Annotated in this window: 58 protein-coding genes, 2 tRNA genes, 1 other RNA gene and 1 riboswitch (2 of these 62 running past the window's edge); of the genes, 40 read left to right on the plus strand and 21 right to left on the minus strand. The window is 65.4% G+C overall.

What is annotated here, in order from left to right; genetic code table 11:
* A protein-coding gene (gene ffh / locus QF038_RS07705) for a signal recognition particle protein (RefSeq protein WP_307609605.1) crosses the window boundary here: on the plus strand, positions 1-65 show its 3' portion. 1,519 nt of this gene lie to the left of the window's left edge; the window shows 65 of its 1,584 coding nt (coding positions 1,520-1,584); its start codon lies off the left edge, out of view; it ends in the stop codon at positions 63-65.
* A gap of 113 nt (positions 66-178) precedes the next feature.
* Complete coding sequence (locus QF038_RS07710; protein ID WP_307609606.1) at positions 179-913, plus strand: alpha/beta fold hydrolase; 735 nt, start codon at positions 179-181, stop codon at positions 911-913.
* Positions 914-917: 4 nt separating this feature from the next.
* On the opposite strand, the gene thiC is transcribed toward QF038_RS07710, so the two are convergent.
* Positions 918-2,744: a phosphomethylpyrimidine synthase ThiC gene (thiC, locus tag QF038_RS07715; protein WP_307609607.1), complete on the minus strand. Its 1,827-nt coding sequence runs from the start codon at positions 2,742-2,744 to the stop codon at positions 918-920.
* A riboswitch (TPP riboswitch) is annotated at positions 2,739-2,846 on the minus strand. (Overlaps the previous gene by 6 nt.)
* An 82-nt stretch (positions 2,847-2,928) precedes the next feature.
* Here thiC and QF038_RS07720 point away from each other — a divergent pair.
* From QF038_RS07720 to QF038_RS07800, 17 genes are all read left to right on the plus strand, one after another.
* Positions 2,929-4,011 (plus strand): amidohydrolase family protein, encoded by a 1,083-nt coding sequence (locus QF038_RS07720; RefSeq protein ID WP_307609608.1) that lies wholly within the window; start codon positions 2,929-2,931, stop codon positions 4,009-4,011.
* Positions 4,012-4,114: 103 nt separating this feature from the next.
* Positions 4,115-4,990: a VOC family protein gene (locus QF038_RS07725; RefSeq protein ID WP_307609609.1), complete on the plus strand. Its 876-nt coding sequence runs from the start codon at positions 4,115-4,117 to the stop codon at positions 4,988-4,990.
* 153 nt (positions 4,991-5,143) lie between these two features.
* Entirely contained in the window at positions 5,144-5,584 is a 441-nt protein-coding gene (locus tag QF038_RS07730) for a hypothetical protein (protein WP_307613429.1), read from the plus strand.
* A 196-nt stretch (positions 5,585-5,780) separates the two neighbouring features.
* The gene (rpsP, locus tag QF038_RS07735; protein ID WP_307609610.1) at positions 5,781-6,197 is read left to right on the plus strand and encodes a 30S ribosomal protein S16; all 417 of its coding nucleotides are present in this window, start codon (positions 5,781-5,783) and stop codon (positions 6,195-6,197) included.
* A 1-nt stretch (position 6,198) separates the two neighbouring features.
* Positions 6,199-6,441, plus strand: a complete 243-nt coding sequence (locus QF038_RS07740) for an RNA-binding protein (RefSeq protein ID WP_307609611.1) — start codon at positions 6,199-6,201, stop codon at positions 6,439-6,441.
* Between the two features lie 118 nt (positions 6,442-6,559).
* Entirely contained in the window at positions 6,560-7,105 is a 546-nt protein-coding gene (gene rimM, locus QF038_RS07745) for a ribosome maturation factor RimM (protein WP_307609612.1), read from the plus strand.
* Positions 7,106-7,918 (plus strand): tRNA (guanosine(37)-N1)-methyltransferase TrmD, encoded by an 813-nt coding sequence (gene trmD / locus QF038_RS07750; RefSeq protein ID WP_307609613.1) that lies wholly within the window; start codon positions 7,106-7,108, stop codon positions 7,916-7,918.
* Positions 7,919-8,179: 261 nt separating this feature from the next.
* Complete coding sequence (gene rplS, locus QF038_RS07755; RefSeq protein WP_050054723.1) at positions 8,180-8,539, plus strand: 50S ribosomal protein L19; 360 nt, start codon at positions 8,180-8,182, stop codon at positions 8,537-8,539.
* Positions 8,540-8,622: 83 nt separating this feature from the next.
* On the plus strand, positions 8,623-9,300 hold the full coding sequence (gene lepB / locus QF038_RS07760) for a signal peptidase I (RefSeq protein ID WP_307609614.1): 678 nt from the start codon (positions 8,623-8,625) through the stop codon (positions 9,298-9,300).
* The gene (gene lepB / locus QF038_RS07765; RefSeq protein ID WP_307609615.1) at positions 9,301-10,125 is read left to right on the plus strand and encodes a signal peptidase I; all 825 of its coding nucleotides are present in this window, start codon (positions 9,301-9,303) and stop codon (positions 10,123-10,125) included. It abuts the gene before it with no gap.
* A 2-nt stretch (positions 10,126-10,127) separates the two neighbouring features.
* A complete protein-coding gene (locus QF038_RS07770) occupies positions 10,128-10,979 on the plus strand; it encodes a ribonuclease HII (protein WP_307609616.1) in 852 nt (283 codons plus the stop codon).
* A 93-nt stretch (positions 10,980-11,072) separates the two neighbouring features.
* Entirely contained in the window at positions 11,073-11,399 is a 327-nt protein-coding gene (locus QF038_RS07775) for a DUF2469 domain-containing protein (RefSeq protein WP_307609617.1), read from the plus strand.
* 122 nt (positions 11,400-11,521) lie between these two features.
* Positions 11,522-11,878, plus strand: coding sequence for a YraN family protein (locus tag QF038_RS07780; RefSeq protein WP_307609618.1), 357 nt, complete (start codon positions 11,522-11,524; stop codon positions 11,876-11,878).
* The gene (locus QF038_RS07785) at positions 11,879-13,423 is read left to right on the plus strand and encodes a YifB family Mg chelatase-like AAA ATPase (protein ID WP_307609619.1); all 1,545 of its coding nucleotides are present in this window, start codon (positions 11,879-11,881) and stop codon (positions 13,421-13,423) included.
* Entirely contained in the window at positions 13,420-14,619 is a 1,200-nt protein-coding gene (gene dprA / locus QF038_RS07790) for a DNA-processing protein DprA (RefSeq protein ID WP_307609620.1), read from the plus strand. Before QF038_RS07785 ends, dprA begins: the two co-directional genes overlap by 4 nt.
* A 97-nt stretch (positions 14,620-14,716) precedes the next feature.
* Positions 14,717-15,643: a tyrosine recombinase XerC gene (locus tag QF038_RS07795; protein WP_307609621.1), complete on the plus strand. Its 927-nt coding sequence runs from the start codon at positions 14,717-14,719 to the stop codon at positions 15,641-15,643.
* A 259-nt stretch (positions 15,644-15,902) separates the two neighbouring features.
* Positions 15,903-16,406 carry a DUF3145 domain-containing protein gene (locus QF038_RS07800; protein WP_041652118.1) on the plus strand — a complete coding sequence of 168 codons (504 nt, stop codon included), beginning with the start codon at positions 15,903-15,905 and terminating at the stop codon, positions 16,404-16,406.
* A 149-nt stretch (positions 16,407-16,555) separates the two neighbouring features.
* Here QF038_RS07800 and QF038_RS07805 read toward each other — a convergent pair whose 3' ends face one another.
* From QF038_RS07805 to aceE, 6 genes are all read right to left on the minus strand, one after another.
* Entirely contained in the window at positions 16,556-17,791 is a 1,236-nt protein-coding gene (locus QF038_RS07805; RefSeq protein ID WP_307609622.1) for a beta-ketoacyl synthase, read from the minus strand.
* A gap of 161 nt (positions 17,792-17,952) precedes the next feature.
* On the minus strand, positions 17,953-18,198 hold the full coding sequence (locus QF038_RS07810; RefSeq protein WP_009359314.1) for an acyl carrier protein: 246 nt from the start codon (positions 18,196-18,198) through the stop codon (positions 17,953-17,955).
* An 81-nt stretch (positions 18,199-18,279) separates the two neighbouring features.
* The gene (locus QF038_RS07815; protein ID WP_307609623.1) at positions 18,280-19,341 is read right to left on the minus strand and encodes a beta-ketoacyl-ACP synthase III; all 1,062 of its coding nucleotides are present in this window, start codon (positions 19,339-19,341) and stop codon (positions 18,280-18,282) included.
* Positions 19,338-20,267, minus strand: coding sequence for an ACP S-malonyltransferase (locus QF038_RS07820; RefSeq protein ID WP_091415957.1), 930 nt, complete (start codon positions 20,265-20,267; stop codon positions 19,338-19,340). Before QF038_RS07820 ends, QF038_RS07815 begins: the two co-directional genes overlap by 4 nt.
* Before the next feature lie 88 nt (positions 20,268-20,355).
* Entirely contained in the window at positions 20,356-21,600 is a 1,245-nt protein-coding gene (locus QF038_RS07825) for a CdaR family transcriptional regulator (RefSeq protein WP_307609624.1), read from the minus strand.
* A gap of 160 nt (positions 21,601-21,760) precedes the next feature.
* Complete coding sequence (gene aceE, locus QF038_RS07830) at positions 21,761-24,502, minus strand: pyruvate dehydrogenase (acetyl-transferring), homodimeric type (RefSeq protein WP_307609625.1); 2,742 nt, start codon at positions 24,500-24,502, stop codon at positions 21,761-21,763.
* Between the two features lie 425 nt (positions 24,503-24,927).
* On the opposite strand from aceE, the gene QF038_RS07835 reads away from it, so the two are divergent.
* The 7 genes from QF038_RS07835 to QF038_RS07865 all read left to right on the plus strand — a co-directional run bounded on the left by QF038_RS07835 (position 24,928) and on the right by QF038_RS07865 (position 29,918).
* Positions 24,928-25,347: a DUF3052 domain-containing protein gene (locus tag QF038_RS07835; RefSeq protein ID WP_091424830.1), complete on the plus strand. Its 420-nt coding sequence runs from the start codon at positions 24,928-24,930 to the stop codon at positions 25,345-25,347.
* Positions 25,344-25,838, plus strand: coding sequence for a peroxiredoxin (locus QF038_RS07840; protein ID WP_307609626.1), 495 nt, complete (start codon positions 25,344-25,346; stop codon positions 25,836-25,838). The genes QF038_RS07835 and QF038_RS07840 overlap by 4 nt, the downstream gene beginning before the upstream one ends.
* 6 nt (positions 25,839-25,844) lie before the next feature.
* The gene (locus tag QF038_RS07845; protein ID WP_307609627.1) at positions 25,845-26,765 is read left to right on the plus strand and encodes an NAD-dependent protein deacetylase; all 921 of its coding nucleotides are present in this window, start codon (positions 25,845-25,847) and stop codon (positions 26,763-26,765) included.
* Positions 26,766-26,873: 108 nt separating this feature from the next.
* Positions 26,874-26,949, plus strand: a tRNA-Val gene (locus QF038_RS07850).
* A gap of 101 nt (positions 26,950-27,050) precedes the next feature.
* Positions 27,051-27,341, plus strand: a complete 291-nt coding sequence (locus tag QF038_RS07855; protein ID WP_307609628.1) for a hypothetical protein — start codon at positions 27,051-27,053, stop codon at positions 27,339-27,341.
* Positions 27,342-27,622: 281 nt separating this feature from the next.
* Entirely contained in the window at positions 27,623-28,420 is a 798-nt protein-coding gene (locus QF038_RS07860) for an IclR family transcriptional regulator (RefSeq protein WP_307609629.1), read from the plus strand.
* Between the two features lie 151 nt (positions 28,421-28,571).
* On the plus strand, positions 28,572-29,918 hold the full coding sequence (locus tag QF038_RS07865) for an MFS transporter (RefSeq protein ID WP_307609630.1): 1,347 nt from the start codon (positions 28,572-28,574) through the stop codon (positions 29,916-29,918).
* A 71-nt stretch (positions 29,919-29,989) separates the two neighbouring features.
* On the opposite strand, the gene QF038_RS07870 is transcribed toward QF038_RS07865, so the two are convergent.
* Together QF038_RS07870 and QF038_RS07875 are read right to left on the minus strand one after the other, a co-directional pair.
* On the minus strand, positions 29,990-31,054 hold the full coding sequence (locus QF038_RS07870) for a D-2-hydroxyacid dehydrogenase (RefSeq protein WP_307609631.1): 1,065 nt from the start codon (positions 31,052-31,054) through the stop codon (positions 29,990-29,992).
* A gap of 121 nt (positions 31,055-31,175) precedes the next feature.
* Complete coding sequence (locus QF038_RS07875) at positions 31,176-31,901, minus strand: FadR/GntR family transcriptional regulator (RefSeq protein ID WP_050054759.1); 726 nt, start codon at positions 31,899-31,901, stop codon at positions 31,176-31,178.
* 199 nt (positions 31,902-32,100) lie between these two features.
* Here QF038_RS07875 and gndA point away from each other — a divergent pair, with 199 nt between their 5' ends.
* Positions 32,101-33,537 (plus strand): NADP-dependent phosphogluconate dehydrogenase, encoded by a 1,437-nt coding sequence (gene gndA, locus QF038_RS07880; protein WP_307609632.1) that lies wholly within the window; start codon positions 32,101-32,103, stop codon positions 33,535-33,537.
* Between the two features lie 152 nt (positions 33,538-33,689).
* On the opposite strand, the gene epsC is transcribed toward gndA, so the two are convergent.
* The 3 genes from epsC to msrA all read right to left on the minus strand — a co-directional run bounded on the left by epsC (position 33,690) and on the right by msrA (position 35,840).
* Positions 33,690-34,274: a serine O-acetyltransferase EpsC gene (epsC, locus tag QF038_RS07885; RefSeq protein ID WP_307609633.1), complete on the minus strand. Its 585-nt coding sequence runs from the start codon at positions 34,272-34,274 to the stop codon at positions 33,690-33,692.
* Positions 34,275-34,314: 40 nt separating this feature from the next.
* Positions 34,315-35,250, minus strand: coding sequence for a cysteine synthase A (cysK, locus tag QF038_RS07890; RefSeq protein ID WP_307609635.1), 936 nt, complete (start codon positions 35,248-35,250; stop codon positions 34,315-34,317).
* Between the two features lie 65 nt (positions 35,251-35,315).
* Complete coding sequence (gene msrA, locus QF038_RS07895) at positions 35,316-35,840, minus strand: peptide-methionine (S)-S-oxide reductase MsrA (RefSeq protein WP_307609636.1); 525 nt, start codon at positions 35,838-35,840, stop codon at positions 35,316-35,318.
* Positions 35,841-35,950: 110 nt separating this feature from the next.
* Between msrA and QF038_RS07900 the strand changes: the two genes are divergently transcribed.
* The gene (locus QF038_RS07900) at positions 35,951-36,877 is read left to right on the plus strand and encodes a Nif3-like dinuclear metal center hexameric protein (protein WP_307613430.1); all 927 of its coding nucleotides are present in this window, start codon (positions 35,951-35,953) and stop codon (positions 36,875-36,877) included.
* A gap of 99 nt (positions 36,878-36,976) precedes the next feature.
* Positions 36,977-37,714, plus strand: coding sequence for a zinc ribbon domain-containing protein (locus QF038_RS07905; protein ID WP_307609637.1), 738 nt, complete (start codon positions 36,977-36,979; stop codon positions 37,712-37,714).
* Between the two features lie 81 nt (positions 37,715-37,795).
* On the opposite strand, the gene QF038_RS07910 is transcribed toward QF038_RS07905, so the two are convergent.
* Entirely contained in the window at positions 37,796-38,560 is a 765-nt protein-coding gene (locus QF038_RS07910; protein ID WP_307609638.1) for a YaaA family protein, read from the minus strand.
* A gap of 55 nt (positions 38,561-38,615) precedes the next feature.
* Here QF038_RS07910 and rnpB point away from each other — a divergent pair.
* From rnpB to QF038_RS07935, 5 genes are all read left to right on the plus strand, one after another.
* Positions 38,616-39,007: RNase P RNA component class A (gene rnpB, locus QF038_RS07915), an RNA gene on the plus strand.
* A gap of 45 nt (positions 39,008-39,052) precedes the next feature.
* A complete protein-coding gene (locus QF038_RS07920; protein ID WP_307609639.1) occupies positions 39,053-39,595 on the plus strand; it encodes a TspO/MBR family protein in 543 nt (180 codons plus the stop codon).
* Positions 39,596-39,846: 251 nt separating this feature from the next.
* Positions 39,847-41,325, plus strand: a complete 1,479-nt coding sequence (locus QF038_RS07925; RefSeq protein ID WP_307609640.1) for a glyceraldehyde-3-phosphate dehydrogenase — start codon at positions 39,847-39,849, stop codon at positions 41,323-41,325.
* Positions 41,326-41,401: 76 nt separating this feature from the next.
* Positions 41,402-41,611: a hypothetical protein gene (locus tag QF038_RS07930; protein WP_307609642.1), complete on the plus strand. Its 210-nt coding sequence runs from the start codon at positions 41,402-41,404 to the stop codon at positions 41,609-41,611.
* A 112-nt stretch (positions 41,612-41,723) separates the two neighbouring features.
* On the plus strand, positions 41,724-42,521 hold the full coding sequence (locus QF038_RS07935; RefSeq protein ID WP_307609643.1) for an HNH endonuclease family protein: 798 nt from the start codon (positions 41,724-41,726) through the stop codon (positions 42,519-42,521).
* 70 nt (positions 42,522-42,591) lie between these two features.
* Here the strand turns inward: QF038_RS07935 and def are convergent, their stop codons facing one another.
* The 3 genes from def to orn all read right to left on the minus strand — a co-directional run bounded on the left by def (position 42,592) and on the right by orn (position 44,110).
* On the minus strand, positions 42,592-43,164 hold the full coding sequence (gene def, locus QF038_RS07940; RefSeq protein ID WP_307609644.1) for a peptide deformylase: 573 nt from the start codon (positions 43,162-43,164) through the stop codon (positions 42,592-42,594).
* A gap of 114 nt (positions 43,165-43,278) precedes the next feature.
* Positions 43,279-43,351: transfer RNA gene (locus QF038_RS07945), tRNA-His, on the minus strand.
* 129 nt (positions 43,352-43,480) lie between these two features.
* Positions 43,481-44,110 (minus strand): oligoribonuclease, encoded by a 630-nt coding sequence (gene orn / locus QF038_RS07950; RefSeq protein WP_307609645.1) that lies wholly within the window; start codon positions 44,108-44,110, stop codon positions 43,481-43,483.
* Between the two features lie 154 nt (positions 44,111-44,264).
* On the opposite strand from orn, the gene mptB reads away from it, so the two are divergent.
* Positions 44,265-45,821: a polyprenol phosphomannose-dependent alpha 1,6 mannosyltransferase MptB gene (gene mptB / locus QF038_RS07955; protein ID WP_307609646.1), complete on the plus strand. Its 1,557-nt coding sequence runs from the start codon at positions 44,265-44,267 to the stop codon at positions 45,819-45,821.
* On the opposite strand, the gene QF038_RS07960 is transcribed toward mptB, so the two are convergent.
* Positions 45,814-46,497: a DNA alkylation repair protein gene (locus QF038_RS07960; protein WP_307609647.1), complete on the minus strand. Its 684-nt coding sequence runs from the start codon at positions 46,495-46,497 to the stop codon at positions 45,814-45,816. The two genes, mptB and QF038_RS07960, sit on opposite strands and share 8 nt — an antisense overlap.
* Positions 46,498-46,611: 114 nt before the next feature.
* On the opposite strand from QF038_RS07960, the gene QF038_RS07965 reads away from it, so the two are divergent.
* Positions 46,612-47,514: an aldose 1-epimerase family protein gene (locus QF038_RS07965; protein ID WP_307609648.1), complete on the plus strand. Its 903-nt coding sequence runs from the start codon at positions 46,612-46,614 to the stop codon at positions 47,512-47,514.
* Here QF038_RS07965 and QF038_RS07970 read toward each other — a convergent pair whose 3' ends face one another.
* Positions 47,515-48,252: an alpha/beta hydrolase gene (locus tag QF038_RS07970; RefSeq protein ID WP_307613431.1), complete on the minus strand. Its 738-nt coding sequence runs from the start codon at positions 48,250-48,252 to the stop codon at positions 47,515-47,517. It lies immediately after the preceding gene.
* Complete coding sequence (locus QF038_RS07975; RefSeq protein WP_307609649.1) at positions 48,249-49,376, minus strand: LacI family DNA-binding transcriptional regulator; 1,128 nt, start codon at positions 49,374-49,376, stop codon at positions 48,249-48,251. The genes QF038_RS07970 and QF038_RS07975 overlap by 4 nt, the downstream gene beginning before the upstream one ends.
* Positions 49,377-49,548: 172 nt before the next feature.
* On the opposite strand from QF038_RS07975, the gene QF038_RS07980 reads away from it, so the two are divergent.
* From QF038_RS07980 to QF038_RS07990, 3 genes are read left to right on the plus strand one after another with little or no spacing between them, the layout of a single operon-like run.
* On the plus strand, positions 49,549-50,718 hold the full coding sequence (locus tag QF038_RS07980) for a Gfo/Idh/MocA family protein (RefSeq protein ID WP_142064365.1): 1,170 nt from the start codon (positions 49,549-49,551) through the stop codon (positions 50,716-50,718).
* Positions 50,718-51,932 (plus strand): dihydrodipicolinate synthase family protein, encoded by a 1,215-nt coding sequence (locus tag QF038_RS07985; protein ID WP_307609650.1) that lies wholly within the window; start codon positions 50,718-50,720, stop codon positions 51,930-51,932. Before QF038_RS07980 ends, QF038_RS07985 begins: the two co-directional genes overlap by 1 nt.
* Entirely contained in the window at positions 51,929-52,768 is an 840-nt protein-coding gene (locus tag QF038_RS07990; RefSeq protein WP_307609651.1) for a sugar phosphate isomerase/epimerase, read from the plus strand. The genes QF038_RS07985 and QF038_RS07990 overlap by 4 nt, the downstream gene beginning before the upstream one ends.
* A gap of 116 nt (positions 52,769-52,884) precedes the next feature.
* On the opposite strand, the gene xylB is transcribed toward QF038_RS07990, so the two are convergent.
* Both xylB and xylA read right to left on the minus strand, forming a co-directional pair.
* Positions 52,885-54,303, minus strand: a complete 1,419-nt coding sequence (xylB, locus tag QF038_RS07995; RefSeq protein WP_307609652.1) for a xylulokinase — start codon at positions 54,301-54,303, stop codon at positions 52,885-52,887.
* Between the two features lie 2 nt (positions 54,304-54,305).
* Positions 54,306-55,493, minus strand: a complete 1,188-nt coding sequence (xylA, locus tag QF038_RS08000; RefSeq protein WP_307609653.1) for a xylose isomerase — start codon at positions 55,491-55,493, stop codon at positions 54,306-54,308.
* A gap of 129 nt (positions 55,494-55,622) precedes the next feature.
* On the opposite strand from xylA, the gene QF038_RS08005 reads away from it, so the two are divergent.
* Positions 55,623-56,435, plus strand: partial view of an ROK family protein gene (locus QF038_RS08005; RefSeq protein ID WP_307609654.1) — the 5' portion only. The gene runs 417 nt beyond the window's last position; only the first 813 of its 1,230 coding nucleotides appear in the window; the start codon lies at positions 55,623-55,625; its stop codon lies off the right edge, out of view.

A 56,435-nucleotide genomic window follows, 5' to 3' on the forward strand; every position in this document is an offset into this window, starting at 1 on the left:
CCGGCGACTTCGATCCCACGCAGCTGAACCTGCCCAAGGGCTTCGACAAGTTCCTCGGCAAGTAGCCCGCCCAACTGACTGGCAGTTGAAGCAATCAAATGCGCTTTTCAGTGCGTCAACTGCGAGTCACTTGGGATGGTTCCCCGGGGAAGTCAGTGCCGTGGAATAGGGTTGGGTCATGTTCAAGCAGAGGGTAGTGTTCGTGCACGGTGCCGGCAGCTTCGGCTCCGCGGCCTGGCCACGCCAGCACGGGATGGCACTGTCCTACGATGCCTTGTTCCTCCGCCGCCACGGCTATGATCCGGTGGCCGAGCCCGTTGAATCATCCTTCGAGGAGGACGCCAGGGTCGTCCTGCGGTCGCTGGCCGACGACGGCCGGGGCGCCGCCGGAGGGCATGTCGTGGCACATTCCCAGGGTGCTGTCGCAGCGATGATGGCCGCCGTCGAACGCCCTGATCTCGTCTTTTCCCTGACGCTGGTGGAACCGGCATGCCTGTCGCTCACCGCCGAACTTCCGGCCACTGCGGCCCACATCGGCCTCATGCAGCCGCTCTTCGATGCGCGGAACCAGATGAGCGACCAGGACTTCCAGCGCGAGTTCGTCCGTCGCGTCTACGCCACCGACCTGCAACAGCCCGCCACGGTCGAGGAAAAGCGTTCCGCCAGGCGGCTCCGGCTGCAGGCCCCGGCCTGGGAAGCGCCGCTGCACATTGTCCCCGGCGTGCCCACCCTGGTCCTCACCGGCGGATGGGAGCCGCTCTACGAGGAGATCGCCGGGTACCTGCGGGAGACCGGCGCCCTGCACCGCACAGCGGCGGGAGGGCACCGGCCCCACGACTCCGCGGAGGGGGACCGCATCATCCGGTCCTTCATCCGGGACGTGGGCAGGGTGCAGGCACCCTGGGCGTCCTGAGGCGTCAGCTGCCGGAGGGGACGCTCAGCTCCGGAAGGTAGACCTTGCCGCCGGCCGCCAGGAATTCCTCGCTTTTCCCGCGCATGCCCGCCGCAGCATCGGCCAGTGCCGCCTGCGCCGCCGCTGAACCGTACTCATCCCGGATGTCCTGGCTGATCCGCATGGAGCAGAACTTGGGGCCGCACATGGAGCAGAAGTGGGCCGTCTTGGCCGGCTCGGCAGGCAGCGTTTCGTCATGGAAGGCCTCGGCCGTCACCGGGTCCAGGGACAACGCGAACTGATCGCGCCAGCGGAACTCGAACCGCGCCTTGGACAGGGCGTCATCGCGTTCGTGCGCGCCGGGGTGGCCTTTGGCGAGGTCTGCGGCATGGGCTGCGATCTTGTAGGTGATCACCCCGGTTTTGACGTCATCTTTGTTGGGCAGGCCCAGGTGTTCCTTCGGCGTGACATAGCACAGCATGGCGGTGCCGTAGCGGGCGATCTCGGTGGCGCCGATGGCCGAGGTGATGTGGTCATAGCCGGGGGCCACATCGGTGACCAGCGGCCCCAGCGTGTAGAACGGAGCACCCTTGCACAGTTCCTGCTGGCGCTCCACGTTTTCGCGGACCAAATGGAACGGGATGTGGCCGGGGCCTTCCACCATCACCTGCACGTCGTATTCCCAGGCCCGCTGGGTGAGCTCAGCCAGCGTGTCCAGTTCGGCGAACTGCGCGGCATCGTTGGCGTCCGCCGTCGCCCCAGGCCGCAGGCCGTCACCCAGGGAAAAGGCGACGTCGTACTTGGCGAAGATTTCGCAGAGCTCGTCAAAGTGCGTGTAGAGGAAGTTTTCCTGGTGGTGCGCCAGGCACCAGCCGGCCATGATTGAACCACCGCGGGACACGATGCCCGTTACGCGGTTGGCCGTCAGGGGCACGTACCGGAGAAGGACGCCGGCGTGGATGGTCATGTAGTCCACACCCTGTTCGCACTGCTCAATGACGGTGTCTCGGAAAATCTCCCACGTCAGTGCGTTCGCCTCCCCGTTGACCTTCTCCAGTGCCTGGTAGATGGGGACGGTTCCGATCGGCACCGGGGAGTTGCGGATGATCCATTCCCTCGTGGTGTGGATGTCGTCGCCGGTGGACAGGTCCATCACGGTGTCCGCGCCCCACTGGGTGGCCCACTGCAGTTTGTCCACTTCCTCGGCGATCGAACTGGTGACGGCCGAGTTGCCGATGTTCGCGTTGATCTTCACCAGGAACGCCTTGCCGATGATCATCGGCTCGGACTCCGGGTGGTTGATGTTGTTCGGAATGATGGCCCTGCCGGCAGCCACTTCACTGCGGACCAGCTCCACATCGCAGTTCTCCCGCAGTGCCACGAACCGCATTTCCGGGGTAATCACGCCCTGCCGTGCGTAGCGCATCTGCGTGACGGTTTTGCCGTCGACGGCGCGGCGGGGCACCGGCCGCCCGCCCTTCCACTCGGCGCTCGCCGCCCCGCGGCGGACGGCAGAGCGGCCGTCGTCGAGCAGGTTCCGCCCGCGTCCGCTGTAGGTTTCCGTGTCACCACGGGCTTCGATCCACTCCGCGCGGAACGGGGTGAGGCCGCGGACCGGATCACTGCCCGGACCGCCGGTGCGGTAGACCCGGAACGGCCCGTTGGGCTGGCCGTTCGGTGAATCCGCCAGCTCGATTTCCGTGACCGGCACCCGGATCCCGGCTGCCGCATCTTCGACAAACGCCAGGGAATGGGACTTCAGCGACTGCGTGACGGGTGGCTGGTCCTGGCCTCCGGACGGGCCATCGGCCTGAATTTGGGCAGGGTTAAGCTGTGCATTTGGTGTACTCAAGGAATACTCACTTCCTTCGCCGGCATTACCCGGACAGGTTCAACGGTCGCAGGCTGCGTCAGCCCGATCTCAGCCCCTGCAAGGGCACCCGTGTGGTCACCAAGAAGCTACCACAGCTGTTTCGAAAGGGCCGTGTCACATCCGGTGGTGCTAGCCTGTCCGGGCGGGAAAGCGAGGCAAATCCATGGCAGAGATCATCCAGTTCAACGGCGCCGTCCTGACCGGGCCGGACACCGAGGCACACGGGCTGTGGTCCGTGGACGGCAGGCTTACCTTCCGGCGGCCGGCGGCAGGACCGGACAGGATCCTGGACGGCTGGGTGCTGCCGGGATTCGTTGACGCCCACTGCCACATCGGCCTGGGAACCGGTGGCGCCGTTGACGGGGCGACGGCGGAAGAGCAGGCAAGGACCGACCTGAATGCGGGCACGCTGCTGGTCAGGGACGCGGGTTCCCCCGCAGATACCCGCTTCCTCCAGGACAGTCGCAGCGCGCCGGTGCTGATCCGCGCCGGCAGGCATGTCGCCCGGACCGGCAGGTACCTGCGGGGCTTCGCCGAGGAAGTTGAGCCCAGCGGCCTGGTGGAAGCTGTCCGGAAGCAGGCGCGCGACGGCGACGGCTGGGTCAAGCTCGTGGGGGACTGGATCGACCGCGGCGCCGGTGACCTGGCGCCGTCGTTCCCAGCCGCCGTCGTCAAGGACGCCGTCAAGGCTGTGCATGACGAAGGTGCCAGGATCACCGCGCACTGCTTCGCCGAAGAAACACTGGACCAGATGCTGGACGCGGACATCGACTGCATCGAACACGCCACCGGACTGCTGCCGCGGCACCTTCCGCGGTTCGTGGAGCAGGGCGTTGCCATGGTGCCCACCCTCATCAACATCGCCACTTTCCCGGACATCGCCGCGCAGGCGGAGCCCAAGTTCCCCCGGTACGCGGCCCATATGCGCGCCCTGTGGGAACGGCGCGCGGAGCGGGTGCTGGAGGCCTTCAACGCCGGAGTGAAGATTTACGCCGGGACGGATGCCGGCAGCGTCATCCGCCACGGCCGGATCGGTGATGAAATCCTGGCCCTTCACCATGCAGGCCTGCCTGTGGCCGCTGCCCTTGACGCGGCCTGTTGGGGCGCCCGGAAGTGGCTGGGCGCTGAAGCACTCGAGGAAGGTGCCCGGGCCGACGTCGTACTGTGCCGGGAGGATCCTCGGCAGGTTCCAGAGGCGGTGCAGGAGTTGGCCCACGTGGTGCTGGGCGGGCGCGTCGTCCGCTGAGACTTGGATAACCTGAAAACTGCTTGGAATAAATTGAAGCTTCAAGTAATTTTAATAGTGACAGGCCCGCCAACCCGACGGGCCCCAGCACCGGGAGTTTTCAATGACTGCAGAAGCCGCCACCCAGGATCTTCTTCCTGCCGATCTCACCATGGGCACCGTGATGCTCAAGGTGGGCGACATGAAGGTCATGACCGACTACTACCAGCGTGCACTGGGGCTTGAAGTTGTGGCCGAGCAGGACGGCGGGCAGTACCTTGGCCGGCTCCAGAAACCGCTGGTCCACCTTGCGCCCGCTCCGGGGCTGAACCTTCCGGGCAGGGGGGAGGCCGGCCTTTTCCACACGGCCCTGCTGTTTGAGAACCAGGCGGACCTCGCGGCCACCATCGCCACTGCCGCCCGGTTTGAGCCGCGCTCCTTCACGGGCAGTGCCGACCATCTCGTCAGCGAGGCCTTCTACTTCACCGATCCCGAAGGCAACGGCATTGAGCTCTACTGGGACCGCCCCCGGCGCAACTGGTCATGGAACGGTACCGACGTGGTGATGGACAGCCTCGCCCTGCCGCCACAGCGCTACCTGGAGCAGCACCTCACCGAAGAATCCCTGGAGCGCCAGCGCGGAACAGTGGCGGGAGTAGGCCACGTCCACCTCCAGGTGGGCGACGTCCAGTCGGCCCGGGACTTCTACGTAGGCACCCTTGGGTTCGAAAAGACCGCCGGCTGGCACGGCCAGGCACTCTTTGTCTCCGCCGGCCGGTACCACCACCACATGGCCATGAACGTCTGGAACAGCCGCGGGGCGGGCCCGCGCAAGGACACTCTTGGCCTGGGTGAAGTGCTCATCGAGGTTCCCTCGGGGGACGACGTCGGCGCGCTCGCTGACCGGCTGAAGGTCGCCGGGGTGCCCGCGCACCACACCGGTGCGGAACTGCGGTTCGAGGATCCCTGGCGCAACAACATCCGGGTCGCAGTCCGCTGAGCCCGGCTGCCAACCCCCCGCGGGATGCGGCCTGCCGGGCACGCTTGCAGCCGGCGGGGGCCTGGCGTTGTACTAGGCTGATGCCGAACGGCCGGCGCGGCAGGTGCCGCTTGCTTGAGCGGCCGCACCGTCGAGGGAACGAGGGAACTTTCCATGGGCTTCACCGAGATCTTTGTTGCCGACCACGCAGGCGCGCTGAAGCGTGCCGGAGTGCTGGACCAGGGCAGCGGCCAGCCGGCCGCGCACGCTGTGCGCATCCCCGAAATCAGCGACTTCGAAATTGAGCAGCTTGGTGATCTCGCCGGCACCGCCGTGCATGCCGGCGGGGCGGACTACGAGCTGACCATGGTGGACGTAGCAAGCGACTCGCTCCTGGCGGTACCCCCGGCCATGGTACGTGCGCTCGCCGACCTTCTGACCTACGAGGTCGAAGGGGAGGGCAATGTCCTGGATGACGTGGCCGAACAATGGGCGGCCCAGGAGGACATGCCGTTCGATTCCGCCCAGGCCCGGACCTACGTCCGGCAACTGGCGGAACTCGCCGGCGGAATCGACGACTCCGAACGCAGCGGACTGTACGTCTGGACCTCCTGAGCTTCGTGCCTGCGGGCGCCGGTGGGGTGTCAAGTCGAAATCCGGGCGCTCATCTGGCACAATAAACAGGTACTCGATCTGCGTGGCCCCTCTCTCCGCGTCCGGATCCTGTCCTTCGAACCCGCAAGTACGGCCCGCCCCACGGGTGCAGAACGCCGGGTTCACCCCCTTTTCTGAAACAGGAGTGACCACAAAAGTGGCCGTAAAGATTCGCCTTAAGCGCTTTGGCAAAATGCGCGCACCGTACTACCGCATCGTCGTCGCAGACTCACGCACCAAGCGTGACGGCCGCGCCATCGAGGAAATCGGCAAGTACCACCCCACCGAAGAGCCCTCATACATCGAGGTCAACTCCGAGCGTGCCCAGTACTGGCTGTCCGTCGGCGCCCAGCCGTCCGAGCAGGTTGCCGCGATCCTGAAGATCACCGGTGACTGGCAGAAGTTCAAGGGCCTGCCGGGCCAGGAAGGCACCCTCAAGACCAAGTCTGAGAAGGCAGCCTTCGTTGCTCCCGAAAAGGGTTCTGTGATCATCCCGGAAGCCATCACCAAGAAGGCATCCAAGTCTGAGGCAGCCGAGGCACCGGCCGAGGCAGAGACCACCGAGGCTGAGTAAATTGCTGGCAGAAGCGCTGGAACACCTGGTCCGGGGAATCGTTGATGCCCCGGATGACGTCAAGGTCAGCTCCAAGAGCAACCGCCGCGGGGATACCCTCGAGGTGCGTGTTCACCAGGAGGACCTCGGAAGGGTGATCGGCCGCCAGGGCCGCACGGCACGCGCACTGCGCACCGTTGTGGCTGCCCTGGCCGGTGGCGAGCCGGTAAGGGTCGACGTCGTCGACACTGACCGCCGCCGCTGAGCGCTCGGCAACATCAGCTTTTGCTCCGGCCCCTCCACCCACGGTGGAGGGGCCGGAGTGCTTTCACCGGCACCCCCGCCGAACCACACGGAACAGACACTTCGGAACAGAGGAACACATGCAGCTTCAGGTGGCACGAATCGGCAAACCCCACGGCATCCGGGGGGAAGTAACGGTCCAGGTCCTGACCGACGCCCCTGAGGACCGGTTTGTTCCGGGAACAGAATTTGTGGTCGAACCGGCCTCCGCCGGTCCGCTGACCGTCAGCAGCGCCCGCTGGAACAAGGACATCCTGCTGCTGGGCTTCGAGGAAATTACAACCCGGAATGAAGCGGAAACCCTCCGAGGCGCCAAACTCTTCATTGACACCGAGGAACTGGACGAAGACGACGACGACGGCTGGTACGAACACGAGCTCGTGGGACTCGAAGCCCGGGTGGGATCCCAGGTGGTGGGCAAGGTTGCCGCGCTCAACACCATGCCGGTCCAGGACCTCCTGGTGGTCACCACTCCAGGCGGGGAAGAGATCCTCATACCTTTCGTTGAGCAGATCGTGCCGGAGGTCAACATTGAGGAAGGGTTTATCCTCCTCACGCCGCCGGACGGCCTGTTCGAACTGAACGTGGACCAGGACGCGGGAACCGATCCGGAAAGCAACGCCTAAATGCGGATCGACGTTGTCAGTATTTTTCCCGAGTACCTGGCGCCGCTGGAACTCTCCCTGATCGGCAAGGCCCGCCAGGACGGGATCCTGGACCTTCACGTCCACGATCTCAGGGCCTTCACCACCGACAGGCACCGGACCGTGGATGACACCCCTTACGGCGGTGGCGCGGGCATGGTGATGAAAGCTGAGCCGTGGGCCCAGGCACTGTTGTCAATTGCAGAGGGGCGCCCGGCGGGTTTGGGCAAGCCTGTCCTGATCGTCCCGTCGCCCGCGGGGGAGCGGTTCACCCAGGCCCTCGCTTATGAACTGGCCGACGAAGAGCACCTTGCGTTTGCCTGCGGACGCTATGAGGGCATCGACGAGCGGGTCATCGAGTGGTCGCATGAACACTTCACCGTGCGTCCCGTCAGCCTTGGCGATTACGTCCTGAATGGCGGTGAAGTGGCGGTCCTGGCCATGGTGGAGGCCATCGGCAGGCTCCTGCCCGGTGTGGTGGGCAACCCAGAGTCGCTGGTGGAGGAGTCGCACTCCGACGGGTTGCTGGAGTACCCCGTCTATACCAAGCCCTCTGTCTGGCGCGAGCGGGAAGTGCCCCCAGTCCTGCTCAGCGGCAACCATGGCAAGATCGCCCAGTGGCGCAGGCACGAACAGTTCCGTCGGACGGCGGAACGCCGCCCCGACCTGCTCGAAACGTTCGACGCCGGCAAGCTGCCCCGTGCCGACCGGGCCGCCCTGCAGGATCTGGGGTACGACGTCGTCGACGGCCGGCTGCAGCGCCGCCCCACCGCCCCGGACGGACAGCAGGACTGACCGGGCCTGAATTCTTCGGGCCTCCGGCTCCCGGGATTGGCTGTCCGTCGCGGACTGTGGCAAAATTAGTCCTTGTGTCTGCTGGGTCCGCACCTGCCACAGGGGGAGCGTAACCAACAGCTAAGACAACCGGCCACATCAATCAGTGAAGTGGCCGGGCTACTAAACTTTCGGCAGCAATCTCCGGTGCGCCACCAGCGTCCGGGCTTGGCTGCCGTGACCCAAAGTGAATGACCCGTGGCGTTCACCAGGAGTGCAATCATGCATATTCTCGATTCCGTAGATGCAGCCTCGCTGCGCACCGATGTTCCCGCGTTCCGCGCAGGTGACACCCTCAAGGTTCACGTGAACATCATCGAAGGCAAGAACACCCGTGTCCAGGTATTCCAGGGCTTCGTCCTGGGCCGCCAGGGCGAGGGCGTCCGCGAGACCTTCACTGTCCGCAAGGTGTCCTTCGGTGTCGGCGTGGAGCGTACCTTCCCGGTACACTCCCCGATCATCGAAAAGATCGAGGTCGTTACCAAGGGTGACGTCCGTCGCGCCAAGCTTTACTACATGCGTGCACTGCGCGGTAAGGCTGCGAAGATCAAGGAAAAGCGCGACTTCAGCACCGCCAAGTAGTCCTTTTCGGACCTACACAGGCAGGGCCGCAGCCGTACCCGGCCAGCGCCGGAGCCATGCACCAGCGCCCAGGATACGGACTTATGGACCAGACAAAACGCCAGCCCCCCAAAACGGGCTGGCGTTTTGTGTTCCTTGCCTTTGTGCTGGCCATTGCGGTCAGCGGGCTGGTCCGCTCACTCTGGCTGGATGTCTACTACATTCCGTCCGAGTCCATGGAACCGCTCCTCCAGGGCGGGGACCGGATCCTCGTCTCGCGCACTGATTTCACCGCTGAACCGGTCCGGCGCGGGGACATCGTGGTCTTTGACGGCCGGGGAACGTTTGCGCCGCTCAACAGCGGCAAGGGCCCGTTCGTGGACGCCATGGTGGCCATCACCCAATGGCTTGGCCTGACCGGCAGTGACACCACGTACGTCAAGCGCGTCATCGGCCTCCCGGGGGATACGGTGGTCTGCTGCGACGCCGGCGGGAAAATCACCGTCAACGGCCACCCATTGGCCGAGCCGTATATTTTTCCCGGCGATCACCCCAGTACCCAGAAGTTCACCGCAGAAGTGCCGGACGGGCGGCTGTGGCTGTTGGGCGACCACCGGTCAGTTTCGGCCGACTCCCGGAGCCTGCTGGGTGCACCGGGCGGGGGGATGGTACCCCTGGACAGGGTGATTGGCAGACCCGTCCAGATTGTCTGGCCGCTTGATAGATTTGCTGCAGTACCTCGGCCGCCAGCGGCAGGGCCCATAACAGAGAACGGACAGTAGATGCCCGAGAACCACCCGCGGATCCCCGAGCCGCGTCCGGACAGCGCTCCGGATTCCCCGGCCAGTGCTGCACCGGAAGCAGCGGCGGCTCCGGAAGCACCTTCCAGGGCTGCGGGCAGCCGTGCCGAAGCGAGGGCAGCCGACGAAAAGACGGGCGGAAGCCAGGTGCTCGCCTGGCTGAAGGAAATAGCCACGGTAGTGGTCATCGCGGTGGTGCTCTCCTTCCTGATCAAAACATTCCTGTTCCGGGCCTTCTTCATCCCGTCCGAATCCATGGTGAACACGCTGGATGTGGATGACCGGATTTTTGTTAACCTCCTGGTACCGGAACCGTTCTCGCTGAGCCGCGGGGACGTTGTGGTTTTCCGCGACACCAAGGGCTGGCTGCCGGCCGCGCCGGAAAAGACCGACGGGCCCTTCACGTGGGTGCAGGACGGCCTGACGTTTGTTGGCCTCCTGCCGGACAACTCCGAGCAACACCTGGTCAAGAGGGTCATCGGGCTGCCGGGGGACCATGTGGTCTGCTGTGACGCCGGCGGTAAACTGACCATTAACGGAACCGCCATTGACGAAAAGTACATCAATGCTGCCGAGGTTCCGCAGGTCCGCAACTTCGATGTGACTGTCCCCGAAGGCAAGGTGTGGGTGATGGGTGATAACCGGAACCATTCCGCCGATTCGCGCGCGCACTTGGATGCCGGCGGCGGTTTCATCGATATGGCGGATCTTGAAGGCAAGGCTGCTGTCATCGCGTGGCCGCTGAGCCGGATCACAACCCTGGACAACTACCCGGACGTGTTCCGGAACGTTCCGGTGGCGCCCTGACCATGTCCCCGTTAGTTAAGGCCGGCCCCGCCAAGTCTGGCGCGGCGAAGGGCGGCACGGCGAAGGGCCGGGCCGGTTCCGCGAAAGCAGCCCGTCCCGCCAAGGCGCCCACCCTGCGGCACGAACGGACGTTCAAGGCGCAGGGCGTGCGCCTTATCGCCGGTGTTGATGAAGTGGGCCGCGGCGCTCTTGCCGGTCCCGTCAGCGTCGGTATCGCCGTCGTCGACGTGGAGCGCCAGCGGCCGCTGGCCGGGGTGCGGGACAGTAAGCTCCTCAGCCCGGCGGAACGGGAACGCCTTGATCCACTGGTCCGCCGGTGGAGTGTGGCATCCGCCGTGGGGCACGCGTCGGCGCAGGAAATTGATGCCCTGGGCATTATTGCCGCGCTGCGTTTGGCTGGAACCCGCGCCTGGCAGGAGATTCTGGCGGTGGGCGTGAACCCGGACATGGTGCTCCTGGACGGCAGCCATAACTGGCTGTCCCCGGCAGAACAGCTGTCCCTCTTTGACGAGCCGGTGCTTGAAGCCGCATGTGAGGCGCCGGTTCATACCAAGATCAAAGCGGATATGCAGTGCCTGAGCGTGGCTGCCGCGAGCGTGATCGCCAAGGTGGAGCGGGACAGGATGATGAAGGAACTCCATACGGAGTACCCGGACTTCGGCTGGGACATCAACAAGGGCTATGCCACCGTGCTGCACCGGGACGTCCTCCGTGCGGCGGGGCCAACCCCGTACCACCGGGTGAGCTGGCGCCTGCTCGGCGGGGAGTTGCTCGACGGGGCGCAGGAGGATACCCATCCTGACGACGTCCTGGACAGGGACAACGCCGGCGACGGGCCCGCCGCCGAAGACTGAGCCCGGCAGCGGACTGGTTACTGGCTTTGGAGTCTGCCGCCCGTACGTACGGCACGGGCTCCAGTGGCGCCGGACATGGTGCAAGATGGAAGCATGAGTGCTGAGGATCTTGAAAACTACGAAACCGACATGGAGCTGCAGCTCTACCGTGAATACCGCGACGTCGTCGGACTGTTCAGCTACGTTGTCGAGACCGAACGGCGCTTCTACCTGGCCAACCATGTGGACCTCCAGGCCCGCAGCGCCGACGGCGAAGTCTACTTCGACCTGACCCTGCAGGACGCCTGGGTGTGGGACGTGTACCGCTCGGCGCGGTTCGTCAAGAGTGTCCGGGTCCTTACGTTCAAGGACGTCAACGTGGAAGAGCTTCCGCGCAACGAGGAACTGGCGCTGCCCAAGGACGTTGGCCTGGGCCAGTAATACCTGACGGGCCGCCGGGGACTTGTCCTGCACAGTCACCCCGGCGGCTGTTTTGTGCACATACGGCACAAGCTCCATTACCTCCGCAAGCGCGCGGCCGCAGGCTGGTTGCGGAGGTAGAAATGAAATCAAAAGACCTGTTGGGCCGCCGCGGCGAGGACCTCGCCACGGACTATCTTGAGTCCCTCGGCATGCTGGTGGTGGAGCGCAACTGGCGCTGCACCGAGGGCGAAATCGACATTGTGGCCCTGGACGGCGATGCCTTGGTGATTGCCGAAGTGAAGACCCGCCGATCCCTCGACTACGGCCACCCCTTTGAAGCCGTTGGTCCGGAGAAGCTCGCCCGCCTGCACCGGCTCGGTTCCGCCTGGTGCCGTGACCGGGAGCTGCGAATGCCGCTGCGGCGGGTGGATGTCATCGCCGTCCTGGACGACGGCGGCGGCAAACCCTTGGTGGAGCACCTCAAGGGGGTGGGGTGAATGGCCCTCGGCAGAACCTACTCCATCGCCCTTGTCGGGCTCAACGGCTACATCGTGGAGGTCGAGGCGGACATCGGCCAAACCCTGCCGGCCTTTATCCTTCTTGGGCTGCCTGACGCCTCGTTGAATGAAGCCAAGGAGCGCATCCGCTCGGCAGCCAAGAATTCCGGGATCCCGCTGAGCCGCCGGAAGATCACCGCCAACCTCATTCCGGCCTCCCTGCCCAAACGCGGCTCGGGGTTCGACCTCGCAGTCACCATGGCCGTGCTGCGGGCGGCGAATGACATCAAGCCAACTGGAAAAACGGTCTTCATCGCGGAGCTGGGGCTTGACGGCAGGCTGCGCCCGGTCCGCGGCATCCTGCCCGCCGTGATGGCATCGGTCCAGGCCGGCTATCCGGACATCGTGGTGGCGCACGCCAACCTGGCCGAGGCCGCCCTGGTTCCCGGCGCCACCGTCAGGGGCTACCGCACCCTCGCCCGCCTGGCCCTCGATTTCGGTGCGGACCCGCAGGAGCTTGCCCTGGATTTTGAACCGGATGATTTGCAGCTTCCAGCCGATGAGGAGGAGGATGACGGCGTCTATCCGGACATGGCCGATGTTTCCGGGCAGGGCGATGCGAGGCGGGCCCTCGAAGTGGCAGCAGCCGGCGCGCACCACCTACTCCTGATGGGTCCGCCGGGCGCCGGCAAGACGATGCTGGCTGAACGCCTGCCCGGACTGTTGCCGGACCTTGCCGACCATGAGGCCATGGAGGTTACCGCCATCCATTCGCTCTGCGGCCTGCCATCGTCCTCAGCCCGGCTGCTGCGCCGCCCGCCCTTCGAAAGCCCGCACCACTCGGCCACCGCCGCCGCGATCATCGGCGGCGGCTCGGGCCTGCCCAGGCCCGGCGCGGCCTCCCGTGCCCATCGGGGCGTTCTCTTCCTGGACGAGGCTCCCGAGTATGAGCGCCGCGTCCTGGATGCACTGCGGCAGCCGTTGGAGAGTGGAGAACTGGTGATTCACCGCTCCGCCGGCACCGCTGCCTATCCTGCCCGGTTCCAGCTGGTTCTGGCCGCCAACCCCTGCCCCTGCGGCAAGGCATCGGGCAAGGGCCTGGACTGCACTTGCACGCCGATGATGCGGCGGCGATACCTGGCCCGCATGTCCGGCCCGCTGCTGGACCGGGTGGATATCCAGCTCCAGGTGGACAGGGTCTCCCTGGCAGAGTTCGGGCAGGGAGGCGCCGAGGAGGACACGGCGTCCGTGGCAGACAGGGTGCGCGATGCCCGCGGGCGGCAGCTTGAACGGCTGCAGCCCTTCGGCCTGGAAACAAACGCCCAGGTACCCGGCCGCGTACTGCGGGGAGAACTCCGGCTGCCGCCGGCCTGCACCCGCATCCTCGACCATTCGCTGGAGCGCGGCGTACTCACCGCCCGCGGCTATGACCGGGTTCTTCGCCTGGCCTGGACCATGGCGGACCTTGGGCACAGGGAACGGCCGGACGTCAACGATATCGGGCAGGCGCTGGGACTGCGGCAGGCTGCGGCGGTAGCCGCATGACGAGGATCCGGGTGGACTCAGAAAGGGTGGCGCGAGCCGCGCTTGCCCGGTTGATGGAACCCCAGGATGCTGCCGGCCTGGCACTGGTGCAGATCTGCGGTGCAGTGGATGCCCTGCGGATTGCCACCGGCCAGGTTTCTGCCGGAACGGAGCTGGAGCGTGAGATCACCTCGCTCCTGACGGACAGCGGGTCCGCCGCCAGCTGGTCCGGGATGGCCGGGTCGTTGAAGCGCTGGCAGCCCCGGATTCCGGATCTGGCCCCGGAACGGGACCTCGCGACGATGGCACGGCTGGGCGGCAGGCTGATCATCCCGTCGGACGAGCTATGGCCGGTCCAGCTCTCGGACCTGGGCATCCAGGAACCCCTCTGCCTGTGGTGGCGGGGGCAGGAGCAGCCCCTACCGGGGGCGGAGAAGTGCATCGCACTCGTCGGGTCGCGGGACAGTACCAGCTATGGGGCATCAGTAACAGGAGACATGGCATACTCCTTGGCGCAACGGGGCCTCACTATCGTGTCCGGTGGCGCCTACGGCATTGATGCGCACGCCCACCGTGCCGCGCTTGCCGGCGCTTCGGCAGCGGTACCCACCATCGCCGTAATGGCCGGCGGTGTTGACCGCTTCTACCCCTCCGGGAATGAAGACCTGCTCCGCGCAGTTTGCAACCAGGGAGCTGTGATAGCGGAAGTTCCACCGGGCTCGGCGCCCACCCGTTACCGGTTCCTGCAGCGGAACAGGCTCATCGCCGCCATGTCGGCAGTGACGGTGGTTGTGGAAGCCCGCTGGCGGTCAGGAGCCCTGAACACGGCTCATCACGCCGAGACGCTGGGACGGGCGGTGGGTGCCGTCCCCGGCTCAGTGCACAGCGCCAATTCGGCCGGCTGTCACCGGCTGCTCCGGGATGGCGGCGCCGTGTGCGTCACAGACGCGGCCGAAATCGCCGAGCTGGCAGGCCCCAGTGGCGCCGCGCTTACAGAACCGCGCCAGGGCGGAGCCGAAGTCCAGGACGGGCTGACCCTCGAAGACCTGATCCTCCTGGATGCGCTTCCCCTGCGGTCCACCACGTCGGTCGAGAAACTCTGTTCCGTGGCCGGACTCGGGCCGGAATCAGTGCGGGCGGGGCTCGGCCGGCTGGGGCTGCTCGGGCTGGCAGTGTCGGAGCGGGGCGGCTGGAAACGTGGCAAGGCGTCAGTGTGACGAGGGGGAGTTGCACCAAGGCGGCGGGGGTGGCGTGCTTGACGAAGTGGATCGTGTCCAGCACGCGGGTGGCGGCAGCACCTGAGACAGTAGGAGGGTGGAGAACCAGGAACTGCCCCGGGAACTAGGCCGGGCGCTCGGCGCCTTCGTGACGTACCTGTCGGCGGAGCGGGCCGTGTCCCGGCACACGTTGCGTGCCTATGAGGGCGACCTGCGGAGCCTGCTGACCCATGCGGCTTCCGAGGGCGCAACCACGCTTACAGACCTGGACCTCGGAACCCTTCGGCGGTGGCTGGGAGTGCAGAGCGAGTCCGGCGTCGCACGCTCCACTCTTGCACGCCGGGCCGCCACCGCCCGTGCCTTCACGGCATGGGCCCTCAGGGACGAGCACATCACCGCCGATCCGGCGCTGAGGCTCAAAGCACCCAAACGCGAGCAGTCCCTGCCCGGCGTCCTGCAGTCCCAGCAACTGACCAGGCTCCTGACCAGCCTGGAGGAAGCTGCCGCGGAGGGTGAACCCCTGCCAGTGCGCGACAGGGCGATCGTCGAACTGCTCTATGCCACGGGTGTCCGGGTCGGGGAGCTCACAAGCCTGGACATCGATGACCTGGACCCGGACCGGCGGACACTGCGCGTCATCGGCAAAGGCAATAAGGAACGCACCGTCCCCTACGGCGTTCCGGCGGCGGTGGCACTGGACGACTGGCTCCGGCGGGGCCGGCCAAAGTTCACCAGGGGCAACAGCGGCCCCGCCCTATTCCTGGGCCCCCGGGGAGGCCGGATCGACCAGCGGCAGGTCCGGTCGCTGGTCAATGCCCTGTTCGATGCCTTGGGTGACACTTCGGCCTCCGGCCCGCACGCCCTTCGCCACTCGGCAGCCACGCACTTGCTGGACGGCGGCGCGGACCTGCGCGCCGTCCAGGAGATCCTGGGGCACAGCAGCCTTGCCACCACCCAGATTTACACCCACGTCTCTGTGGACCGGCTGCGAAAAAGCTACCAGCAGGCACACCCCAGGGCATGATCCCGGACAGCATGGATCAGCCAGGAATCGCACTGGCGTAATTAGGCAGCGTACGGCACAATAAGAGTCACGTCCGGCAACTTTCAAGTCCCGCTTGAAGCTCCATTGCTTGCTTCCAGTGGACCACCAGGTCCGGACACAGCTTTACCTGAACAGTTGAATATCGAGGCAGGGAAACAGGACCGGCAGTGCAGGGCACGGCAGTTCCATCCAGGCAGAGGTCGTTGGGGAAGACGTACCTAGAGCTATGGAGGATGGAATGTCTGTTGCAATGACCCGCGGTGTGCTGTTTGTTCACTCAGCCCCTACTGCTTTGTGCCCTCACGTTGAGTGGGCCATCGGCTCCGTCGTGGACAAGCGGACGGATCTTGAGTGGACCCCTCAGCCTGCCGCGCCTGGAATGTTCCGGGCCGAGTTGTCCTGGACCGGCGCCCCCGGGACAGGATCGAAGCTTGCTTCGTCACTCCGCGGCTGGGCGCACCTCCGCTACGAGGTCACCGAGGAACCGAGCCAGGGTGTGGATGGCGGCCGGTGGTCGCATACCCCCGAGTTGGGAATCTTCCATGCCGTCACTGACGTGCACGGCAACATCATGGTGTCCGAAGACAGGATCCGCTACGCCTACGAATCCGGCGCCGGGGACCCTGCAGCTGTCTACCACGAGCTTTCGCTGGCACTTGGCGAGGCCTGGGACGAGGAACTCGAGCCCTTCCGGCACGCCGCCGAGGGCGCGCCCGTCCGCTGGCTGCACCAGGTGGGCTAACCGCCGCAGAACACAACGACGCCGCCTTCCGCCGTCGTGACAAAGACCTGACAGGCAGCAACTGAAAGCAATCTCCATAGCAAAACAGGAGGCCCCGCCAGCCGGCGGGGCCTCCTGTTGGTCTTTCGGCAATAAACGCCGGACTGCTGCTAGATGCTGCGGACAGCAACCACGGCGTTGTGCCCCCCGAAGCCGAAGGAGTTGCTCAGCGCCACGATGTTGCCGGCCGGCAGGTCCCTGGCCGAGGTGACCACGTCGAGCGGGATCTCCGGGTCCTGGTTCTCCAGGTTGATCGTCACCGGCGCCTTGCGCTCGTACACGGCCAGCACCGTGAGCACGGCCTCAACTGCGCCGGACGCACCCAGAAGATGGCCCATCTGGGACTTGGTGGCAGATACCGCCACGCTGTCCACATGGTTGCCCAGGGCGGCACGGAGTGCGGTGTACTCCGGCTTGTCACCTACGGGCGTGGAGGTGGCGTGCGCGTTGACGTGCACCACGTCCTCGGCCTGGATCCGGCCGTCGAACATCGCAGCTTTCAGCGCGCGGGTTGCGCCAAGGCCCTGAGGGTCCGGGGCCGTGATGTGGTAGGCGTCCGCCGTGACGGATGTACCGGCGAGTTCGCCGTAGATCCGGGCTCCACGGGCCAGGGCGTGCTCCTCTGCCTCGAGGACCAGGGCGCCGGCGCCCTCGCCCATCACAAAGCCGTCACGGGCGGTATCGTACGGGCGTGAGGCGCCCTGCGGATCGTCATTGCGCCGGGAGAGGGCCTGCATGGAGGCGAACGCCGCAAGCGGCATCGGGTGGATGGCGGCCTCTGCGCCGCCGCACATCACCACGTCGGCCTTGCCGGAGCGGATAAGGTCCAGGCCCAGGTGCAGGGCCTCGGTGCCGGATGCGCATGCGGACACCGGGGTGTGGGCACCGGCGCGGGCGCCGAGGTCCAGGCTGACGGCTGCGGCAACGCCGTTGGGCATCAGCATGGGAACGGTCATGGGCAGGACGCGGCGGGGGCCTTTTTCCTTCAGCGTGTCCCAGGCGTCCAGGAGCGTCCACACGCCGCCAATGCCGGTGGCGAAGGCAACAGCGAGCCGGTCCTTGTCGAATTCGGTGATGCCGGAGTCAGCCCAGGCCTCGCGGGCCGCGATCACGCCGAACTGGGTGGAGGGGTCCATCCGCTTTGCCTCCACACGGCTCAGTACTTCCAGCGCGGGAGTACTGCAGCGGGCTGCGAAGTGGACGGGCAGTTCGTACTTGGCTACCCAGTCGTCCTCCAGGGTGCGGGCACCGGAGACCCCCTTGAGCGCGTTGTTCCACATCGTGGGTACATCGCCGCCGATGGGTGTGGTGGCACCCAGACCGGTAATGACTACTTTGCGTGTCATGGGATCACTCTTTCGTCGGTGGGAATCCGTCTGCCGGAGGGTCCCGCGTTTTGATGGTCGGCACGCTTGCACGCGCAAGGTGCCGGAAAATGCGGCGGGCTGCCAGTCCGGTCATCCGGACCGGCAGCCCCGCCAAGCCGTAGTACGGCGAAAGCCTGGAACTAGGCCTGTGCTCCAGCGATGAAGCTGACGGCGTCGCCGACGGTCTTGAGGTTCTTGACCTCTTCGTCCGGGATGCGCACACCGAACTTCTCTTCAGCGTTGACCACGATGGTCATCATGGAGATGGAGTCGATGTCCAGGTCCTCGGTGAAGGACTTGTCCAGCTCCACAGCCTCGGGGGCCAGGCCGGTTTCTTCGTTCACGATTTCAGCCAGTCCGGCCAGGATCTCTTCGTTGCTAGCCATGTGATGGCTCCTTTTCTTGTATTGCCGGCAAATGCTGCCGGAAATGGCTCAGGACGCGGTTGCGGCCTGTTGGGGGCGCTTCTAGGGAAGGACAACTACCTGGGCGCCGAAGACCAGCCCGGCACCGAAACCGATCTGCAGTGCCAGACCGCCGCTCAGTTCCGGCTTTTCCGCCAGGAGGCGGTGGGTAGCCAGCGGGATGGACGCCGCAGAGGTGTTTCCTGCGTCGGCGATGTCCCGTGCCACTGTAACTGTCTCGGGCAGTTTCAGCTTCTTCACCATCTCGTCGATGATGCGCATGTTGGCCTGGTGGGGGATAAAGGCCACCAGGTCCTCAGCGGTCACACCGGCGGCCTCGAGGGCCTGCTGGGCCACCTTCGCCATTTCCCAGACAGCCCAGCGGAATACGGTCTGGCCATCCTGGCGCAGCGTGGGGTAGAGCTCCTGGGCCTCTTCGAGCAGGGCAAGGTCGCCGGTGGAGTCGGACTGCCGGGCAGCCATGCCAAGGTCACGGACGTCCAGCATTGACCGGGTCATGCCGATGGCGTCCCATTTGCTGCCGTCCGAGCCCCACACAGAGGGCGCGATGCCGGGAGTTTCGGAGGGGCCAATGACGACGGCGCCTGCACCGTCCCCGAGCAGGAAGGAGATGGTGCGTTCCCGGTTGTCAATAACGTCGGAGAGCTTTTCGGCGCCGACCACCAGCACATACTTCGCAGCTCCGGAACGCACCAGTGAGTCACCCTGCGCGATGCCGTAGCAGTAACCGGCGCAGGCAGCCGAGATGTCAAAGGCGGGGGCAGGGGTGGCGCCGAGTCGGTCCGCCAGGCTGGCAGCAGCCGACGGCGTGGCGTACGGATGGGTGACCGTGGAGACAATGACGGCGCCCAGGTCCGAGCCTTGGATGCCGGCCTTTTCCATCGCTTCGCGGGCAGCGCCCTCGGCCATGTCGATGACGCTGACGTCGGCAGGGGCGCGGTGCCGGGTGACAATCCCGGTGCGCTGGCGGATCCATTCGTCAGAAGAGTCGATCCACTGGCAGACGTCTTCATTGGTGACGATCACGTCGGGGCGGTAGGCGCCGAGACCCAGGATCCGGGTGTGCTCCTGAATGGGAGCCTGCTTCAGCGTGGGAACGCTCATGCGTTGCCCTCCAGTTCTGCAAAAAGGGCCAGGGCGGCGGAAAGGTCATCGGGAGTCTTGACTGCAACGGTCTTGACGCCCGGCATGCCCCGCTTGGCAAGCCCGGCAAGCGTGCCTGCGGGAGCCAGTTCGATGACGCCGGTGACGCCGCGCTGGACCAGCGCCTCCATGCAGAGGTCCCACCGGACGGGCCGGGACACCTGGGCGATCAGGCTTTCGACGGCGGCACCGCCGTCGGTGACCTCCCCGCCGTCGTAATTCGACAGCAGGGGAACCTTCGGGGCTTGCGGCTTCAGCTGCGGCTCCAGTGCTTTGAGCGTGCTGACAGCCGGTGACATGTGGCTGGTGTGGAAGGCGCCGGCCACCTTCAATGGAATGACGCGCGCCTTGGCGGGCGGATTGTCCGCGAGAGCCTTAAGCTGTTCAAACGTCCCGGCTGCAACGGTCTGCCCGGCGCCGTTGACGTTGGCAGGGGTGGCGCCTGCTGCTTCGATCGCAGCCAGGACCTCTGCCGGGTCCCCGCCTACCACCGCGCTCATGCCGGTAGGCGTGACGGACGCGGCCGCGGCCATGCTGTTGGCACGCTCACGGACGAAGGTCATGGCTTCCTGCTCGGTGAGGACTCCGGCAAGCGCCGAGGCCGTGATTTCACCGACGGAATGTCCGGCCAGGATGACCGGCAGGGAGTTCAGCTCGACGTCGAAAAGGGATGCGGCGGCGACGAGGCCGGCCGCAACGATCAGGGGCTGCGCTACGGCAGTGTCCTTGATGGTTTCCTCGTCCGAGGTGGTCCCGTGCGCGATCAGGTCAATGCCTGCGATGTCGCTCAGGGCGGCCAGCTGGCCTGCCACCGGGGGCAGTTCAAGCCAAGGGGCCAGAAAACCCGGGGTTTGCGAGCCCTGTCCAGGGCAGACTATTGCAAGCACGTAACCAGCTTTCCAAATTACTGTGTGGTGGAGCGGTGTTTGTCCGCACCAAGCTCACGGGGTCAGGTTGTAGGAAGTCTACAACGCCTCAGGGCTGGTTCCGCGACGGATGGCGCTCCGCGGCAGCTTTGGGCGGGGCTGAAAGACGGCCCACCACGAGGGCAGCCTGGAGGACAAAAGCCTCGCGGGGCAGCAGCGGATCCCAGCCTGTGACGTCACAAACCCGCTTCAGCCGGTACCTGACAGTGTTCGCATGGACGAAGAGTTCGCGCGCCGTTGCCTCCAGGGAGTGGCCCAGCTCCAGGTAGGTTCCGAGCGTTTCCACCAGTCCGTTGGACGCTGCCAGGAGCGGCCGGTAAATGTTCTTGACCAGGGAGCGGCGGGCAGCATCATCACCGGAGATGACGCGCTCAGGAAGGAGATCATCGGCGGCAACAGGCCGCGGGGCGGCAGGCCAGGCGCGGGCAGCCGTGAGGCCGGCGAAGGCGGATTGGGCCGAGCTACTGGCCTCCAGCAGGGAACTGGCTTCGGGGCCATACACCACGGGTCCGGGAGCGAACATGTCGCTGAGCTTCACGTAGGCGGTTTCCCGGTCCTGCACACCGCCCAGGATCAGGATCAAACGGTCACCCTGGATGCCAACCAGCGCGTCCTCCGCGTAGCGGCCAGCCATCCTGCGGAGTTCGCTGACATAACTGGCGCTCGGCTCCGAGGGGGAATTGCCCACCATCACCGTGAAGCGTTCCTGAGCCTTCCAGCCCAGCGCGGCGATCCTTGACCGCAAAGCATCAGTGTTTTCGCCGCGCAGGATGGCATCCACAATCAGGGCTTCCAGCCGCGTGTCCCAGGAGCCGCGGGATTCAGCCGCCCGTGCGTAAACGTCCGCGGCGGCGAACGCCACCTCACGGGAGTAACGGAGCACGGCTTCGCGCAGGGATGGCTGGTCAGCCTCGGGCGCGATGACCGGAACCTGGTCTTCCACCACTTCCACCACAATCCGGATCAGCTGCAGCGCTTTCTGAAGGCTGATGGACCGGGTCAGCTCCGTGGGCGCCGTGCCAAAAACATCCGTGAGGATCCATGAGGGTGAACTTGGGCGCTCGTACCAGGTGACAAATGCCGCGATGCCGTTTTGCGCCACCATCCCGAGGGCGGAACGCTCGTCGGAGCTGAGCCGGCTGTACCAGGGCAGGGATTTTTCCAGCTCACGCATGGTGGTGGTGGAAAGCTGGCCCACGTTTGCCCGCAGTTTCTTCAAGGTCTCGGATTTCTCCGGGGTCACCCTGGGGAGGGACTGTTTGCGCTTGGCGGACGGTGTGGCTGGTGCTGGCATTCTTTGAGCATACGGCCACTGCCCTGCAAGCTCCATTTGTGCGAAGGCTACAATCCGGCTGGTTGTGCGTCACAGCCGGTTCACGCGCCGGACAGACGACGGCGGCCCCCGCCTTTCGGTGGGAGCCGCCGTCGCGTTGCTGGCTCTTCAGCGGGTGAGGCTAGGCCTCGCCTCCGGCGTTGCCGGTGGAACCTGCATTCACGTTGTGCAGCCGGTACTTGTCGATGGCCTTGGCCGGTGCCTGCGGATCAACCTCACCGCGGCGTGCCAGCATCTCCAGCGACCGCACCACGATGGAGTGGATATCGATCTTGAAGAAGCGGCGGGCTGCGGCGCGGGTGTCGGAGAATCCGAAGCCGTCGGCGCCGAGGGTGGCGAATTCGTTGGGGACGAACTGGCGGATCTGGTCCGGGACGGCCTTCATGTAGTCGGACACTGCGACGACGGGGCCGGTGGCGCCTTCGAGCTGTTTGGTGACGAAGGGGACGCGGGCGGGCTGGCCGGGGTTGAGGAAGGCTTCCTCTTCGGCGGCGAGGCCGTCGCGGCGCAGTTCGTTCCAGGAGGTGACGGACCAGACGTCGGCGGAAACGCCCCAGTCATCGGCCAGGAGCTGCTGTGCCTCCAGGGCCCATGGCACCGACACGCCCGAGGCGAGGATCTGGGTTCGGGGACCGTCGATCTTTGCCGGGGCGAGCAGGTAGATGCCCTTGATGACGCCTTCGACGTCCAGCTCTTCGGGTTCGGCGGGCTGGGTGATCGGCTCGTTGTACACGGTGAGGTAGTACATGAGGTTGCGGTCGTCCGATTCAGGCCCGTACATGCGTTCGAGGCCGTTGCGGATGATGTGGCCCATTTCGTAGCCGTAGGCGGGGTCGTAGGTGACTACTGCCGGGTTGGTGGAGGCCAGGAGCGGTGAGTGGCCGTCGGCGTGCTGGAGGCCTTCGCCGGTGAGGGTGGTCCGTCCTGCGGTGGCGCCGATGATGAAACCGCGGGTCATTTGGTCTGCTGCTGCCCAGAAGGCGTCGCCGGTGCGCTGGAAGCCGAACATGGAGTAGAACACGTAGACCGGGACCAGGGGCACGCCATGGGTGGCGTACGCGGTGCCGGCGGCGGTGAACGCTGCCACGGCGCCGGCCTCGTTGATGCCTGGGTGGATCAGCTGGCCCTGGGCGGATTCTTTGTAGGCCAGGACCAGGTCCCGGTCCACGGACAGGTAGTTCTGCCCCTTGGGGTTGTAGATCTTGGCCGTCGGGAAGAACGCATCCATACCGAAGGTGCGCGCCTCATCCGGGATGATCGGGGCGATGTGCTTGCCGAACTCCTTGTCCCGCATCAGGTCCTTCAGGAGCCGGACGAAGGCCATGGTGGTGGCGGCCTGCTGCTTGCCCGAGCCGCGCTTGGCCACCTCGTAGGACTTCGCGTCCGGCAGGGTGATCGCCGCGTGCTTGCTGCGGCGCTCGGGAACGGACCCGCCCAAAGCGGCACGGCGTTCCAGCATGTACTGGATTTCCGGGGCGTCCGTACCGGGGTGGTAGTACGGCGGCTGGTACGGGTCTTTTTCGAGCTGCTCATCCGTGACGGGGATCCGCAGGTGGTCGCGGAACTTCTTGAGGTCGTCGAGGGTGAGTTTTTTCATTTGGTGGGTGGCGTTGCGGCCCTCGAAGTGGGGTCCGAGTCCGTAGCCCTTGACGGTTTTGGCCAGGATGACGGTGGGTTTGCCCTTGAATTCGGTGGCGGCCTTGTACGCGGCGTAGACCTTGCGGTAGTCGTGGCCGCCGCGTTTGAGGTTCCAGATCTGGTCATCGGTGAGGTCCGCGACGAGGTCTTTGGTGCGGGGGTCCTTGCCGAAGAAGTGTTCGCGGACGAACCCGCCGGATTCGGCCTTGTAGGTCTGGTAGTCCCCGTCGGGGGTTTCGTTCATGATTTTCACGAGTGAGCCGTCGGTGTCGCGGGCCAGCAGGTCATCCCATTCCCGGCCCCAGACCACCTTGATCACGTTCCAGCCCGCGCCGCGGAAGAACGCTTCGAGTTCCTGCATGATCTTGCCGTTGCCGCGTACCGGCCCGTCCAGGCGCTGGAGGTTGCAGTTGATCACGAAGTTCAGGTTGTCCAGGTTCTCGTTCGCGGCGAGCTGGAGCAGGCCGCGGGATTCGGGCTCGTCCATTTCCCCGTCGCCCAGGAACGCCCAGACCTGCTGGTCCGAGGTGTCTTTCAGGCCCCGGTTGTGCAGGTACCGGTTGGACTGGGCCTGGTAGATCGCGTTCATCGGCCCGATGCCCATGGACACCGTGGGGAACTCCCAGAACTGCGGCATCAACCTGGGGTGCGGGTAGGAAGACAGGGCGTGGCCGGCGCGGGATTTTTCCTGCCGGAACCCGTCCAGGTCCTGCTCGGAGAGCCGGCCTTCCATGAACGCCCTCGCGTACATGCCGGGGGAGGCGTGGCCCTGGAAGAAGACCTGGTCCCCGCCGCCGGGGTGGTCCTTGCCGCGGAAGAAGTGGTTGAAGCCCACCTCGTACAGGGTCGCGGCCCCGGCGTAGGTGGAGATGTGCCCGCCCACGCCGATGTTCGGGCGCTGGGACCGGTGGACCATCACCGCGGCGTTCCACCGCATGTACGCACGGTACCGGCGCTCGTATTCCTCGTTGCCCGGGAACGCCGCTTCCTGGTCCGCCGGGATGGTGTTCACGTAATCGGTGGTGGTCACCATCGGCACGCCCACGCTCTGCGCCCCCGCGCGCTGCAACAGGCTCCGCATGATGTATTGGGCACGCTCGGTGCCCTGTTCCCTGATCAACGAATCCAGGGACTCAACCCACTCGGCGGTCTCTTCCGGATCACGATCAGGCAGCTGGTTAGTCAACCCGCTGAGGATATGGGAGGTATCTTCTCCTGCAGCCACGTCCAACCTCTCTTTGCGCGCATAGAGGCGCACTCAGGCCGGGCAGGGTGACCGCCCGGCGTATATACGCCGTGTGCGACGTATCGGTTACAACAGCCCGGTCATGTGTGCCGGGCAGGGTCCTAGCATTCCTACGTCTGCATTGGAGTTACAGGGTTGTTGCCCCGCAGGCATAGTTGTCACCTGCCACTCTAACTCTCACCCCAACGCGATGCGTAGCCGCGGGTTGGGCGGCTCTGTTGTATTTCGCCGTCATACTGGTTGTGTGACGAAAAGCCGCTGCGACGCGTGCTGCCTGTCCCGGTGTGACGCAGAATATGCCGGGCTCAGGGGGCTGCAGCTTGAAGCGCAGGCACAAAGGGTGTTGGCTTGGGAGTAATGGAAATCACTATGCGCACTGCATGTATGAGGCATTGGAGGAACACGTGAGCGAGGCCGACGCCGCCACTTCGGTAAATGTGGCGGAAAAATTGGGTTTCAAGAACGGGGATCTGATTCAGGAGTTCGGTTACGACGACGACGTCGATTTCGACTTGCGTGACGATATTGAGGACCTCACGGGTTCTGAGTTGCTCGATGAGGATGATCACGAGGTGGCGGATGCCGTCATCTTCTGGTGGCGCGACGGCGACGGGGACCTTGTGGACAGCCTGATGGATTCCCTGACCACCCTGGGTGAAAACGGCGTGGTCTGGGTCCTCACCCCGAAGTCAGGGCGGGACGGGTATGTCTCTCCCGCGGACATCCAGGAAGCTGCCCCGACAGCCGGCCTGCACGTAACAACCTCGGCAGGCGTCTCGAAGGACTGGAGCGCCGTCCGCCTGGTCAGCAGGAAAAACAAGTGACGGCAGCGCTTGACGCTGCCCCTGTAGCTGTGCCCGCCGTCGGCGGGCAAGCACCTGACTTCGAACTCGCCAACCAGTACGGCGAGCCGGTCCGGTTGTCATCCCTCCGGGGCGGGAATGTGGTCCTGGTCTTTTATCCGTTCGCGTTTTCGGGCATCTGCACCGGGGAGCTGTGCGAGATACGGGACAACCTGGCCATATTCGAGGCAGCCGACGCCACGGTCCTGGCCGTCTCCGTTGACAGCAAGTTCAGCCTGCGGGCTTATGCAGCCCAGGAACGGTACACCTTCGATCTGCTGGCAGATTTCTGGCCGCACGGTGAAGTGGCCCGGGCTTATGGCGTTTTTGACGCGGACAGCGGCATGGCGCAACGCGGTACCTTCATCATCGACGCGGCCGGAACAATCCGGTATTCGGTAGTGAATCCCCGCGGCCAGGCCCGCGACTTCCAGGAATACCGTGCCGCGTTGGCAGGCCTGGGGCAGGACTGAGGATCCATGGCGCAGCAGCGGGCGGGGGTAGGGCTGACAGGTTTTGCCAGCATGCCGCCCGTGGCTGCGGCCGCTCCCTCTGACGGGGAGCGGGAGATTCTGCTCAAGATCCGTGAGGTCCTTGCGGGCAAGCGGTTTGTCCTGGTCACCGGGGCGGGACTAAGCACAGACTCCGGAATCCCGGACTACCGCGGGCCGGGTTCGCCGCCGCGTTCACCCATGACGTACCAGGAGTTCCTCAAGGACCAGGCCAACCGGCAACGCTACTGGGCCCGGAACCACATCGGCTGGTCCCATCTGCGCCACGCCGATCCGAACCAGGGCCATTACGCGGCTGCCGAACTCGAGCGGCGCGGATACCTCACCGGACTGATCACCCAGAACGTCGACCGGCTGCATGAAGACGCAGGCAGTGTCAACGTGGTGGACCTCCATGGCAGGTATGACCAGGTGGTGTGCCTGGCATGCCACCGCACGTACTCGAGGCGCCTCCTGGCCGGAGTGCTGGAGGAGCTTAACCCGGGCTTCCTGTCCCGCGCGGCGGAAACAGGCCTGGTGGAGATGGCTCCGGACGCTGATGCCACTGTGGAGGACCAGGCGCTGATCAGCAGTTTTGTTGTTGCCGTTTGCTTTGCCTGCGGCGGGACACTCAAGCCTGACTTTGTCTACTTTGGCGAGAATGTGCCCAAGGACCGGGTTGAGCGGTCGTACCGGATGGTTGACGAGGCCGATGCCCTGGTAGCCGCCGGATCTTCACTGACGGTGATGAGCGGGCTGCGCTTCGTCCGGCATGCGGCCAAGGACGGAAAGCCCGTCGTCATCATCAACCGTGGAACCACCCGTGGTGATGACAAAGCGAACATCAAACTGGAGGCTGGCGTCAGCGAATCCCTGGCCTGGCTGGCAGCCGCTCTCCCGCCCCTCTAGGGAAGCCAAGCACCGTCATTGGTGGGCCGATTCGCGTTTGGAGGCATGCGTCGGGTAGAGTCTATGTTCGTTGGTTGCGGCGCTGAAGCGCCGGATTCAGCAGTTTTTGGGTCTTTAGCTCAGCTGGTAGAGCGCCACGTTTACACCGTGGATGTCATCGGTTCGATCCCGGTAGGACCCACCACGGAAACCCTGTTGTTTGCGCCCCACGGCGGAAACAGCAGGGTTTTTTCGTTCCCGCCTGGCCGCCCCGAAAATGTCGGTGCCCGGCCGTAGCTTTCACCTATGGAACATGTGATGGTGCGGACGGGAACCAATGGAATGCCGACGGCGGTCATCAGCAACGGCAGGGAATGGGCGCTCGGTGCCGAGCCAGTGCGCTGGTTCGAGCGCGTCAGCTGGTGGGAACTCAACCGAAGGATGCCCAGGGGGCTGGGGCGCGTGGATGTGGAGGTCCTCCAGGTCCAGGTGAGGCTTGGAGGAAACAGCAACTCGGCGCTGACCACCATGGTGCTGGAGCGGGACGGCCTCGGCGGCGGATGGCGGCTGCGTCAGGCCGTGGCGGACGCAGCCTGAGGGCGGGTCCGCGCCCGGCTCGACTGCCAGGACCTCGGATGCCCATGCAGGGTCCGGGCATTGGAAAACCCTCCACCGCGACTATTGGGGGATGCCGCGGTGGAGGGCCTGAAATGAATATACCGTGAACTGCCGGAAACATGAAGTCATCCCGGAAGTGTGTCCGGTGCACCGGAAAGCCCGTAGAAGCCAACGCTCGAGCACTGCGCCAACCATTATGATGATTGGTGTTCAACTGAATGAACAGCATGACCAGCGCAGGCGCCTATATAAGGAGAATCATGGCCGATTCCCGCAACTCCCGATCATCCGACGGCCTGGGAAGCGCCTCGCCGGCGCCCGCCGTTACCCGTGCAGCCGCGGTGCTCGATGCCCTCGCCGCGTCGGCAACCGGAAGACTGACCCTCAGCGACCTCGCCCGCGAGCTCGGCATCCCCAAGTCCTCCACATCCAACCTCCTGCTGGCCCTCGAAGAAGCGCGCCTGATCAGCAGGCAGGGAGCGGAGTTCACCCTGGGCCGCAAGCTCGTGGAACTCGGTGCCGCCTACCTGAGCCGGCTGGATGAGGTGCAGGAGTTCTACCGGTACTGCGAACAGGCTCCCACGCTGTCCAGGGAGACGGTACGGATTGCCATGCTGGATGGAACGAACGTCATCTACCTTGCCCGCTATGAAGGCCACCCCGCTGTCAGGCTGACCTCCAACATCGGCGACAAAATGCCGGTCTCGCTGTGTGCGGTGGGCAAGGCGCTGATGGCGCGCCTGAACGTACACGACATTGAGGAAATGTTCCCTGACGACGCCGAGCTGCCCGTTATGACGCCCAAGTCCCTCAGGACCGGGGCAGAGCTCAAAGCCCAGCTCCGGACCATCCGCGAGCAGGGCTACGCCTTTGAAGACGAGGAGTCCACCACCGGGGTGGTGTGCCTTGCGGTATCGGTACCCACCAGGGGTGCCCACGGTCCCAGCCTGGGACTATCCGTCACGGCCCTCAAGGCCACCTACACGGAGGAGCAGGGATCCCAGATGGTCAAGGAGCTCCGGGAGCTGGCCCGTTCCCTCGGAAACCCGATGGGCTAGCGGCGAAACCAAAGCCAACAGAATTATTCGGGCAAGGCGTTTGCCAGTTGTTCAACTTACTGTACGCTGTTCAGCATAGTGACGGGCACAACATGTGGCGTCACTGACCCACCAGGCCAACGGGGGCCTGGAGTGTGATGAGGGAGTTCTTGTGACAACTCGTACTAAAGCACCGCAGGCCGCGGACGGCGCCGTCGTCGAACCGGACCAGCTGCGAAGGGCAACTCTTGCCAGTTCCGTCGGCTCCGCACTGGAGTACTACGACTTTTACATCTACGGCCTGGCTTCGGCGCTGATCTTCGGACCGCTGTTTTTTGCCCCGCTCGGGGAAAGCGGGGCAGTCATTGCCTCCTTTGCCACGTACGGCGTCGGCTTTGCGGCCCGCCCGTTTGGCGGCGTCGTCTTCGGCTACATCGGTGACCGGTTCGGCCGCAAAATGGTCCTGATTCTCACCATTGGGCTGATGGGCATGGCCAGCTTCGCCATCGGCCTGCTGCCCACCTTTGAACAGGCGGGCATGCTTGGCGCAGTCCTCCTGGTGACCCTGCGCATCATCCAGGGCCTGGGTGCGGGGGCTGAGCAGGCCGGTGCCACCACGCTTATCTCGGAAGTGGCCCCGCGCCGCCGTCGAGGTTTCTTCGCCTCGCTGCCGTTCGTCGGCATCCAGTTGGGCACCCTCCTGGGGGCCGGAACCTTTGCCCTGATGGCGCTGGCTGACAAGGAAGTCCTGCAGGGCTGGCTGTGGCGGGTGCCGTTCCTGGCCAGCTTCATCCTTATTGTTATTGCCGTCTTCATCCGCCTCCGCCTGAAGGAAACCCCGGTTTTCCAGGAGCTCGAGAAGCACAAGGCCGTGGTGAAGAACCCCGTGGGCCAGATCTGGAAACACTCCAAAAAGAACGTCCTGGTGGGCATCGGCCTGCGGATGGGCGAGAACGGCAACTCCTCCATCTACTCCGCGCTCCTGGTGTCGTTCATCAGCATGCCCGCCGGTGTGTTTGCCGGCGACAAGTTCATCGGCCCCACCGGTCTGCTGATCGCTGCCGGGTTCGCCGCTGTGATGGTGGTGACGTTCGGCGCCCTCTCCGACCGTTTTGGCCGCGTCCCCGTCTACAGGTACGGCGCCCTGTTCCAGGCAGTCATTGCCCTCCCGGCGTTCTACCTGGTGACCCTTGGAAACGTCACGCTGGTCTGGGCGGTTATGGTGGTGGGCATCGCCCTGGGCGTGCAGTCCATGCTTGGCCCGCAGTGCGCGCTGCTGCCGGAACTGTTCGGCTCCCAGCACCGCTTCACGGGCGTTGCATTGAGCCGGGAACTGTCCGCCGTACTCGCCGGAGGCTTTGCCCCCATGATCGGCGTCGCCCTTCTGGCCGCGACCAACCACTCGTGGCTGGTTCCCGCCATCTACTCACTGGTCCTGGCATCGATCTCGTTTGTGGCCACGTTCTTCACGCCTGAAACCGTGGGCCGGGACCTGGTCCTGGTGGAGGACGCCAGCTAGGTACTCGTTGGCCAACGCCAAAGGGCGGCTTCCCTGGTGGGGAAGCCGCCCTTTTGTGTGTCCGGTCAGGTTCAGTAGAAATGCACAGTGTCCACGAGGTGGGTGAGTTCCCCGCCGTCCAGGAAGATCCGGAGGTTTCCGCAGAAGCGCTCGGTGATCAGGCGGTTTTCCGCTGCGCTGAGGGCGGAGGTGTGGGGCGAGACCAGTACGTTCGGGTGGCTCCACAGCGGGCTGTCCTGCGGGAGGGGCTCCACCGCGAAAACGTCCAGGCATGCGTAGGAGACCTGCCCGTTGTCCAGCGCCTCGAGGAGCGCTTCCTCGTCCACCACGGTTCCCCTGCCCACATTGACGAAGACCGTGCCCGGCTTCATCGCAGCGAACACGTCGCGGTCAAAGAGCTTTTCCGTGTACGGCGTTCCCGGCAGTGTGTTGACCACGGCATCTGCCGCGGCCAGGAGGGCCGGAAGGCCATCGTTGGTGGCAACCTCCTCGATGCCTTCCAGCGGTCCCACCGTTCGTTTGGTGCCGCTGACCTTCATGCCCAGGGCGCGGGCAAGGCGTGATGTTTCCAGTCCGATCTCACCCAGGCCGGCAACAACAAGCGTGGAACCGCTCACCAGCCGGGTGGGGGTACGCAGCTCTGGCCAGACCTTGGCTTCCTGGTCGCGGACCAGCTCCGCGGTGCGCTTGAAGCCGTTGAGGATTCCCATGGTGGCGAACTCGGCCAACGGCAGGGCATGGACTCCTGCGGAGGTTGTCACCTTGAACTTCTGCAGCGTTTCCTGATCCAGGCCGGAGGCCTTGACCGCCCCGCCGGCTCCCGCCGCCATGGCGTGCACCCACTGGAGGTGCGGGTTTTCGCGTGCGACGCGGGCAAGGCCTGCAGGGCTTTCGTTGGGCAATCCGTAGAGGACCTGTGCTTGGTTGACCATGGCCCAGTACCGTTCCTCCTGGTCCGGCGATCGCTGGAAAGCAGGATCACCGGCATGGTCGGCCGGATACCGCTCCGGCGGCAGGAGTTCGGGCTCGTACAGCACGGTGACGGACGGGTCAACGGCGCGGATGCGGTCCACTAGCTCAGCTTCGAGGGGGACGGCAATGGCCACAGTAAGAGGAGAGGTCATGCTGTTCATCATACTGAATAGAGGCAAGGATAGTGAACAACCCTTGGCCCAATCCCGGAGTCCGACGCATGCGGAAACAAGACTGAAGGCTTCGCTGGCCTGGGGCTGATGGACCCGCGCCGCTCCCGCAGCGTCATCGCCTAACGGGGATGAATACCCGCGGTTGCTCCGTCCACGTATCCGACATCTGGGACATGGTCCGGCGCATGATCCGGTCCGAGGCGTCCCGCGCCGCGGCGCTGTCACCCCTGGAAATGGCCTCCGCTACATCCACGTGCCATTGCAGGGCGGCCTCGTGCGGGTGGTCGGGCATGAGGCCATGAACGGTGCGTCCGGTCAACGTCTCGGCCACCTGGCCCATCAGGTTGGCAAACATCTCATTGCCGGAGCCGGAGAGCAGCAGCGAATGGAACTGGATATCCAGCTCCAGGAAGCGTGGCACCTCACCGTTGTGCCCGGCGTCGCGCATTGCATAGGCAACGTCCACCAGCTCGAGGCGCAGCGGCGCCGGTGCGTTCTGGGCGGCAAGCTCTGCCGCCGCGGGTTCGACGGCGGCGCGCAGCTCCGCCAGTGAGCGCAGCTGGGCTCCCCGGGCGTCGCTGGCCAGGCGCCACCGGATGACTTGCGGGTCAAAGGGATTCCAGCGGCTGGGCGGCAGCACCCTGATGCCCACGCGCTTGGTGGTTTCCACCAGGCCAAGGGACTGCAGGACGCGCACCGCCTCGCGGATGACCGACCGCGAAACCTTCAGTTCAACCTCCAGCTGCTCGGCCAGCATCACGTGTCCGGCGGGCAGGTTGCCCGAGACAATACGGGTGCCAAGATTCTCGATGGCACGGTGGTGCAGGCTGGTGGTCATGGAGTCAAGCCTAGTGGGACCGCCCACCCGGACTGCCTTTCGCGGTGGACGGCCGGAGACACAAAACGTTCCAATAGGTGGGCGTTACTTTTTTGTGACCGCGCGAATATATATGCTTTATTCAGACCCCCGGTCTGCAACTGGGCTTCCGCCAAGGGAGCCCCTGCACATCCATCGCACAGTATGAATTGGAGTTTTGATGTCTGCACACATCGGTGTCACCGGCCTTGCGGTCATGGGTGCCAACCTGGCCCGCAACCTCGCGCGGAACGGCTTCACCGTCGCGCTGCACAACAGGTCTCTCGAGAAAACCGACGCCCTGCTCGAACGGTACGGCTCCGAGGGTGACTTCGTCCGGACGGAAACCCTGCAGGAGCTGGTGGACTCCCTGGAGAAGCCCCGCCGTGTGCTGATCATGGTCAAGGCCGGCAAGCCCGTTGACTCCGTCATCGAACAGCTGGAGCCGTTGCTGGAAGCCGGTGACATCATCATCGATGCCGGCAACTCCCACTACGAGGACACCCGCCGCCGCGAAGCCGCGCTGGCCAAGAAGGACCTGCACTTCGTGGGCGTCGGCGTATCCGGCGGCGAGGAAGGCGCCCTCAACGGCCCGTCCATCATGCCCGGCGGTTCCAAGGAGTCCTACAAGGCCCTCGGCCCGCTGTTGGAAAAGATCTCCGCCAAGGTGGACGGCGAACCGTGCTGTGCCTGGGTGGGAACCGACGGCGCCGGCCACTTCGTCAAGATGGTCCACAACGGCATTGAATACGCCGACATGCAGGTCATCGGCGAAGCCTTCGACCTGCTGCGTTCCGGTGCCGGTATCGAACCGGCCGAGCAGTCCAAGATCTTCTCCGAGTGGAACAAGGGCGAACTGTCCTCCTTCCTGATCGAAATCTCCGCCGAGGTCCTGGGCCACGTTGACGCCAAGACCGGCAAGCCGTTCGTGGACGTCGTGGTGGACGCCGCGGGCCAGAAGGGAACCGGCCGCTGGACGGTCATCTCCGCACTTGAACTGGGCTCCCCGGTCTCCGGCATCGCCGAATCCGTGTTCGCCCGCGCCCTGTCCTCCCAGGCGGGCCAGCGCAAGCTCGGCCAGGAACTGCTGGCCGGCAACGAAGCATCCGTTGAAATCCCGGAGACCTTCGTTGAGGACGTCCGGCAGGCACTCTACGCCTCCAAGCTGGTCTCCTACGCCCAGGGCCTGGACATGCTCACCTCAGCCGCCAAGGAATACGGCTGGGACCTGAAGCTGGACGAGATCGCCTCCCTGTGGCGCGCCGGCTGCATCATCCGCGCCGAACTGCTCAAGGACATCACCAAGGCCTACGCTGCCGACGAGAAGCCCGCGAACCTGCTCTTTGCCCCGGCCTTCACCAAGGCCATCGCCGACGCACTGCCCGCCTGGCGCCGTGTTGTTGCCACCGCCGTCCAGCTGGGTATTCCGGTTCCGGTGTTCTCCTCCTCGCTGGCCTACTACGACGGCCTGCGACGCAAGCGCGTTGCTGCCGCCCTGATCCAGGGCCAGCGCGACCTGTTCGGCGCCCACACCTACGGCCGCGTCGACGCCGAAGGCACGTTCCACACCCTTTGGGGCGAGGACAAGTCCGAGATCGAAGCAGTGGACACGCACTAGCGTCCACTCCGCGGCAGGCGAACGGCCGGCAGTTCCTGGATTCTCTTCCAGGAACCGCCGGCCGTTTCTCATTTACCGATTTAACAGAGAAGGCCCGGGACTGCTGCCACATGGGCAGCAATCCCGGGCCTTCTGCAACCGGAAGCTAAAGCCTAGATCCGGTATTCGATGTCATATTCGGCCGGGTCCACGGCGGGCTTGGTTTCCCGCTGCGCGTCCCGGTGCCGCCATTTGGCGGGAACACCAGTGACGATGGATTCGGGCGGCGCGTCCTTGACTACTACGGCGTTGGCACCCACGGCACTGTCCCGGCCGATGGTGATCGGCCCCAGGATCTTGGCGCCGGCGCCGATGGTGACGCGGTCCCCGATGGTGGGGTGCCGTTTGATCCTGGCCAGGGAACGTCCACCCAGCGTGACGCCGTGGTAGATCATCACGTCCTCGCCGATCTCTGCGGTCTCCCCGATCACCACACCCATGCCGTGGTCGATGAAGAACCTCCGGCCGATGGTGGCACCGGGATGGATCTCAATTCCGGTCCAGGACCGGCCCAGCTGGGACAGGAGGCGCGCCGGAAACCGGAGCGCCGGGTTTTGCCACATGCGGTGCGTCAGCCGGTGGATCCAGATGGCGTGCAGGCCGGAATAAGCGAAAAAGTTCTCGAAAGAACCTCGAGCCGCCGGGTCGTGGGACCGGGCGGCGTCGAGGTCTTCCTTTAGTCTTGCGAAAAAGCCCACAAAGTTCTTTCTACAGGAAACGGGCGGACGGCGGTTCTAATCAGCCGCGGATGTCGTCATAGAGCACCGTGGAGATGTAACGCTCGCCAAAGTCGCAGACCACGGCAACAATCAGCTTGCCCGCGTTCTCCGGGCGCTTGGCCAGCTCCAGTGCGCCCCAGACGATGGCGCCGGAGGAAATGCCGCCCAGGATGCCTTCTTTGACACCAAGCTCACGGGCCACGCGGACAGAGTCCTCGAGGGTGGCGTCCAGGACTTCGTCGTAGACGTTGGTGTCCAGGATTTCCGGCACGAAGTTGGCGCCGATGCCCTGGATCTTGTGGGGGCCCGGTGCCCCGCCGTTGAGGATGGCGGAGTCCTTGGGCTCCACGGCCACGATCTGCACGCCGGGCTTGCGTTCCTTCAGGACCTGGCCGACGCCGGTGACGGTTCCGCCGGTGCCGATGCCGGCGACGAAGATGTCCACCTGGCCTTCGGTGTCAGCCCAGATTTCCTCGGCCGTGGTGGTGCGGTGGATCTCCGGGTTGGCCTCGTTGGCGAACTGCTGGGCCCAGATGGAGTTCTCGGTGTTGGCAACAATCTCCTGGGCCTTCTCCACGGCGCCGCGCATGCCCTCCGAGCCGGGGGTCAGGACAATCTCGGCACCAAAGGCGCGCAGCATCACGCGGCGCTCGGTGGACATGGTCTCCGGCATGGTGAGGATGACCTTGTAACCGCGGGCAGCACCCACCATGGCCAGGGCGATGCCGGTGTTGCCGGAGGTGCCTTCCACGATGGTTCCGCCGGGCTTCAGGGCGCCGGACTTCTCTGCGGCGTCCACGATGGCCACACCGATGCGGTCCTTCACGCTGTTGGCCGGGTTGTAGAACTCCAGCTTGACGGCAACAGTGGCGTTCAGCCCCTCGCTGAGCCGGTTGAGCTTGACCAGCGGGGTGCCGCCCACCAGCTGGGTCACATCGTCATAAATCCGTGCCATGTGCATACGCCTATCTCGTGAGGGGTGAATACTGAGGTCAGCCTAACGAGGCCGCGTAACACCCGCTAAGCGTTAAGCCATGCAGAGTAATATTTCCTGGCTTTTGCAAGCTTCGGGTTGATGATCACCTGGCAGTATCCCTGCTCCGGATGCTTGGCGTAGTAGTTCTGGTGGAATTCCTCGGCGACATAGAACCGGGGGAGGCGGCTGACTTCGGTGACGATGGGATGCGCCCACAGAGCCTGGTTCCGTTCGATGGCTTCCTCGAACAGGATCTTCTCTTCAGTGGTTTCGTAGAACATGGACGAGCGGTACTGCGTCCCCACGTCGTACCCCTGGCGGTTGAGGGTGGTGGGGTCGTGCAGGGCGAAGAACATGTCCAGGATCACCTCGGCGGGGATGACATCCTCGTCGAATGTCACCGCCACCACCTCGGCATGTCCCGTGGTGCCGTTGCAGACCGAGTAGTAGTCCGGATTCGGATCGTGTCCGCCGGTGTATCCGGACACGACGGAGCTGACGCCCCTGGTCTTCTGGTAAACGGCGTCAAGGCACCAGAAGCAGCCTCCGCCTAAAACAAAAGTTTTCATGACCTCTTCAATGGTTGGCGGAGCCGGATGATTCCCCTGTTGCCCGGGGGTGGGGCAGCAAAGGCGCTGCCCGGGCCGTGCAATGGGGTAAAACTAAGACTATGGAACCTGTGGACACCGACGTTACCGGACCGGAGAAACACGACGGCGAACATCACGACGGCGAGGCCCCTTCCGGCGGGGAGTCGGTTGAGCAGCCCCAGGCTCCCACACTGGGCGAGCTGCTCCTGGCAGTGGAGGAACTGTGGCCGGAGTCCCTGGCAGAGAACTGGGACGAGGTGGGACTGGTGGCAGGACATCCCTCCGCGCCGGTCACGCGGGTGATGTTTGCAGTGGATCCCACACTGGAGGTTATTGACGAGGCAGTGGCCTGGGGCGCCGAGCTCCTGATCACCCACCATCCGCTGCTGCTCAAGGGTGTCACCACGGTTGCCGCCACCACTGCCAAAGGAAGGGCCGTCCACCGGCTCATCGAGTCGGGCACCGCCCTGCTGACAGTCCACACCAACGGTGATTCCGCCGTCGGAGGCGTTTCCGATGTCCTGGCCGACGCCCTCGGCCTGCAGGACGTCGCCCCGCTCACTGTTGCCGCGAACGGCCTTCCGGAAGAAGGGATCGGCCGGGTGGGGGACCTGGCGGACGCCATGACACTGGGTGATTTCGCGGCCCGGGTTTTCGGCATCCTGCCTTCCGTCGCCGGGGGAGTGCGTGTCTCCGGGGACAAGGACGGCCTGGTCCGCAGGATTGCCGTGTGCGGCGGCGCCGGGGACTCCCTGTTCAACGAGGTGCGCGCCAGCAATGCAGACGTTTACGTCACCGCGGACCTGCGCCACCACCCCGCCTCCGAGGCCAGGGAAGCTGCATTGAACGGCCGCCCGTATCTGGTGGACGTCTCGCACTTCGCCAGCGAGTGGCTGTGGCTGCCTGCCGCGGCTGCAGCCTTGGGCAACGTCCTCGCAGACCAGGGCCATGAGGTGGAAATCCAGGTCAGCACCACCAACAGCGATCCCTGGGACTTCATCCTCACTCCGGGCTAAGCCTGCCGTTCGAGGCAGGGGAGCAGGCCAGGCGCTAGAGTCTAGGAAGCGCCGGTACGGTGCCCGGCTTCGGCCGGCAGGAAGCAAGCGGAGGTAACAGTGGCGAAGGCAGCACCGGCAGAACAGTTGAAGTTGCTTGAGCTGCAGGGGCTGGACGCCAGGCTGAAGTCGCTTGCAAACCGCCGCCGCTCGCTCGAGAACGACCCCCGGATCAAGGACCTCGAAGCTGCCCTCTCCGTGGCCAACGGTGAGCTCGGCGCCGCCAAAGTTGCTGTGCACGACGCCGAAACCGAACTGAAGCGCGCCGAGGCGGATGTGGAGCAGGTTGCCACCCGCATCGAACGGGACGAGGCCCGGCTGAACAGCGGCACCGGCCTCTCCAAGGACCTCGTGGCACTGCAGAAGGACATCGCCTCCCTTAACAAGCGCCGCTCGGACCTTGAGGACGTGGAGCTCGAAGTCCTTGAGCGGCTTGACTCGCTGCGCGCCAAACAGGCGGCACAGCAGGCCATCGTGGACGACATCCAGGGATCCTTTGGCGGCATCCGGGCCGAACTGGATGCTGAGCTGGCCGGGGTGGAGGCCGAAGCTGCCGGCCTGCGCACCCGGCGGGCCGAATTCGCGGCCGGGCTTGATGCCGGAATGCTTGCTGTTTACGAAAAGACCCTGGCAAAGCGCGGGGTGGGCGCGGCGCGGCTCTTCCACGGCACCTCCGAGGCTTCAGGAATGAAGCTGAGCCCCGGCGACCTCGCAGAAATCAAGGCGGCGGCAGCCGACGACATCGTGTTCTGCCCTGACTCCGGCGCCATCCTGGTCCGCTCGGAGGAGTGGGCCTGACCCAACTGACTGGCAGTTAACGTCGCCAAAACCGATTTTCGCTGCGTTTGCTGCCGGTCAGATGCCGGAGGGGCGGGGGAGTCAGCCCGGCAGGATGATGTTCAGGGCGTGGGGCTTCCGGGCCGAGCCCGCCAGGAGTTCAGCCTCCCACTTTTCGCGCGCAGCCTTCAGGAGGTCCGACGGCGTCGCGGGCGCCTTGCCCCGCCTCGCCAGCAGGTGCCGGGCCAGCTCGCCCCGGGTGTGCTTGGCAAAGTGGCTGACCACCTTGCGGACTCCGTTGACCTCGGTGAAGACGTTGACGGTGACGGTGTGTGCCGCCGGGGGAGCCCAGGCCGCCGCATAAGTGCTCGAACGGCAGTCCACCAGCAAATGCCCGGAAGCGGCTTCGGCAAGCACATCGGAGAGCTGCGGTTTCCAGAAGGAGGCGAGGCGGCCGACGTCGGGCAGGGCCGTGCCCATGGACAGCCGGTAGGCCGGAACACTGTCGGCGAAACGGATGGCGCCCCAGAGCGCCGAAACCACCAGCACCGACTCATCCGCCTTGCGCCGTTGCGCCGGGGTCAGCGTCTTATAGCCGAGCGCGTCATAGAGCACGCCGGAATAGATTTGGTGGGCCGGAGCAGCAGGTTCCGCGTGCAGCCGCGTGTTCCGCTCGACGTCGTCCTTCAGGGACGCTCCCACACCGAGCAGGGCCAGGGCGTCCTCATGGGCGCTCACCGTTCCCAGCGCGTCCAGCACTTTGGCCCGGTACGTGTTCAACTGCGGGAAGCTGAGGGAAGGCCAGTCGACGGCGGATCCGCGGACCGCGGGTGTCTTGCCTTCGGAGGGGGGAAGGAGAATCAGCACCGTCTGATCCTACCGGCGCAGGAATACGAGCCGCCGCCGGTAGACTGGAACCGGATGGGTTGACCAGGCGGCCGCGCGTCACGCAAGTGGCTCGAGGAACGTCCGGGCTCCATAGAGCAGGGTGGTGGGTAACGCCCACTCGGGGTAACCCGCAGGCCAGTGCCACAGAAAACAGACCGCCTGGGTCGTGCCGGTTTGAAAGCGGCACGAAACAGGTAAGGGTGAAACGGTGGTGTAAGAGACCACCAGCTTCCCGGGTGACCGGGAAGGCTAGGTAAACCCCACCCGGAGCAAGGCCAGACAGGGCACGCTCGAGGGCTGCTCGCCCGAGTGCCCGGGTAGGCCGCTGGAGGGCGCCGGCAACGGCGTTCGTAGATGGATGGCCGCTACTCCCGCACCGGCAACGGGGCGGGAGCACAGAACCCGGCGTATCGGTCAACCCATCCACCCAGTCCGGTTTGACCTTCGAAGCTGTGTTGGGGATGCTGAACCGTGCCCGCGAATACTGATGGACAATCTACCCCCGGAACCTCATGGCGGCGCGTCCCCTCGACGGGCCGCCAGGTGGCCGCCCTGGTCGGATTTCTGGCTCTCTCCTATGCCGTCTGTATCCTGGCGTCCATCCCGATCATCCTGCACTCCAACGGCTGGTTCGCCAGCTCAACACAGGCACCATGGATGCCCGCCGGGTGGATGTTCCGTACAGTGTGGATCGGGCTCTATGCCTGCATCGGCCTGTCCGGATGGCTGGTGTGGCGCGGGGGAGCGCTGGCGGGCCGTGTTCTTGGTTACTACGGTCTGCAGCTGGTGCTGAACCTGGCGTGGCCGTTGATGTTCTTTGCCATGTTCCCCATGCTCGGTTCCGCTGCCCTGTGGCTGGCTTTCGCCATCATCTGCGCCTTGGCGTGTGTCCTGGTCCTGTTGATTCTGGAAGCAGGCCCGGTCCACAACTGGGCAGGACTGCTGGTTCTGCCCTACTTTTCGTGGGTAGTGTTCTCGGCCAGCCTCAATCTCTACTCGGCCCTCCACAACTAAGCGGCACACCGGTCCTGTGTGAGTGATTTCACGCGCCTCGGGCCGTCCCAGGGCAGTCTGCCAAATTAGAATGGATACCGGACGCAGGAGTTCTTCCGCCGAAAGTTGCGTTTGCAGCCGGCGGTTTTCTTTTGCATACGATCCAGGTGCCTGGGGAACAATCCCCGCAGGTGCCGGTGCCCCTGGACACCATCAGGTGGCCGACATCCGTGTACGAGGACGTACGCGGCTGAACCGAGGAAGGTATTTCTGTGAGCCAGACGTCAGATTCTTGTCTTGATACGTGGATGGGCCGCGAGGCCCTCGCCGAGGCCATGATTCCGGTGATCGGCCGGCTGTACCGCGAAAACAACGTGGTCACCAGCATCCATGGCCGGAGCCTGATCAACAAGTCCACCATGAACATCCTCAAGGCGCACCGCTTCGCCCGCAGGATGAGCAAGGACGAACTGCTGCTGGAGGAAACCGCTCCGCTGCTGAACACCCTGGCCGGGCTGGAGCTCGGTGCCGCAGCGATCGATATCGCCCGGCTGAACCAGAAGTTCAAGGAGGAGGGCGGCGACGCTACCCTGGAGGAGTTCCTCCGCGAAGAGCTGGCTGAGATCGTGGGCAAGCATGGCGGCGACGACCGCACCAGCACCGACGTGGTGCTTTACGGCTTTGGCCGCATCGGCCGCCTTCTGGCGCGCCTCCTGATCGAAAAGGCAGGCGGCGGGCACGGCCTGCGGCTGCGCGCCATCGTGGTCCGCAGGGGCTCCGACAACGACCTGTCCAAGCGCGCCAGCCTGTTGCGCCGCGACTCGGTCCACGGCTCCTTCGAAGGCACCATCCGCGTGGACGAGGCGGCCAATACCATCACCGCCAACGGCGTCCAGGTACAGGTCATCTACTCGGACAACCCCGCCACCATCGACTACACCGCTTACGGCATCAACAATGCACTCGTTGTGGACAACACCGGACGCTGGCGTGACGCCGAGGGCCTTTCCCAGCACCTGCAGAGCAAGGGCGTGGCACGGGTGCTGCTGACTGCCCCGGGCAAGGGTGAGCTGAAGAACATCGTTCATGGCATCAACCACCGCACCATCGAGGACACGGACCAGATTGTGTCCGCGGCTTCATGCACCACGAACGCCATCACCCCGGTCCTGAAGGCCATCAACGACAAGTTCGGCGTGGTCCACGGCCATGTCGAGACGGTCCACTCCTTCACCAATGACCAGAACCTCATCGACAACTTCCACAAGGGTGACCGGCGCGGGCGCTCGGCCGCGCTGAACATGGTGATCACCGAGACCGGAGCAGCCAAGGCTGTGGCCAAGGCCCTGCCCGAACTGCTGGGCAAGCTCACCGGCAGCTCCATCCGCGTCCCCACCCCGGACGTTTCCCTGGCCATCCTGAACCTGAGCCTGGAAAACGGGACCACCAAGGACGAGGTCAACGAATACCTCCGGGAGATGTCGCTGCACTCTGACCTGCGCAAGCAGATCGACTACATCGACTCGCCTGAGGTTGTTTCCACGGACTTCGTCGGTTCCCGGCGTGCGGGCATCGTGGACGGCCTTGCCACGATCTCGAACGAGAAGAACCTGGTGCTCTATGTCTGGTACGACAACGAGTTCGGTTACAGCTGCCAGGTGGTCCGCGTGATGGAAGAGATGGCCGGAGTCAACCCGCCGTCCTTCCCCGCCAAGGAGACGGCCTCGGCCCTGGCCGCTATCGCCGTCTGATCCGCTCCACGCCGGCCTCAGGGATTTCCCGGCTGATTCGCTGGAATCAGCCGGGAAACGGGACCACACTGGTGCCATGGATAAAGATTCGACGCTTGAGCACGAGACCACCCTTGAACACGCATTGGACGTGGCCAAGGCCAATCACAAAGAAGCCGTGCGGCTGCTCGAAGGTGCCCGCGCCGGGCATGCGACCGGCGACGTCAGCGCCGAGCGTGTACGGCAGCTTGAGGGACTCCTGGCCATTGCCGAGGAGGACCTCCGGCGCGTGATGCGGGAGCAATAGCCGCCCGGTATGACCTCTCACTCGCCCTCCACAGTGTGGATATCTGCAAGGTTGATGGGCGGGTGTCCTAGGCTCGTCTGGTGCATAACAGTACTGGACGGGCCGAAGCCCCATGACCGTGAGCTGGTCCGCCTACCGGCGTGCCCGCCGTCGTTCCCGGCAGGCGTGGGCAGTACTGGCCGTGGCTGCGGTTTCAGCTCTCGCAGCCCTGATCTGGTTCTTTAGCGCAGGCCAGTTCGCCGCAGCCGAGCCGGCCGCGTCCGGGCCCACGGAGGCGCCGGTGTTTGATCCGGCCTGGATGAAACCCGTAGTACCGGTGCATGCCGTGCCCCGGGGCACCGCACTCTCCGCGCTGGACGGCCTTGCCGTTAAAGGCCGCGCCGCCAAGGACTCGTACAACCGCGAAGCGTTCGGCCAGGCCTGGCAGGACGTTGACCGGAACGGCTGCGATACACGCAACGACATCCTGCGGCGGGACCTTGCCGGCGTGCTGTTCGTCGCAGGCTCGAAGTGCCGGGTTGCGGCCGGCTCCTTCCATGAACCCTATACCGGCCAGTTTGTGGACTTCCGGCGCGGCTCGGACAGCAGCCGTGCAGTCCAGATCGACCACGTGGTCGCTCTGGGGGACGCCTGGCAGAAGGGTGCCCAAGGACTGACTGCGGCGCAGCGGCAGAGCCTGGCCAACGATCCGCTGAACCTCATCGCCGCGGACGGCCCGGCGAACCAGCAGAAGAGCGCCGGCGACGCCGCTACCTGGCTGCCGAAAAACACTTCGATCCGCTGCCACTACGTGGCGCGCCAGATTTCCGTGAAGGCAGCCTACGGCCTGTGGGTCACGGAAGCGGAAAAGGAAGCCATGAAGCGCGTCCTCGGGTCCTGTCCGGGCCAGCGGACCGTATCAGCCCGCTAAACCCGGGGCCGCTTTCCTGACCATGTGCCGCGGCGGGCAAAGGCAGCCAGGCGCCGTCCCGCCGTCGGGCCTAATGTCCGAAGGGGTCCGGGTCCACGCCCGGCATCCACGTCAGCCCGGGAACGCCCCAGCCGCTCTTTTTGGCCTGCTTCAGCGCTTTGCGCGCATAGCGGTCCATGAGTCGGTTGACGTACAGCTTCCCGTCCAGGTGATCGTACTCATGCTGGATGACCCGGGCGAACCAGCCTGTGGCCTCGAACTTCACCGGCTCGCCGAAGCCGTCAAAACCCTCTACCCGCGCCCACTCGGCACGCTTGAGCGGATACGCGCCGCCGGGGAAGGACAGGCAGCCCTCTTCCTCCTCGTCGGGATCGGGGACGGCGCCCGAGATCTTCGACAGCGTGAGCACGGGGTTCACCAGCACCCCGGTGGGAGGAGCGCCGTCGTCGTTGGCGTACTTGTAGACGAAAATCCGTTTGCCGACCCCCACCTGGGGGGCAGCAAGGCCCACGCCGTTGGCGGCGTCATTTGTTTCGAACATGTCCGCGATCAGGGTGCGCAGTTCGTCGTCGAAGACGTCAACTTCGACCGCCCTGCGGTGCAGGACGGGCTCTCCCCAGATGGTGATTGGCAGAACAGTCATCTCGCGGTCCTCCGGCGGTATCCAGTGCAGAAGCAATTGATGCAAAACAAAGGAGGCCGCACCGGATATCCGGTGCGGCCTCCTTGCTGGACGGCTGCAATACCATCCTGTGAGGGTGAGCTACGGGGGTTGAACCCGCGACCTCCTGGACCACAACCAGGCGCTCTGCCAACTGAGCTAAGCCCACCATGCGCCCTGCAGATCTACCGGCTGACCGGCTCCCTGGGAAGGCAACTCAAATAGCTTACCTGCTCTTCAGGGGTGCTTCGTCCACTTTTGCCGATTTCACCGAAATTTCCCGTAAACGTGGCGCAGATTACGCTTCCTGCTGCTGCCCGTCCGGGGAACCGGCAATGCGCTTGGCGATCCGCTGGGCCGTGGCGCTGTCCGGTCCAGGCGCCGGCACGAACACCGCTTCCCGGTAGTAGCGCAGTTCGTCGATGGAATCTTTGATGTCCCCCAGGGCGCGGTGGCCGCCCTTTTTCGCCGGCGACTGGAAGTAGGCCCTGGCGAACCAGCGGCGGGAGAGTTCCTTGATGGTGCTGACGTCGATCACGCGGTAGTGCAGGTGTTCCACGACGGCCGGCATGTCGCGGGACAGGAAGACGCGGTCCGTTCCCACCGAGTTTCCGCCCAGTGGAGCCTTGCGGGGATCCGGCACCCACTTTGAGATGTATTCCATCACTGCCGCTTCGGCCGCGGCCATGGTGGTTCCGTAGGGGAGTTCCTGGAGCAGGCCGGATTTGGTGTGCATGTCCCGGACGAAATCGTTCATCTGGGCCAGGGCGGCGTCGTCCGGTTTGATCACGACGTCCACGCCGTCGCCGAGGATGTTCAGTTCCGAGTCGGTGACCAGTGCGGCAACCTCGATCAGGGCATCGTTTTTGATGTCCAGGCCGGTCATTTCGCAGTCGATCCAGACGATTCGTTCGTTAGATATAGGCACCGGACCAGCCTACCGTTACACCTCCGGACTGCCTGCCGGTGCTAGGATTTCCGGTACGCGGCGGGACCATTTGCTGTCGTTGTCACCCGCCTGTGCCGGCCATGCAGCCCGCTGGGCAGAATCGCGCAAACGCAAGAGATTGGACCATCCTGAGATGACGGCGCCTGTGCCTGCAGCGGGGGAACTGGCGGCCGCGGACTCTGCTGCAGCAGACGGGGCCGACGTCGATAATCCCCGCTCTCCGCTCCTGGCCGGATTTGTGGGCTCCATGTTTATGCTGATCGGGTCCCTGGGAGTGGGCTGGCTGGCCCCCGTTTCGGAACTCCGCAGGGTGCCGCTGTTCATCTGGATGCGGGCCGAAGCGGCCGGAGTTGCGCTCTCCATCGTCCTGCTCGCAGTGGGCGGGATGCTCCTGGTCCGCGCCTGGCTGCGGCTTGGCCAGCGCATCCAGGTCTGGGGAGACCAGGCCCGGCAGGCGACGCTGATGGCCGTGGTGGCCTGGGGGCTGCCCATGATGTTCAGCGTCCCGCTGTTCAGCCGGGACGTTTACGCGTACATCGGGCAGGGCCGCCTGATGGTGGAGGGATTCAACCCCTACGAGAACGGGATTTCGGCGCTGTCCAACTACTTCCAGTTGGGTGCCGACAAAATGTGGACCGAGGCCCCGGTTCCGTATGGCCAGCTGTTCCTGTGGATCGAACAGTTTGTGGTGTGGTCCACTAATGTCCAGCCAGAGGCCAGCGTGATGATGTTCCGGCTGGTGTCGCTCGCAGGGGTGGTTCTGTGCGTGGTCTACGTGCCCAAGCTCGCCGGACTGCACGGAGTGAACCCGAACCGGGCGCTGTGGCTGACGGCTGCCAATCCACTGTTCCTGACCAACTTCATCGCCAGCGTCCACAACGATGCCCTCATGATCGGGCTGGCGCTGGCCGGCCTTTATTACTCCGCCACCCGCCGTGTTGTCCGTGGCATCGTCCTGGTGACTCTGTCCATCGCCGTCAAACCCATCACCATAGTGTTCCTGCCCTTCATTGGCCTCCTCTGGGCAGGGAAAAACGCCGGCTGGCTGCGGAAGTTCGCTTATTGGGGCCTGACGGCAGGACTGAGCCTGGGCATCCTGGTGCTGATGAGCCTGGTCAATGGGTTCGGGTTCGGCTGGATCAACGGGCTTTCCGCCCCGGGCAGCATCTTCATCTGGTACGCGCCGGTAGGGCTGATCGGCATGGTGGTGGCTTCGGTGGCCAATGCATTCGGACTGGACGGGTGGGTCCTCGCCGATTGGGTGTTCGACGCCGGGAAGCTGCTGGCGGTGGGTATCCTGGCCTGGCAGATTTTCCGGGGTGAGCATGACCGCCTCATCCGCCGCCTTACCCTTGGGTTTGCGGCGATCGTTGTGCTGGCCCCCATGATCCAGTCCTGGTATGTGGTGTGGCTTATTCCGCTGTTCGCCGTGACCGGCATCCGGAACGACTGGCAGGTCAAGGCGCTGTACTTCGTGGTCTCGTTCTTTATGATCTATGCCATTTCGGACCAGCTGGAGGTCTTCCCGTACCTCCAGACGGCGGACCTGGGGCTGGCTCTTGCCTTGGCCCGTGTGGCTGCTGCCGTCACTGGACTGCTGTTTGGCCTGTACCTGATTTTCTGGGACCCCCGCACCCGCAGCCTGTTCCGGAAGACCGGCGAACCGGTCCTCGAGCGTCCGGTCATTTAGCCAGGTTCTTCAGCGCTTCCCGGCGGGACAACGGGCTGATGCTGCCTTTGCGGGCTGCCACAAACTCCGCTACCCAGCCAGGTGCTGTTTTCGCATACTCCCGCAGCGCCCAGCCAATAGCCTTCCGGATAAAGAATTCGGGGTCAGTCAGGTTCACTTCAATGACACGGCGGAGGAGTTCGGAATCGGTGTTGGCCTTGGCCTTGAGCTGCGCGGTGAGGGAAGCGCGCCTGATCCACAAATCCGGATCGGTGCTCCAGCCCAGGATCACGGCAGTCAATTCCTGCCGGTGAGCCTGCAGCAGCGTACAAATACGGCCGGCAACACCGTCGGCAAAATCCCACCACGCGCCCTGGCGGATGATTTCCTCGTAGACCGGAAGCATCTGCAGATCCGTGGCCACCAGCCTGCCGGCGGTCAGATCGATCGCGGCATACCGTTCCTCACGGAAGGTGGCGGTGCGCCAGAGCTCCAGGACGGTGGCGCGGACCTGCTCCGCGGAGTCGAAGGGATAGCGGGCGACTGCCCCGGCAGCCAGCCGGCGCACCTCGGGCACCCGGACTCCGAGCGAGGGGATGGCGGATTTCATGTATGCCTGCGCCCCGGCCGCCCGGACCGGATCAGCCGTGTCCCGGAGCTGGCTGCGGACAGCCTCAAGGAGATCCCGGTTCACCATCCTGCAACTCTAGCCATCGTTTCTGCCGGCGGCGGGCTGTCCTCCGCCCGCAAGGGCAACTTTTCGATACGACGTTTAGCGCTAACAAATGCGACTATTCGATGGAGGACTCCCATGCCGGGCACCGAGTACAGCATCGCCGGCGGCGACTACACTGCGGTGGTCACCGCGCGGGGAGGAGCCCTTCGGGAACTCCGCCACAAGGGGAGGGGCCTGGTGGTGGACTTCGGTGCGGACGGGAAGATTCCCGACTATCGCGGCGTCATCTGCGCGCCATGGCCCAACCGCCTTGCGGACGGCGCCTACACCTACGCAGGCAAGACGTTCGAGGCAGCCATCAATGAACCTGAGCGGGGTTCTGCCCTGCACGGACTGGCAACGGGCCGCCTCTGGGACGTGCGGCAAACTTCCCGGGAGGAGGTTGTGCTGGAGTGCCGGGTTGCCGCAGGCGCGGCCTATCCCGGGGAGTTGGACCTTTCCGTCACGTACAAGTTGACTGATGACGGGCTGGTCAGCACGGTGCGGGCGGCAAACGTCGGAACCGTACCGGCGCCGTACGGTGTCTGTCCCCACCCCTACCTGGTGGCGGGCCCGTCCGGACTGGACGAATGGTTGCTGGAGCTGCCCGCTGCGGAATTCCTTGAAGTGACGGAGGACCGGTTGCTTCCCGTAGGGATGCGCAGCGTTGACGGGCATGAGTTCGACTTCAGGGCCGCCCGCCGCCTGGGTCCGGTCAAGATCGACCACGCCTTCACCGGCATCAACCGCGGGGCTGACGGGCGGGCACGCGTCCGCGTCCAGGATCCTGCGGGAACCGGCGTCGAGCTGGAATGGGGCGCCGAATGGCCCTGGGTCCAGATCCACACGGCGGACAAGCCGGGGGGACCGGACCGCCTCGGCCTGGCGGTAGAGCCGATGACCTGTCCGCCGGACGCGTTCAACTCAGGAACCGACGTGGTCCATCTGCAGCCCGGCCAGGCGCACTGCGCTGAATGGACCATCCGGGCCCTTGGCTAGCTAGGAAAGCGTCCAGCCTGCGCGCTCCAGCCAGTCGGCGCATAGGGCGGGCCACTGGTCCGCGCCGGCTTGCCCGTCCGCCAGGCCCAACCCGTGGCGGCCCTCGGGAAAGACGTGGAGTTCGGCGGGCACACCGGCGCTGAGCAGGGCCGCGGTGTAGCCCAGGCTGTGGCTGACTGGCACTGCGGCATCGTCCGCCGTATGCCAGACGAATGCGGGCGGCGTTTCCGCGGTCACCTGCTGCTCGGCGGACAGTTCGGCAAGGAGGTCCGCCGACGGCGACTCGCCAAGGAGGTTGTCCACCGAACCCTGGTGCACTGCCTGGGTATAGGACACCACCGGATAGCAGAGCACCGTCAGGTCCGGGACTGCCGACGGAACGTCCAGGTCCGCGCTTCCGGTGGCCACCGCGGTGGAGAGCGTCGCCGCGAGGTGTCCGCCCGCGGAAAACCCGAGTACGCCCACGCGCCGGGGATCCACCGCCAGTCCGTGCGCACCGCCGCGGATCTGGAGCATTGCCTGCTTTGCATCCTCCAGCGGTGCGGGGTGCCGGTCCGGGGCAACCCGGTAGCGCAGGACGAAACCGTGGATGCCCAGGCCGGCCAGCCATTCGGCCACGGGCTCCGCCTCATGGTCTGCCTGGCGGCCATAGCCGCCACCGGGAAGCACCAGGACGGCGGGACGCTCTCCCGAGCCCACGCGGGACGGCACCGCTGTCAGTTGCAACGCCACGGTCAGGCTGCCGTTTCCGTGCTGCGCCGGAGGGTGACTTCACCGGTAATGGGCTGCTGCCGCCCGCCGTCGTGCCCTGCCTCAGTTGGGCCGGAACCGTTTTCGTCGGTCTCGTGGGCACCGGCTCCACCGGGCGCCGTGGCACGGGTGGCCAGGCGCCCGATTTCTTCCAGCGGCAGGTGCACCGTGGAGAGGGCGGGGCGGAAGTCCCTGAGTGTTTCGATGTCGTCGAAGCCTGCGATGGTGGCGTCCCGCGGAATCCGCAGCCCCTGTTCGCGGAGGGCGGCGGTTGCGCCGATGGCCATAACGTCGTTGACGGCGAAGATACACAGCTTCCCGCCGCCGGCTCCTTTCCCGGACCCTGCCTGGCGGGCCTTGATCATGTCAGCGAGCTTGAGGCCGGCCTCGTAGCCGCCGGCGCGGTTGAAGCCTGTGCGCAGGACTTCGGCGGGTTTGCGTCCGGCGGCCGCCAGGCCTTCCTGAAACCCGCGGATCCGGTCGTCAGAGGTGAAGAGCCCAACCGGACCGCCGATGATCACAAAATCACCATCCCGGCCGGAAGCGAGTTTTCCGGCCAATGCCGCTGCGAGTTCCTGGTTGGGCACGGCCACCACGTGGTAGCCCTCCGGAGCTGTCGCGCCGACCACAGGGTGGCCCACCACCGCTACCCGGCCGCCATTGCGGCAATACCGGTCCAGTTCCGCCGCCAGTTCAGCGTTGCCTTCCTGGTTTTCCGGCTGGGATGAGCGGGAGCCGGCGATCACGATCGAATCAGCGCGGCGGGCGGCGAAAGCTGCAACGGCTTCCCTTTCTTCCGCCGGAGCACCGCCCGTGGTGGCCAGCAGCACCATCTTGCGCTGCTCGCGGGCCGCCTCCTGCACGCCCCTGGCGATGGCGGCGAAGTAGGGGTCGGCGATGTCGTGGACGATCAGGCCGATCAGTCCCGAACTGGACTTCGCGAGCCCCTGGGCCTGGGCGTTGGGGATGTAACCGAGCGAGTCGGCGGCCTGGCGGACGCGGTCCGCGATGTCCTGTCCCGGCTTGCGCGCAGAACCATTGAGGACCCGGCTGGCAGTGGCCGGTGATACCCCGGCCAGCCGCGCAACCTCGGTAAGGGTACTTGCAGCCACAGCGTCTCCTGATCGGCTTTGTAGGGTCATTAAGCGTAACCACATTATGGCAGTTTCAACCCGCTGCTGGAAAGCGCTTGCCAATAAGTCCTGCCGGGTGCATTATTGAAGAAGTGGGAATGCGCTTTCCCGATCAGCTTGAGTAAAACTGCTCACTCACCGTGGAGGACCTATGGGCTTCGAGACAAAAACAATCCGCATCGCCATGAACGGCATCACCGGCCGGATGGGTTACCGCCAGCACCTGCTGCGTTCCATCCTCCCCATCCGTGATGCCGGCGGCTTCACCCTGGAAGACGGCACCCGCATCCAGGTTGAGCCCATCCTGGTGGGCCGCAACGAAGCCAAGATCCGCGAACTGGCCGAAAAGCACAAGGTCTCGGAGTGGAGCACCGACCTGGATGCGGTGATCAACGATCCCACCGTCGACGTCGTGTTTGATGCCTCCATGACCAGTCTCCGCGCGGCCACCCTGAAGAAGGCCATGCAGGCCGGCAAGCACATCTTCACTGAGAAGCCCACGGCCGAGACCCTTGAGGAAGCCATTGAGCTGGCCCGGATCGGCAAGGAAGCCGGCGTCACCGCGGGCGTTGTCCACGACAAGCTGTACCTGCCGGGCCTGGTCAAGCTCCGCCGCCTGGTGGACGAGGGCTTCTTCGGACGTATCCTCTCCATCCGCGGTGAGTTCGGCTACTGGGTCTTCGAAGGTGACATCCAGGCAGCCCAGCGTCCGTCCTGGAACTACCGCAAGGAAGACGGCGGCGGAATGACCACGGACATGTTCTGCCACTGGAACTACGTCCTCGAAGGCATCATCGGCAAGGTCAAGAGCGTCAACGCCAAGACCGCAACCCACATCCCCGCCCGCTGGGACGAGGCCGGCAAGGAGTACAAGGCCACGGCCGACGACGCCTCCTATGGCATCTTCGAACTCGAGACTCCGGGTGGAGATGACGTTGTTGGCCAGATCAACTCCTCCTGGGCCGTGCGCGTCTACCGCGACGAACTCGTGGAATTCCAGGTGGACGGCACGCACGGTTCCGCCGTCGCCGGACTGAACAAGTGTGTCGCCCAACAGCGCGCCCACACCCCCAAGCCCGTCTGGAACCCGGACCTGCCCGTCACGGAGTCCTTCCGCGACCAGTGGCAGGAAGTCCCGGCCAACGCTGAGCTGGACAACGGCTTCAAGCTGCAGTGGGAAGAGTTCCTCCGTGACGTTGTGGCCGGCCGCGAGCACCGCTTCGGCCTGCTCTCCGCGGCCCGGGGCGTCCAGCTCGCCGAGCTTGGCCTGCAGTCCAACGACGAACGCCGCACCATCGACATCCCGGAGATCACCCTCTAATGACCTCACTCATCCTTCCTTCCCACGACGGCGGCACCCGCGAATACCGGCTCCAGGGCGGCACGTCCTGGGCCCGCCCCACCGCCCCTCTCTCGGCGCGCCGCGCGTATGCCGCAGCCCACGTGATCCCCGAGGTCCTGGCAGACAACACCCCTGGCGCGCCTGCGCGGCTCGACTGGGAAGCCACCATGGGCTACCGCCACGAGCTGTGGTCCTACGGCCTTGGCGTCGCTGATGCCATGGACACCGCCCAGCGCGGCATGGGCCTGGACTGGGCAGCCACCCAGCAGCTCATCAAGCGCACCGGCATAGAGGCGGCCTCGGTGGTTTCGTCCGGCAATGCGGCGACGGCCGGCAAATCGGTCCGCGACCTCGTATCCTGCGGCGCCGGCACCGACCAGCTGGACATCGACTCCCTGCCCGTCGGCGAAGCCGGACTCAAGGCTGTCCTCGAGGCATACCGCGAGCAGATCGCCGTCATCACCGAGGCCGGTCCGAAGGTCATCATTATGGCCTCGCGCGCCCTGGCCAAGGTGGCCCGCGGCCCGGAAGACTACCTGTCGGTCTACTCCACCCTGCTGCAGGAAGTGGACCAGCCCGTGATCCTCCACTGGCTGGGCACCATGTTCGATCCCGCCCTCGCCGGCTACTGGGGTTCGGACCACGTCGCAACCGCCACCGAAACCTTCCTTGGGCTGATCAAGGACAACGCGGCCAAGGTGGATGGCGTCAAGGTCTCGCTGCTGGATGCAAGCCACGAGGTTGCCCTGCGCGCTGCCCTGCCCGAAGGGGTCCGCCTCTACACCGGGGACGACTTCAACTACCCGGAACTGATCGACGGCGACGGCAGCCACCACTCCGATGCCCTGCTGGGCATCTTCGCGGCGATCTATCCCGCAGCTTCGGTGGCACTGCAGAACTACGACGCCGGCAACCCTGCCAAGGCGCGCAAAATCCTGGACTCCACGCGGGAACTGGGCAAGCACATCTTCAGCGCCCCCACGTTCTACTACAAGACCGGGATCGCCTTTATGTCCTGGCTCAACGGCAAGCAGCCCGGCTTCCAGATGGTGGGCGGCCTGCACTCCGGCCGCTCGGTCTGCCACCTGGCCAAGACCTTCGAACTGGCGGACCAGGCCGGCCTCCTGCGGGACCCGGCACTGGCTGCCTTCCGGATGTCCGATTACTTGCGGATCAACGGGGTGGGCGTGTGAGCGACTTCTCGCGCCTGTCCATCAACAGCGCCACCACCAAGAAATGGACCCTCGCCCAGGTGGTTGACGGCTGCGTCAACGCCGGAATCCCTTCCATCGGGCCCTGGCGGGACCGCGTGGAGGAAGCCGGGCTGGACAAGGCTGCGCGCCTGATCAAGGACGCCGGCCTCCGGGTTTCATCCCTGTGCCGCGGCGGGTTCCTCACCGCACCCGACGCCGAAGGGCAGGCCGCCGCGCTCGCTGACAACCGCGCCGCCATCCTCGAAGCCGTTGCACTGGACACCAGGGAACTGTTTCTGGTGGTGGGCGGCCTGGCACCGGAGGAGAAGGACGTGATGGCGGCACGCCAGCGCGTTGCAGACCGCCTCGCGGACCTGGTTCCCTTCGCAGAGGAACACGGCGTCCGCCTGGTCCTGGAGCCCCTGCACCCGATGTATGCGGCAGACCGTGCCCTGATCTCCACCCTGGGACAGGCGCTGGACCTCGCAGCGCCGTTCGACGCCTCAACGGTGGGCGTCGCCGTGGACACCTTCCATGTCTGGTGGGATCCCGAGCTCAAGACGCAGATTGAGCGCGCGGGCCGCGAAAACCGCATCGCCAGCTACCAAGTGTGCGACTTCAACATGCCCATCGCGGCCGATCCGCTGCTGTCCCGCGGCTACATGGGCGACGGCGTGGTGGACTTCGCCACCATCGGCACCTGGGTGCGCGACGCCGGCTACACGGGCGACATCGAAGTCGAAATCTTCAATCAGGACATCTGGGACACGGACGGCAACACCGTCCTGGCCACAGTCAAGGAGCGCTACGCGGAGCTTGTCCTCCCGTACGCCTGACCTGATCCAGACCGCGGGCTCCTGCCGTGCTTCCCAACATGGCCGGCAGGAGCCTGCGCCCCACCACAAAAGACCCGGACCGCACTCGCGGTCCGGGTCTTTTGTGGTGGAAACCGTCAGGCGTACATGCGGGCGTACCGGCGGTAACGTGCCAGCACCCCGCCGTCGTCCTTCCCGGCCGGAAGGTCGACGGCGTCCAGCGCCCACTGCGGAAATTCTCCCGCAAGTGCCGCCGCGGCCTGCCGGGCTGCGCCGTCTGCCACGTATTCGCCCGGCCGTGGCACGGTGACGTTGACTCCCAACAGCTGCACCGCCGCCGACTGGACCGCAGTGGACTGCGCCCCGCCACCCACCAGGATGATGCGCCGGGCCTGGACTCCCTGCTCCTGCAGGGCGGCCAGGCCGTCTGCCAGCGAGCAGACCACGCCTTCGACGGCGGCACGCGCCAGGTTCGCCGGCGTGTAGTTGGTGCGTGTGATGCCATGCAGTGAACCGGTGGCGTCCGGCAGGTTGGGCGTGCGTTCGCCGTCGAAATAGGGCACGAGCGTGAGGCCCCCGGCTCCGGGTCCAGCGCTCAGAGCCAGGTCGTTGAACTCCTCGATGCTGACGCCCAGCAGGGCCGCGGTGGCGTCAAAAACGCGCGTGGCATTCAACGTGCACACCAGCGGCAGGTAATGTCCGGAAGCATCGGCAAACCCTGCCACCAGCCCCGACTGATCGGCGGCGGGGGTGTCGGAGACGGCAAAGACCGTTCCGGAGGTGCCCAGGGACATCACCACATCCCCGACGCCCGCTCCCACCCCCAGCGCCGCTGCCGCATTGTCCCCGGCGCCGGCGCCCAGGAGGGCGCCGTCCGGAGTCTTGCCGGCGACGTCCAGGGGACCCAGCACCTCAGGCAGCAGCGGGACATGGCCCAGCGAAGATTCCAGGACGTCGGGCAAGTACGTGCCGGCAGCCGTGGAAAAGTAGCCTGTGCCGGAAGCATCGGAACGGTCGGTGGCCAGGGCCTCAAGATTGCCCGGGCCACTCTCCGGGCCATGTCCCATCAGCCGCCACGTCAGCCAGTCATGCGGCAGGCACACTGCCGCCACCTTCGCCGCGTTCTCCGGCTCATTGGCGGCCAGCCAGCGCAGCTTGGTCAGTGTCAGCGAGGCCACCGGGACGGTGCCCGTGGCACCGGCCCAGTAGCGGGCGCCGGCAGCAGTGTCGCCGTCGCCCGCGGTCCTGATGAGCTCTTCGGCGGCGCCGGCACTGCGGGTGTCGTTCCACAGCAGTGCGGGACGGATCACCGTGCCATCGCTGTCGAGGCACACCATACCGTGCTGCTGCCCGCCCACCGAGACAGCTGCAACGTCGGTCAGCCCGCCGGCCTGTTGCAGTGCTTCCTGCAGTGCGTCCCACCAATGGTCGGGGTGGATTTCGGAGCCGTCGGGGTGGCTGGCCCGGCCCTGGCGGACCAGTGCGCCGGTGTCCGCATCGCGGATCACCACTTTGCAGGATTGGGTGGAGCTGTCGATGCCTGCTACGAGCGCCATGGTCAGCGGGCGTTGAGGAGGTGTTCGATGGCGAGCTGGTTGAGGCGGACGAACGCGAAGGAGCGTTCTGCGGCCTTGTCGGCGTCGAAGTCCTCGAATGCTGCGGCGTCGTTGAGCAGGTCGGCGGTGGTTTCGCCGGCTGCGAGGGTGGGTTCGGCTAGTTCGCCGACGCCGGAGGCGGCGAGGGCGGCCTGGACTTCGGGGTCGGCGCGGAAGGCCAGGGCGCGTTCCTTCAGGAGCAGGTAGGTGGCCATGTTGGCTTTGGCGGATTCCCAGACGCCGTCGTAGCCGTCGGTGCGGGAGGGCTTGTAGTCGAAGTGGCGCGGTCCCTCGTAGCGGGGGCCGCCGTTGGGGAAGCCGTTTGCGAGCAGGTCCACGGTGAAGAACGCGCTGGTCAGGTCGCCATGGCCGAAGACGAGGTCCTGGTCGTACTTGATCCCGCGCTGGCCGTTGAGGTCGATGTGGAAGAGCTTGCCGGCCCAGAGGGCCTGGGCGATGCCGTGGGTGAAGTTCAGCCCGGCCATCTGCTCGTGTCCGGTTTCGGGGTTCAGGCCCACGATGTCGCCGTGTTCGAGCTGGGCGATGAAGGCCAGGCCGTGGCCCACGGTGGGCAGGAAGATGTCGCCGCGGGGTTCGTTCGGCTTGGGCTCGAGTGCGATGCGCAGGTTGTAGCCCTTGTCCTTGATGTAGGCGGCAGCGGTGTCCACGCCTTCCTTCATCCGGTCCAGTGCAGCGGCGAGGTCCTTGGAGCCGTCGTATTCGCTGCCTTCGCGTCCGCCCCACATCACAAAGGTTTCGGCGCCGAACTCGGCGGCGGAATCGATATTGCGCAGCACCTTTGAGAGGGCGAAGCGGCGGATGGAGCGGTCGTTGGAGGTGAAGCCGCCGTCTTTGAAGACGGGGTGGCTGAACAGGTTGGTGGTGACCATGGGCACCTTCAGGCCGGTCTCGGCCAACGCTGCCTTGAAGTTTTTCAGGATCAGTTCCCGCTCCGACGCGGTGGCATCAAACGGGACCAGGTCGTTGTCGTGGAAGGTGATGCCGTACGCGCCAAGTTCGGCCAGCCGGTGCACCGCCTCCACCGGATCCAGGGCGGCACGGGTGGCGACGCCGAACGGGTCGGCACCGGTCCAGCCCACGGTCCAGAGGCCAAAAGTGAACTTATCTGCGGGAGTGGGGGAAAGAGTCATGATGCGTCCTTGCAGCCAGTGCCCCTTGTGGGCGAGTTAGTTTATCGCTTGAACTATATAATCGTGATTACGTTAGGGTCAATAGCCACGGGCATGTTGGGATGGCCCGGCTTATCTAAGGAGGCCGCCATGGCGAACACGGCACCAGCACCTGCCCTGTCCGACGCCGGGTCGCCCGGAAGCATGGGCGACGTCCGCAGGAGCAACCTCGCGCTGGTCCTGGGCAGGGTTGCACAGTCCCCGTCAGGGTCCCACCTGACGCGCGCGCAGATCGCGGCGTCCACGGGGCTCACCAAGGCTTCGGTATCGAGCATCGTCCTGGACCTTCTCGAGACCGGCATCCTGCGGGAAATAGGGCTAAACCCCCAGGGGGAGCGCGGCCGGCCCGGAGTAGGCCTGGAGTTGAACCCGGCCCGCGGGGTAATAGGCATGGAAATCAATGTCGACTACATTGCCGCCGGCGTGACGGACCTGTCCGGAGCGGTGGTGGTGCAGGAGATCCGCGAGCGGGATAACCGTGGGAGTGAAAGCGCTCCAGTTCTGGCGGCCCTGGCCGCCCTTGCGGTGGAGGTGCGGACGGCTGCCCTGGACAAGGGTGTGGAAGTCCTAGGCGGAGGACTGGCCGTTCCCGGGCTCGTGGATGCCGGCAGCGCCACTGTCCTCGCGGCCCCCAACCTCGGCTGGCTGGACGTCGAACTCGACCTTGACCGGCTGCTGCCGGGCCTGCCGTTGGGTGTAACCCTCTTTAATGAGGCCAACGCTGCTGCCCTTGCGGAACTGGCGCGCGGACCCGCCGGCAGGCACGACTTCCTGTACGTGTCCGGCGAGGTGGGTGTCGGTGGCGGACTGGTCATCAGGTCGGAGCTTTTTACCGGTCCGGAAGGTCATGCCGGGGAAGTGGGCCATGTTGTGGTGGACCCCGGGGGCAGCCGCTGCTCCTGT

Source organism: Pseudarthrobacter sp. W1I19, from assembly GCF_030817835.1.
In the GTDB taxonomy this organism is placed as follows: domain Bacteria; phylum Actinomycetota; class Actinomycetes; order Actinomycetales; family Micrococcaceae; genus Arthrobacter.

Coding starts and splice junctions, on each gene's coding strand:
- xylB (WP_307609652.1), bottom strand. CDS start 54,303: ATGGCGCTCGTAGCAGGCATCGACAGCTCCACCCAATCCTGCAAAGTG.
- def (WP_307609644.1), bottom strand. CDS start 43,164: ATGACTGTTCTGCCAATCACCATCTGGGGAGAGCCCGTCCTGCACCGC.
- QF038_RS07815 (WP_307609623.1), bottom strand. CDS start 19,341: ATGAGCGTTCCCACGCTGAAGCAGGCTCCCATTCAGGAGCACACCCGG.
- rplS (WP_050054723.1), top strand. CDS start 8,180: ATGCATATTCTCGATTCCGTAGATGCAGCCTCGCTGCGCACCGATGTT.
- QF038_RS07845 (WP_307609627.1), top strand. CDS start 25,845: ATGGCGCAGCAGCGGGCGGGGGTAGGGCTGACAGGTTTTGCCAGCATG.
- mptB (WP_307609646.1), top strand. CDS start 44,265: ATGACGGCGCCTGTGCCTGCAGCGGGGGAACTGGCGGCCGCGGACTCT.
- lepB (WP_307609615.1), top strand. CDS start 9,301: ATGCCCGAGAACCACCCGCGGATCCCCGAGCCGCGTCCGGACAGCGCT.
- QF038_RS07860 (WP_307609629.1), top strand. CDS start 27,623: ATGGCCGATTCCCGCAACTCCCGATCATCCGACGGCCTGGGAAGCGCC.
- QF038_RS07810 (WP_009359314.1), bottom strand. CDS start 18,198: ATGGCTAGCAACGAAGAGATCCTGGCCGGACTGGCTGAAATCGTGAAC.
- rimM (WP_307609612.1), top strand. CDS start 6,560: ATGCAGCTTCAGGTGGCACGAATCGGCAAACCCCACGGCATCCGGGGG.
- QF038_RS07965 (WP_307609648.1), top strand. CDS start 46,612: ATGCCGGGCACCGAGTACAGCATCGCCGGCGGCGACTACACTGCGGTG.
- QF038_RS07770 (WP_307609616.1), top strand. CDS start 10,128: ATGTCCCCGTTAGTTAAGGCCGGCCCCGCCAAGTCTGGCGCGGCGAAG.
- QF038_RS07780 (WP_307609618.1), top strand. CDS start 11,522: ATGAAATCAAAAGACCTGTTGGGCCGCCGCGGCGAGGACCTCGCCACG.
- lepB (WP_307609614.1), top strand. CDS start 8,623: ATGGACCAGACAAAACGCCAGCCCCCCAAAACGGGCTGGCGTTTTGTG.
- QF038_RS07980 (WP_142064365.1), top strand. CDS start 49,549: ATGGGCTTCGAGACAAAAACAATCCGCATCGCCATGAACGGCATCACC.
- trmD (WP_307609613.1), top strand. CDS start 7,106: ATGCGGATCGACGTTGTCAGTATTTTTCCCGAGTACCTGGCGCCGCTG.
- gndA (WP_307609632.1), top strand. CDS start 32,101: ATGTCTGCACACATCGGTGTCACCGGCCTTGCGGTCATGGGTGCCAAC.
- dprA (WP_307609620.1), top strand. CDS start 13,420: ATGACGAGGATCCGGGTGGACTCAGAAAGGGTGGCGCGAGCCGCGCTT.
- QF038_RS07870 (WP_307609631.1), bottom strand. CDS start 31,054: ATGATGAACAGCATGACCTCTCCTCTTACTGTGGCCATTGCCGTCCCC.
- QF038_RS07855 (WP_307609628.1), top strand. CDS start 27,051: ATGGAACATGTGATGGTGCGGACGGGAACCAATGGAATGCCGACGGCG.
- QF038_RS07875 (WP_050054759.1), bottom strand. CDS start 31,901: ATGACCACCAGCCTGCACCACCGTGCCATCGAGAATCTTGGCACCCGT.
- QF038_RS07825 (WP_307609624.1), bottom strand. CDS start 21,600: ATGCCAGCACCAGCCACACCGTCCGCCAAGCGCAAACAGTCCCTCCCC.
- QF038_RS07725 (WP_307609609.1), top strand. CDS start 4,115: ATGACTGCAGAAGCCGCCACCCAGGATCTTCTTCCTGCCGATCTCACC.
- QF038_RS07775 (WP_307609617.1), top strand. CDS start 11,073: ATGAGTGCTGAGGATCTTGAAAACTACGAAACCGACATGGAGCTGCAG.
- QF038_RS07985 (WP_307609650.1), top strand. CDS start 50,718: ATGACCTCACTCATCCTTCCTTCCCACGACGGCGGCACCCGCGAATAC.
- QF038_RS07730 (WP_307613429.1), top strand. CDS start 5,144: ATGGGCTTCACCGAGATCTTTGTTGCCGACCACGCAGGCGCGCTGAAG.
- QF038_RS07800 (WP_041652118.1), top strand. CDS start 15,903: ATGTCTGTTGCAATGACCCGCGGTGTGCTGTTTGTTCACTCAGCCCCT.
- QF038_RS07805 (WP_307609622.1), bottom strand. CDS start 17,791: ATGACACGCAAAGTAGTCATTACCGGTCTGGGTGCCACCACACCCATC.
- cysK (WP_307609635.1), bottom strand. CDS start 35,250: ATGGCACGGATTTATGACGATGTGACCCAGCTGGTGGGCGGCACCCCG.
- QF038_RS07960 (WP_307609647.1), bottom strand. CDS start 46,497: ATGGTGAACCGGGATCTCCTTGAGGCTGTCCGCAGCCAGCTCCGGGAC.
- xylA (WP_307609653.1), bottom strand. CDS start 55,493: ATGACTCTTTCCCCCACTCCCGCAGATAAGTTCACTTTTGGCCTCTGG.
- msrA (WP_307609636.1), bottom strand. CDS start 35,840: ATGAAAACTTTTGTTTTAGGCGGAGGCTGCTTCTGGTGCCTTGACGCC.
- QF038_RS07720 (WP_307609608.1), top strand. CDS start 2,929: ATGGCAGAGATCATCCAGTTCAACGGCGCCGTCCTGACCGGGCCGGAC.
- QF038_RS07710 (WP_307609606.1), top strand. CDS start 179: ATGTTCAAGCAGAGGGTAGTGTTCGTGCACGGTGCCGGCAGCTTCGGC.
- QF038_RS07935 (WP_307609643.1), top strand. CDS start 41,724: ATGACCGTGAGCTGGTCCGCCTACCGGCGTGCCCGCCGTCGTTCCCGG.
- QF038_RS07785 (WP_307609619.1), top strand. CDS start 11,879: ATGGCCCTCGGCAGAACCTACTCCATCGCCCTTGTCGGGCTCAACGGC.
- QF038_RS07930 (WP_307609642.1), top strand. CDS start 41,402: ATGGATAAAGATTCGACGCTTGAGCACGAGACCACCCTTGAACACGCA.